General features: G+C 60.2%; 48 protein-coding genes and 1 pseudogene. 17 read left to right on the plus strand and 32 right to left on the minus strand.

Translation table 11 applies throughout. The features are described 5' to 3' along the window. Window positions 1–215: 215 nt before the first annotated feature. Entirely contained in the window at window positions 216–1,829 is a 1,614-nt protein-coding gene (locus ABH944_RS40415; protein ID WP_404614174.1) for an NAD(P)/FAD-dependent oxidoreductase, read from the plus strand. A gap of 122 nt (window positions 1,830–1,951) precedes the next feature. Here the strand turns inward: ABH944_RS40415 and ABH944_RS40420 are convergent, their stop codons facing one another. Genes ABH944_RS40420 through ABH944_RS40430 form a run of 3 tightly spaced genes read right to left on the minus strand, consistent with a single transcriptional unit; the run spans window position 1,952 to window position 5,666 of the window. Beyond that, window positions 1,952–3,493, minus strand: a complete 1,542-nt coding sequence (locus tag ABH944_RS40420; protein ID WP_404614176.1) for a UxaA family hydrolase — start codon at window positions 3,491–3,493, stop codon at window positions 1,952–1,954. A 12-nt stretch (window positions 3,494–3,505) separates the two neighbouring features. Next, window positions 3,506–4,624: a mannitol dehydrogenase family protein gene (locus ABH944_RS40425; protein ID WP_404614178.1), complete on the minus strand. Its 1,119-nt coding sequence runs from the start codon at window positions 4,622–4,624 to the stop codon at window positions 3,506–3,508. Between the two features lie 19 nt (window positions 4,625–4,643). Then, window positions 4,644–5,666 (minus strand): zinc-binding alcohol dehydrogenase family protein, encoded by a 1,023-nt coding sequence (locus ABH944_RS40430; RefSeq protein ID WP_404614180.1) that lies wholly within the window; start codon window positions 5,664–5,666, stop codon window positions 4,644–4,646. A gap of 184 nt (window positions 5,667–5,850) precedes the next feature. Between ABH944_RS40430 and ABH944_RS40435 the strand changes: the two genes are divergently transcribed. Continuing rightward, window positions 5,851–6,543 (plus strand): FadR/GntR family transcriptional regulator, encoded by a 693-nt coding sequence (locus tag ABH944_RS40435; RefSeq protein WP_404614252.1) that lies wholly within the window; start codon window positions 5,851–5,853, stop codon window positions 6,541–6,543. Window positions 6,544–6,618: 75 nt separating this feature from the next. Here ABH944_RS40435 and ABH944_RS40440 read toward each other — a convergent pair whose 3' ends face one another. Then, window positions 6,619–6,939, minus strand: a complete 321-nt coding sequence (locus ABH944_RS40440; protein ID WP_031362147.1) for a hypothetical protein — start codon at window positions 6,937–6,939, stop codon at window positions 6,619–6,621. Window positions 6,940–7,387: 448 nt separating this feature from the next. Between ABH944_RS40440 and ABH944_RS40445 the strand changes: the two genes are divergently transcribed. Beyond that, window positions 7,388–8,284, plus strand: coding sequence for a class I SAM-dependent methyltransferase (locus tag ABH944_RS40445; RefSeq protein WP_404614182.1), 897 nt, complete (start codon window positions 7,388–7,390; stop codon window positions 8,282–8,284). Window positions 8,285–8,299: 15 nt separating this feature from the next. On the opposite strand, the gene ABH944_RS40450 is transcribed toward ABH944_RS40445, so the two are convergent. Then, window positions 8,300–8,854 carry a DUF1415 domain-containing protein gene (locus ABH944_RS40450; RefSeq protein ID WP_404614184.1) on the minus strand — a complete coding sequence of 185 codons (555 nt, stop codon included), beginning with the start codon at window positions 8,852–8,854 and terminating at the stop codon, window positions 8,300–8,302. Beyond that, the gene (locus ABH944_RS40455) at window positions 8,851–9,501 is read right to left on the minus strand and encodes a TetR/AcrR family transcriptional regulator (RefSeq protein WP_404614186.1); all 651 of its coding nucleotides are present in this window, start codon (window positions 9,499–9,501) and stop codon (window positions 8,851–8,853) included. The genes ABH944_RS40450 and ABH944_RS40455 overlap by 4 nt, the downstream gene beginning before the upstream one ends. Window positions 9,502–9,631: 130 nt before the next feature. Here ABH944_RS40455 and ABH944_RS40460 point away from each other — a divergent pair, with 130 nt between their 5' ends. Continuing rightward, entirely contained in the window at window positions 9,632–10,915 is a 1,284-nt protein-coding gene (locus ABH944_RS40460; RefSeq protein ID WP_404614188.1) for an MFS transporter, read from the plus strand. A gap of 142 nt (window positions 10,916–11,057) precedes the next feature. Beyond that, complete coding sequence (locus ABH944_RS40465) at window positions 11,058–11,654, plus strand: nitroreductase family protein (protein WP_404614190.1); 597 nt, start codon at window positions 11,058–11,060, stop codon at window positions 11,652–11,654. Window positions 11,655–11,727: 73 nt separating this feature from the next. Here ABH944_RS40465 and ABH944_RS40470 read toward each other — a convergent pair whose 3' ends face one another. Continuing rightward, window positions 11,728–13,206 carry an MFS transporter gene (locus tag ABH944_RS40470; protein ID WP_404614191.1) on the minus strand — a complete coding sequence of 493 codons (1,479 nt, stop codon included), beginning with the start codon at window positions 13,204–13,206 and terminating at the stop codon, window positions 11,728–11,730. A 198-nt stretch (window positions 13,207–13,404) separates the two neighbouring features. On the opposite strand from ABH944_RS40470, the gene ABH944_RS40475 reads away from it, so the two are divergent. Beyond that, window positions 13,405–14,655 (plus strand): Hsp70 family protein, encoded by a 1,251-nt coding sequence (locus tag ABH944_RS40475; RefSeq protein WP_404614193.1) that lies wholly within the window; start codon window positions 13,405–13,407, stop codon window positions 14,653–14,655. Between the two features lie 135 nt (window positions 14,656–14,790). On the opposite strand, the gene ABH944_RS40480 is transcribed toward ABH944_RS40475, so the two are convergent. Beyond that, window positions 14,791–14,994: a cold-shock protein gene (locus ABH944_RS40480; protein ID WP_035936159.1), complete on the minus strand. Its 204-nt coding sequence runs from the start codon at window positions 14,992–14,994 to the stop codon at window positions 14,791–14,793. A gap of 422 nt (window positions 14,995–15,416) precedes the next feature. Between ABH944_RS40480 and ABH944_RS40485 the strand changes: the two genes are divergently transcribed. Continuing rightward, window positions 15,417–17,009 (plus strand): APC family permease, encoded by a 1,593-nt coding sequence (locus ABH944_RS40485; RefSeq protein WP_404614196.1) that lies wholly within the window; start codon window positions 15,417–15,419, stop codon window positions 17,007–17,009. A gap of 105 nt (window positions 17,010–17,114) precedes the next feature. Here the strand turns inward: ABH944_RS40485 and ABH944_RS40490 are convergent, their stop codons facing one another. From ABH944_RS40490 to ABH944_RS40520, 7 genes are all read right to left on the minus strand, one after another. Continuing rightward, complete coding sequence (locus ABH944_RS40490) at window positions 17,115–17,900, minus strand: DODA-type extradiol aromatic ring-opening family dioxygenase (protein ID WP_404614198.1); 786 nt, start codon at window positions 17,898–17,900, stop codon at window positions 17,115–17,117. Between the two features lie 97 nt (window positions 17,901–17,997). Further along, on the minus strand, window positions 17,998–18,579 hold the full coding sequence (locus ABH944_RS40495; RefSeq protein ID WP_404614200.1) for a UbiX family flavin prenyltransferase: 582 nt from the start codon (window positions 18,577–18,579) through the stop codon (window positions 17,998–18,000). A gap of 35 nt (window positions 18,580–18,614) precedes the next feature. Continuing rightward, complete coding sequence (gene grxD / locus ABH944_RS40500) at window positions 18,615–18,926, minus strand: Grx4 family monothiol glutaredoxin (RefSeq protein WP_047898391.1); 312 nt, start codon at window positions 18,924–18,926, stop codon at window positions 18,615–18,617. A 176-nt stretch (window positions 18,927–19,102) separates the two neighbouring features. Beyond that, entirely contained in the window at window positions 19,103–19,930 is an 828-nt protein-coding gene (gene prmC / locus ABH944_RS40505; protein WP_404614202.1) for a peptide chain release factor N(5)-glutamine methyltransferase, read from the minus strand. Next, window positions 19,927–21,009 carry a peptide chain release factor 1 gene (gene prfA / locus ABH944_RS40510; RefSeq protein ID WP_062090309.1) on the minus strand — a complete coding sequence of 361 codons (1,083 nt, stop codon included), beginning with the start codon at window positions 21,007–21,009 and terminating at the stop codon, window positions 19,927–19,929. The genes prmC and prfA overlap by 4 nt, the downstream gene beginning before the upstream one ends. Before the next feature lie 99 nt (window positions 21,010–21,108). After that, window positions 21,109–22,422 (minus strand): glutamyl-tRNA reductase, encoded by a 1,314-nt coding sequence (gene hemA, locus ABH944_RS40515; protein WP_404614204.1) that lies wholly within the window; start codon window positions 22,420–22,422, stop codon window positions 21,109–21,111. Window positions 22,423–22,472: 50 nt separating this feature from the next. Next, window positions 22,473–23,222: a response regulator transcription factor gene (locus ABH944_RS40520; RefSeq protein ID WP_404614206.1), complete on the minus strand. Its 750-nt coding sequence runs from the start codon at window positions 23,220–23,222 to the stop codon at window positions 22,473–22,475. A gap of 201 nt (window positions 23,223–23,423) precedes the next feature. Here ABH944_RS40520 and ABH944_RS40525 point away from each other — a divergent pair, with 201 nt between their 5' ends. The 3 genes from ABH944_RS40525 to ABH944_RS40535 all read left to right on the plus strand — a co-directional run bounded on the left by ABH944_RS40525 (window position 23,424) and on the right by ABH944_RS40535 (window position 26,225). Next, window positions 23,424–23,687 carry a hypothetical protein gene (locus tag ABH944_RS40525; protein WP_404614208.1) on the plus strand — a complete coding sequence of 88 codons (264 nt, stop codon included), beginning with the start codon at window positions 23,424–23,426 and terminating at the stop codon, window positions 23,685–23,687. Between the two features lie 77 nt (window positions 23,688–23,764). Continuing rightward, complete coding sequence (locus tag ABH944_RS40530) at window positions 23,765–25,585, plus strand: aminopeptidase P family protein (protein WP_404614210.1); 1,821 nt, start codon at window positions 23,765–23,767, stop codon at window positions 25,583–25,585. 16 nt (window positions 25,586–25,601) lie between these two features. Further along, window positions 25,602–26,225, plus strand: a complete 624-nt coding sequence (locus ABH944_RS40535) for an HAD family hydrolase (RefSeq protein ID WP_404614212.1) — start codon at window positions 25,602–25,604, stop codon at window positions 26,223–26,225. Here ABH944_RS40535 and ABH944_RS40540 read toward each other — a convergent pair whose 3' ends face one another. The 4 genes and pseudogenes from ABH944_RS40540 to ychF form a co-directional block, all read right to left on the minus strand. Beyond that, a complete protein-coding gene (locus ABH944_RS40540; protein WP_404614255.1) occupies window positions 26,226–27,344 on the minus strand; it encodes a DUF748 domain-containing protein in 1,119 nt (372 codons plus the stop codon). Window positions 27,345–27,417: 73 nt separating this feature from the next. Continuing rightward, window positions 27,418–29,085: an energy-dependent translational throttle protein EttA gene (ettA, locus tag ABH944_RS40545; protein ID WP_097265507.1), complete on the minus strand. Its 1,668-nt coding sequence runs from the start codon at window positions 29,083–29,085 to the stop codon at window positions 27,418–27,420. A gap of 220 nt (window positions 29,086–29,305) precedes the next feature. Continuing rightward, a pseudogene (locus tag ABH944_RS40550) lies at window positions 29,306–29,521 on the minus strand (DUF3761 domain-containing protein); the annotation flags it as partial. A 232-nt stretch (window positions 29,522–29,753) separates the two neighbouring features. After that, a complete protein-coding gene (ychF, locus tag ABH944_RS40555) occupies window positions 29,754–30,848 on the minus strand; it encodes a redox-regulated ATPase YchF (protein WP_404614215.1) in 1,095 nt (364 codons plus the stop codon). A gap of 195 nt (window positions 30,849–31,043) precedes the next feature. Here ychF and ABH944_RS40560 point away from each other — a divergent pair, with 195 nt between their 5' ends. From ABH944_RS40560 to ABH944_RS40575, 4 genes are all read left to right on the plus strand, one after another. Continuing rightward, window positions 31,044–32,285: a UbiH/UbiF family hydroxylase gene (locus ABH944_RS40560; protein WP_404614217.1), complete on the plus strand. Its 1,242-nt coding sequence runs from the start codon at window positions 31,044–31,046 to the stop codon at window positions 32,283–32,285. Between the two features lie 45 nt (window positions 32,286–32,330). Next, window positions 32,331–33,062 carry a DsbC family protein gene (locus tag ABH944_RS40565; RefSeq protein ID WP_404614219.1) on the plus strand — a complete coding sequence of 244 codons (732 nt, stop codon included), beginning with the start codon at window positions 32,331–32,333 and terminating at the stop codon, window positions 33,060–33,062. Between the two features lie 159 nt (window positions 33,063–33,221). Next, a complete protein-coding gene (locus ABH944_RS40570) occupies window positions 33,222–35,021 on the plus strand; it encodes a M61 family metallopeptidase (RefSeq protein WP_404614221.1) in 1,800 nt (599 codons plus the stop codon). Window positions 35,022–35,174: 153 nt separating this feature from the next. Further along, window positions 35,175–35,771 (plus strand): FMN-dependent NADH-azoreductase, encoded by a 597-nt coding sequence (locus ABH944_RS40575; RefSeq protein WP_062090273.1) that lies wholly within the window; start codon window positions 35,175–35,177, stop codon window positions 35,769–35,771. Window positions 35,772–35,834: 63 nt separating this feature from the next. On the opposite strand, the gene ABH944_RS40580 is transcribed toward ABH944_RS40575, so the two are convergent. The 8 genes from ABH944_RS40580 to rpe form a co-directional block, all read right to left on the minus strand. Further along, a complete protein-coding gene (locus tag ABH944_RS40580) occupies window positions 35,835–36,608 on the minus strand; it encodes a uracil-DNA glycosylase (protein ID WP_404614223.1) in 774 nt (257 codons plus the stop codon). Next, window positions 36,605–37,261: a CYTH domain-containing protein gene (locus ABH944_RS40585; protein ID WP_404614225.1), complete on the minus strand. Its 657-nt coding sequence runs from the start codon at window positions 37,259–37,261 to the stop codon at window positions 36,605–36,607. Before ABH944_RS40585 ends, ABH944_RS40580 begins: the two co-directional genes overlap by 4 nt. A gap of 21 nt (window positions 37,262–37,282) precedes the next feature. Continuing rightward, window positions 37,283–38,068, minus strand: coding sequence for an indole-3-glycerol phosphate synthase TrpC (gene trpC / locus ABH944_RS40590; RefSeq protein ID WP_404614227.1), 786 nt, complete (start codon window positions 38,066–38,068; stop codon window positions 37,283–37,285). Between the two features lie 12 nt (window positions 38,069–38,080). Continuing rightward, entirely contained in the window at window positions 38,081–39,112 is a 1,032-nt protein-coding gene (trpD, locus tag ABH944_RS40595; RefSeq protein ID WP_404614229.1) for an anthranilate phosphoribosyltransferase, read from the minus strand. 14 nt (window positions 39,113–39,126) lie between these two features. After that, the gene (locus ABH944_RS40600) at window positions 39,127–39,711 is read right to left on the minus strand and encodes an aminodeoxychorismate/anthranilate synthase component II (protein WP_404614231.1); all 585 of its coding nucleotides are present in this window, start codon (window positions 39,709–39,711) and stop codon (window positions 39,127–39,129) included. Between the two features lie 14 nt (window positions 39,712–39,725). Further along, on the minus strand, window positions 39,726–41,222 hold the full coding sequence (trpE, locus tag ABH944_RS40605; RefSeq protein ID WP_404614233.1) for an anthranilate synthase component I: 1,497 nt from the start codon (window positions 41,220–41,222) through the stop codon (window positions 39,726–39,728). 403 nt (window positions 41,223–41,625) lie between these two features. Further along, entirely contained in the window at window positions 41,626–42,375 is a 750-nt protein-coding gene (locus tag ABH944_RS40610; RefSeq protein ID WP_404614235.1) for a phosphoglycolate phosphatase, read from the minus strand. Next, on the minus strand, window positions 42,372–43,067 hold the full coding sequence (rpe, locus tag ABH944_RS40615; protein WP_404614237.1) for a ribulose-phosphate 3-epimerase: 696 nt from the start codon (window positions 43,065–43,067) through the stop codon (window positions 42,372–42,374). The genes ABH944_RS40610 and rpe overlap by 4 nt, the downstream gene beginning before the upstream one ends. 285 nt (window positions 43,068–43,352) lie before the next feature. On the opposite strand from rpe, the gene apaG reads away from it, so the two are divergent. After that, on the plus strand, window positions 43,353–43,727 hold the full coding sequence (apaG, locus tag ABH944_RS40620; protein WP_089161389.1) for a Co2+/Mg2+ efflux protein ApaG: 375 nt from the start codon (window positions 43,353–43,355) through the stop codon (window positions 43,725–43,727). 42 nt (window positions 43,728–43,769) lie between these two features. On the opposite strand, the gene ABH944_RS40625 is transcribed toward apaG, so the two are convergent. Next, window positions 43,770–43,892, minus strand: coding sequence for a hypothetical protein (locus ABH944_RS40625; RefSeq protein ID WP_047898369.1), 123 nt, complete (start codon window positions 43,890–43,892; stop codon window positions 43,770–43,772). On the opposite strand from ABH944_RS40625, the gene mltA reads away from it, so the two are divergent. Further along, window positions 43,891–45,054: a murein transglycosylase A gene (mltA, locus tag ABH944_RS40630; RefSeq protein ID WP_404614240.1), complete on the plus strand. Its 1,164-nt coding sequence runs from the start codon at window positions 43,891–43,893 to the stop codon at window positions 45,052–45,054. The two genes, ABH944_RS40625 and mltA, sit on opposite strands and share 2 nt — an antisense overlap. 185 nt (window positions 45,055–45,239) lie before the next feature. On the opposite strand, the gene paaK is transcribed toward mltA, so the two are convergent. The 4 genes from paaK to paaN all read right to left on the minus strand — a co-directional run bounded on the left by paaK (window position 45,240) and on the right by paaN (window position 49,711). Continuing rightward, window positions 45,240–46,544, minus strand: coding sequence for a phenylacetate--CoA ligase PaaK (paaK, locus tag ABH944_RS40635; RefSeq protein WP_404614242.1), 1,305 nt, complete (start codon window positions 46,542–46,544; stop codon window positions 45,240–45,242). Window positions 46,545–46,618: 74 nt separating this feature from the next. Beyond that, window positions 46,619–47,050 (minus strand): hydroxyphenylacetyl-CoA thioesterase PaaI, encoded by a 432-nt coding sequence (paaI, locus tag ABH944_RS40640; protein WP_404614244.1) that lies wholly within the window; start codon window positions 47,048–47,050, stop codon window positions 46,619–46,621. 33 nt (window positions 47,051–47,083) lie between these two features. Next, window positions 47,084–47,881 carry a 2-(1,2-epoxy-1,2-dihydrophenyl)acetyl-CoA isomerase PaaG gene (gene paaG, locus ABH944_RS40645; protein ID WP_404614246.1) on the minus strand — a complete coding sequence of 266 codons (798 nt, stop codon included), beginning with the start codon at window positions 47,879–47,881 and terminating at the stop codon, window positions 47,084–47,086. Between the two features lie 120 nt (window positions 47,882–48,001). Beyond that, complete coding sequence (gene paaN, locus ABH944_RS40650) at window positions 48,002–49,711, minus strand: phenylacetic acid degradation protein PaaN (protein WP_404614248.1); 1,710 nt, start codon at window positions 49,709–49,711, stop codon at window positions 48,002–48,004. Window positions 49,712–49,841: 130 nt separating this feature from the next. On the opposite strand from paaN, the gene ABH944_RS40655 reads away from it, so the two are divergent. After that, complete coding sequence (locus ABH944_RS40655; RefSeq protein ID WP_404614250.1) at window positions 49,842–50,618, plus strand: enoyl-CoA hydratase; 777 nt, start codon at window positions 49,842–49,844, stop codon at window positions 50,616–50,618. Window positions 50,619–50,703: the final 85 nt, after the last annotated feature.

A 50,703-nucleotide genomic window follows, 5' to 3' on the forward strand; every position in this document is an offset into this window, starting at 1 on the left:
TGTGAAAGTAGGTAATCGTCAGGCTCCCCATTCGCTGCAGCGACTGCGCAGCTAGACAAAAACCCCACCCCACAAAGGTGGGGTTTTTGCGTTTCAGGTCCACAATCGAACCAACTCGCGCTGAACATCCCACCATCACCGGCTTACGCTTTCTTCAGCACGCTAAAATAGCGCTTTAGCCGGATGTCCTTACGGCTTTTGCAAAACAGGTCCCCATGCTACGTCTAAGCGAAATCAAGCTGCCGCTTGAGCATTCGGAAAGCGAACTCGAGTCGGCAATTCGCTCACGTCTCGCGCTTATTCATGTCCCTGCCGATGGCCTGATCCGCTATACGGTATTCCGGCGTGCGCACGATGCGCGCAAGCGCTCCGACATCAAGCTCACTTACATTGTCGATGTCGATGTGAAGGACGAAGTCACCGCGCTTCGTTATCTGAACGATCAGCTGCATTGCAGTGTGACGCCGGACATGGCGTACAAGTTCGTCGCGAAGGCGCCGACGCAGATGACATCGCCGAGACCCGTCGTGATCGGCATGGGACCGTGTGGCTTGTTCGCCGGCTTGATCCTGGCGCAGATGGGCTTTCGTCCAATCATCCTGGAACGTGGCAAGGCTGTGCGCGAGCGGACCAAGGACACCTGGGGCTTGTGGCGGAAAAACGTGCTGAACCCGGAGTCGAATGTGCAGTTTGGCGAGGGCGGTGCCGGGACGTTTTCGGACGGCAAGCTATACAGCCAGATCAAGGACCCGAAACACTACGGCCGAAAGGTGCTCGAAGAGTTCGTGCTTGCCGGTGCTCCGGAGGACATTCTGTATCTGAGCCGGCCGCATATCGGTACCTTTCGACTGGTGGGGATGGTCGAGAAAATGCGCGCGACGATTCATCGACTCGGTGGTGAAGTACGCTTCGAATCGCGCGTTGAAGATATCGAGATCGAAGGAGGCAAGGTTCGCAGCCTCACGCTTTCCAATGGGGAAACGCTACCTTGCGAGCATGTCGTGTTGTCGGTGGGGCATAGCGCCCGGGATACGTTCGAGATGCTGCACGATCGCGGCGTCTACATTGAAGCAAAACCCTTTTCGCTCGGATTCCGGATCGAACACCCGCAAGGACTGATTGATCGGAGCCGGTTTGGCAAATTCGCGGGACATAAACTGCTGGGCGCGGCCGATTACAAAGTTGTCCATCACTGCAGCAACGGTCGAGCCGTCTACAGCTTTTGCATGTGCCCGGGCGGAACAGTTGTGGCGGCAACGTCTGAACCGGGACGGGTGGTCACGAATGGGATGAGTCAATATTCGCGCAACGAGCGTAATGCGAACGCCGGGATCGTGGTGGGAATTACGCCGGAGGATTTCCCCGGTGGCCCGCTCGCGGGTATCGCGTTTCAAAGACGTTGGGAAGAGCGGGCGTTCGAGCTGGGCGGTGGCGACTACTCCGCACCAGCGCAGTTGGTCGGTGACTTTATTGCGAGACGGGCATCGACATCGCTAGGGACAGTCGAACCGTCGTACAAACCTGGCGTTCGTATGACCGACCTGACCAGCGCATTGCCGGAGTATGTGGTCGAGGCGATTCGCGAGGCGTTGCCGCAGATCGACAAAAAGATCCCCGGGTTCGCCATGCACGACGCGGTGCTGACGGGCGTCGAGACGCGCACGTCGTCGCCAATACGTGTTCGTCGAAAAGACGATTATCAAAGTGTCAATGTCGATGGACTTTATCCTGCGGGTGAAGGCGCCGGATATGCCGGTGGCATTTATTCGGCAGCGATCGATGGGATAGAAGTGGCCGAGGCGCTGGCGTTGAACATGATGGCGGGTTGAGAGTCGCGTCGACTATGGTTGATACGTTGATTCAGCAGCGATAGTCAGATGAGGCATAAATAACCGAGGCGCTGCCGCTAAACACGACGGCCGCTTAGCGCCTCGCGTTAATCAAATACCGCTCAGGTAATTACACCCACCTGCCACGGTACGAACTCGTTCTGCCCATAACCGTGTGCCTCGCTCTTCGATGCCACCCCCGACGCGCAATCCAGCATCATCTGGAAAATGGCTTCTCCCAACTGATCGATGGACGCCGTTCCGTCGACAACCCCGCCGCAGTTGATATCGATATCTTCTTCTTGCCGCTCCCACAGCGCCGTGTTCGTAGCGAGCTTTAGCGAGGGCGAGGGCGCACAGCCGTAAGCCGACCCACGTCCGGTCGTGAAGCAGATCAGATTCGCACCCGAAGCAACCTGGCCCGTTGCCGAGACGGGGTCGTAGCCTGGCGAATCCATGAACACAAAACCCTTCGCATTAATCGGTTGAGCGTATTCATAGACCTCCACGAGCTTCGTCGTGCCGCCTTTCGCTACCGCGCCTAGCGACTTTTCGAGAATTGTCGTCAAGCCGCCGACCTTGTTTCCCGCCGATGGATTGTTGTCCATCGCCGCACCGTTTCGCGCGCAATAATCCTCCCACCACTTGATGCGCGTCAGGAGTTTTTCGCCGACCTCCCGGCTCACTGCACGTCGCGTAAGCAGATGTTCCGCACCGTAGACCTCGGGCGTCTCCGACAGAATCGCTGTGCCGCCATGCTGTACGAGACGGTCGACGGCCGCGCCCAGCGCCGGATTCGCCGAGATTCCCGAATAACCGTCCGAGCCTCCGCACTGCAATCCAACCACCAGGTGTGACGCCGGTACGGGTTCGCGTTTGACGCGGTTGGCATCGGCGAGCAGCTCTTTCACCATCGCAACACCGCGCTCGATGGTCTTGCGGGTGCCGCCGCTGTCCTGGATCGTGAAGCTGCGCAGTTTCGCGCCGTTGTCGTTTAAGCCAGCCGATCCGAGGATGCCCGAGATCTGATTCGTCTCGCAGCCCAGGCCGATGAACAACACCGAATGGAAGTTTGGATGCACGGCGTAACCGGCGAGCGTGCGACGCAGGATTGCGATGCCGTCACCAAGTGAGTCGATGCCACAACCCAGCCCATGCGTCAACGCAATCACGCCATCCACGTTTGGATAATCGGCGAGCGCTTCAGGACGCACATCGCGGCGAAAGTGATCAGCGATAGCCCGCGCCACTGTGGCAGAGCAATTCACACTCGTCAGGACACCGATGTAATTTCGTGTGGCCACACGTCCATCCTCGCGACGAATACCCATGAATGTAGCGGGTTTATCGACGAAATGGGTTTCGCGCATGTCGACACCGAATTCATGCTCGCGCTCGAAATCGGCCATGCCCAGGTTGTGGACATGCACGTGCTGGCCGCGCGAGATGGCATCCAGCGCCACGCCGATGATCTGGTTATAGCGCCTCACGGGCTCACCTTTGGCGATGTCGCGTGTAGCGATCTTGTGGCCCGGCGGGATCAGTCCGCTCACCACGAGTGGTTCGGCTTCAGAGGTAATGCGTGCGCCCGACATGAGCTGGCGCGTCGCGATCACGACATCGTCGTTGGGATGAAGGCGGATAACGGTGTGATCAGTAGGCATGGTAAGTATTCCTCAAGACAGCGCGGCCATGAGCCGTCGCTGTTCAATATTCAAGCCGAGTTGATGCGCAAGCTCGACAGCCTGTTTGAAGCGGCGTTGTTTTTTCTCTGCGTGATTTCGCGCGATGTCGGAGAGCCGGTGATCCAGGAACGGATTCTCGAAGCGGTCGCGGACATCGACGAGATAGGCGCGTGCGACGTCGTGTTCGCCGAGGGCATCGAAGACGGGGAGCACTTCGTCGCGCCATGTCGATTCCAAGGTCGTGCGCCACGTTTCGTTGCTCATGGCGTCGCGCACATTGATGTCGGCAGCGGCACGATCCGCGAGCCAGAGTTCGGCGAGCATCGTATGGCCGAGGTTGAGCAGCAGAAGCTTGAGGCGCTCGTAGCGGGCCAGATCGTCGGTGAGGACGATGTCCTCGTGCTCGCACGGCAGGACCATGCCGGGTTGGCGCTCGATTGCCCACAACGCGTAGGGCTCGGCAATGGCGCCAACAGGATGAATCGGCTCGGAGACAATGCGGTCGACCAGCGAGTTCACCCAAATGCAATCGTGCTGCAGATAGTGGATGAAAGCGTCATCTGCTTGCCATTGCTTTGCAATATCCATAACGAGATCGCGCAATGTATCGCCGTTGCGCGATATCAGTTCGCAAGGGAGCAAGGTCACCGGTTCTGCACCTGCGATAAACCGGTCGTGCAGCAAGACCGTGAGCTTGGCTGGAAAACCTCGCGGGACGGAGTTCTCCTGAAGGTTTCGCGCAATGTCCTCGTCAAAGGAAGCGTAGCCGGTGTCGCCGGTATTCGAGACGATCACCTTGACGTCATGCCGCGCCCGTGCGCGCAGCGCGGGCCAGTCATCGGCGGCGTTCAGGGCTTCAGTGATCGCGTCGCATTGAACGGTGACATCAATGGTCGAATTGCCCTGCCGACCGCGAATTCGCACGGGGTACACGCTCGAGGCCCGCAACGCATCGATCCGCGCCCGGCTTGCCGCATTCGAGGTGCTCTGCACGACGGTAATCCGTCCGAGCGCGTTTGACGGCCCACGTCGCGCAGCCTCCGCAACGAACAAATCGACGTGCGCTTGAAGAAAGCGGCTCGTGCCGAACTGGAGAATCGGATTGCTCATCGTCGTCTATATCGGCGTGTCAGCACTCGACCAGTGCTTTGATCACCCCTGCCGACGGATCGAGCAGCTTGGAGAATTCGCTCGGTAAATCGCTCAGCTTGAGCGTATGCGTGTTGAGCGCCGCCGTGGGAATGAGGCCTGCACGCATGGCGGAAAGCACGGTTTCGAAGTCGTCCGGCGTCGCGTTACGGCTAGCAAGCAGGGTAGTTTCGCGTTTGTGAAACTCGGGGTCGGCAAACGAGATCCGGTCGCTAACTATCGATATCAACACGTATTTCCCGCCATGTGCGACGAATTCCAGGCCGCGTTCCATCGCTTTCACGTTGCCCGTGGCGTCGAAGACAATATCGAAAAACTCGTTGCCGGTGAGCTCCGCAAGCTGTTTTGCGTCTGCCGCGGCGCCGGTCGTATCCAGACGCACAATGTGGTCTGCATTCAGCAGGGTTTGGCAGAATCGCAACCGATCCTCGCGGCCATCGAGTACGGTCACTTCCGCGCCGCGAAGCTTGGCGAAGATCAACGCCGCCATGCCGATCGGCCCGGCGCCAACCACCAGGGCGCGCTGCTTCGGCTGCACGTCGGCTCGCGCGACAGCGTGCGCTCCAATGGCCAGGAATTCGATCATCGCGGCCTGATCGAGCGTCACGCCATCGGCTTTGAACACAAATGCCTGCGGTACGGCGAGTTGCTCGACCAGGCCGCCGTCGGTATGGACACCCAGGACGCGAATGTTCATACAGCAATTAGGCTTTTTAGCCCGGCACGCAATACATTTCCCGCACGCAAGATAGGGCATCACGTAGACCTGGTCACCCTTCGCGACGCGTGCGCCGGCCGGCGCGGATTCCACGATTCCCGACAACTCATGCCCCATCACCCGCGGATACGATAGATACGGCTGATTCCCTGTGTAGATATGCAGGTCCGTACCGCACACGCCGACACGCTTGATGCGGATCAAGACGTCGTCGATACCGGGCTCGGGTGATGGCCGATCAATCAGAACGAGCGAGCCGGGTTGTTCGCAGATAACAGTTTTCATGGGGATAGGATGATTTTTTTGGCCTTACCAGAATGCATGTTAATTTCATAAAACGGAACTGGTCAAGCCAATTGGCTCCGGGTAGGGGTTTGGCCTGACCATTAGCAGCATCCTTGTTTAGAATTCAGCCTCCGCCAATGCGGCCAGTCTGTCCAGGAAAGGAGCTTTCGTGGCTGTCAAACCCATGGAGACGCGTCGTCTCTACCTCCAGATCGCCGATAAACTGCGCGCGCTGATCGACGAGCAAGGCTTTGCGCCGAATGGCCGCTTGCCGTCCGAGCGCGAACTGGCGCTGATGCTGGGGGTGTCGCGGCCGTCGGTGAGAGAGGCGCTGGTCGCGCTGGAACTGGAAGGTCGGGTTGAAATCCGGATGGGGTCGGGCGTTTATATTTGTGCGCCGTCCGCCTCCGGTTCGGGTCCGAATCTGCCGCCGGGAACGGAATTCGGCGAAAGTCTGCTCGAAATCATGACTGCGCGAATGGTGATCGAGGGCGCGATCGCGGCGAATGTGGCTGCGTTTTGCAAACCGAAGGCGCTCAAGGCGTTGCGCGAGATCTACGAAAGCATGGCGCGGGAAGTGGCAAACGGACAGATTCCGCTGGCAGCGGACCGTGCGTTTCATTTGGCTGTAGCGCAGATGTCCGGAAACGACGTGCTGGTGCGCACGGTGGCGGGACTTTTCGACGAACGGCATAGTCCGTTGTCGTCGAAATTGCGTGTGCATTTTGAGGGGGAGGAAACCTGGGCGGCCGCGTTAAGCGAGCACAAGGACATACTGGACGCGCTCGAAGCGCGCGATGCCATTCAGGCCCAGGCTTCGATGCAGCGCCATTTGAAGGCGTCGTACGAGCGGCTGATGACCCGCCGCAAGCACTGACAAGATTGCATCAGGCCAGTCCGTGATCAATGGGACTGGCCGCCGAACAACGTACAACCAGTATGCAAGCAGCATTCAACCAGGATAAGCCTCGTCCACTTTCAGCCCGGCGAGCTTGAAGATTACGCGCAGCGTCTGGGGCGCAATCTCGCGCCGCGAGGCGAGGGTCGTCAGCACGAAATCCATCACTTTCGCGTACTTGAGCATGGTCAGGCACGTTTCCATGTCGGTGGTGCCGTCGCGCATGACTTCTGCGAGCCGCAACATTTCGCCGGAAATTTCTCGGGCCATTTCGAGTTCAAGTTGCTGTTTTTCGCTCCACTCGGGCATTGACGTGAGCTTTGCAAGCATTTCCTGAAACTGCTGTTCGGCTTTACTGTCTCGGATTGGGTCCATCGCCGTCCTCATTTTGTGTTCGCGTGTTCCCCGCGGGAACGCGCCGTGTACGTTAGGTGTTACGTAACAGGCTGTACGTCGACATTCACCGGTGCGTTTCACCGGCCGTTGCCTCAAGCGTTGCCGAGGTCATCGATTCGTCGCGCCTGCCTTGCTACCAGGGCGTTTTGCTATAAAAGTCGCGGCCTTGTGCCGCCGTAATATCCGTCCATCCCGTTGGTTGTCCCGTTCTAAATGCACGAAATGTTCCATCTGAAACCGAGGTTCCTCAGTGCTCTGGCGAGGCGATTCGAAACCTCTGTCAGTTCCCGATGCTGCGTCATGCGGGAGCGTCTATGCGCTTTTGGGTAAACTTGCCCATTTACATCGATACAACCAGCGGTTAGCGCACACTTCGCGCCGAAATTCCGCGTGACCCCGCCTACAGAATCACTACGGTATCCAGACGATGGCCAAGAAGTCCCGGGCGCCGAACGCGCCCATTGCATCAACGGATTCGTCCGATAAAACGCCGGAAACATCGGCCAAGCACGACATTCGTCCCGGTCAGTCCCTCGAACTTTTGAAGGAGCTGCACATCTTGACGCGCGACGGCAAGATGAATCAAGACAGCCGTCGAAAGTTGAAACAGGTCTACCACCTGTTTCAGTTCATTGAACCCCTGCTTGCGGAAATTCATGCAAAAGAGGGTTCGGTGACGCTGGTCGATCATGGAGCGGGAAAGTCTTACCTTGGGTTCATTCTCTACGATCTCTACTTCAAGGCTCTGCGCGATCGGTCACATATCTTTGGTATTGAGACACGTTCGGAGCTGGTTGAAAAGTCGGAGGAATTGGCCGCACGCCTGGGATTCGAGGGTATGTCGTTCCTGAATCTATCGGTGGCCGAATCGATTACGTCAGACCGTTTGCCTGCGACCGTGGACGTCGTCACCGCACTGCATGCATGCAATACCGCGACCGACGACGCGATTCATTTCGCTTTGCAGAAGAAAGCGAAAACCATCGTGGTGGTGCCGTGTTGTCAGGCTGAGGTGGCAGCAGTTTTACGTAAGAACAAAGGTCATTCGCTCTCGAAGAATGTGCTGACGGAGATGTGGCGGCACCCGTTGCACACGCGCGAGTTCGGTAGCCAGATCACGAACGTGCTGCGCTGCATGCAACTGGAATCGCATGGGTATCAGGTCAGCGTGACGGAACTCGTGGGCTGGGAGCATTCGATGAAAAATGAGTTGATCATCGCGCAATTCAAGGATCTGCCGCGCGGAAAACCGGCCCAGCGTTTGTCCGATGTGCTTGAAACGCTCGGTCTGGAGGAGATGCGCGAGCGGTTCTTTACAGCCTGATCTTACGGCTCGATTTCAAGGTTTGACCCCGGCGTCGCGTTTCATATATTCGAGCCAGCCGGCGTGGCCGAGACGGCGCAGCGTGGCCATGTTGCGTTCGTAGATATCGGCGGCATCGGGGAACGCTTCGACCGCACGTTCAATGCTGGCCTCACGCAGCAAATGGAAGACCGGATAGGGTGCGCGGTTCGTGAAATTTTCGATGTCGTCAGGTTCGGCGTCATCGAATTGATAATTCGGATGAAAGCTCGCGATCTGTAGTTCACCTTCCAGCCGAAGCTGTTTCAGGAGCGTATCGGCGAAATGGAGGGCGTCGTTGTAGTCGCTGAAACGGCCAAGCGCGTGCGGGACGATCAACAACGTGGTATCGGTTTGTTCCGGGTCCGTCTCCGCCAGATGCTTCAGTTCGGTTTCAATATCGGCGAGCACATCTTCTAACGTGCGCGCCGGGCTCACGGTGTAACGGATCTGGTCCTTCACATACACGGCTTTCGCAAACGGACACAGGTTCAGGCCGATAACGGCGCGGGTGAGCCAATGCCGCGTTGAATCGATAATCTCTTCGTTCACGGTTCGATCCTGTCTTTACCGCAGGCCGCCTTCACGAGCAGCGCGGCCGTGGCGGGCGCTGTACGCATCGGTCCGCAGCCCGGGCCGAAAGTCTGGCTCGCGGTGTACACGCCCTCTACCAGCAACGCCAGGGAATCGGCCAGAAATTGAGGATCGGCCGCACCCGCCGCAGTCGATAACTCCAGCAACCGGGCAATCAGATACTGCTTGTTGTGTGCCACCGAGACCCGCGCCGGATGCTCGCGATCTGCGAATTCGCACGCCACGTTGACAAACGGACAACCGCGATAATCCGGATTCGATGCCCGCTCCACAAGGTCAGTAATGCTTTGCACGAGCGCCTTGGCCGGTTGTCCCGGATGCTTCGCGATGCTGTCTTCAATCCGTTCCCGGAAGCGCGTGTCCATGCGCGTGAGGTACGCCACCACCAGATCGTCTTTCGACGAAAACTGCCGGTACACGCTCATTTTGTTCACGCCGGCGCGTTCGACCACTGCGTCAACGCTGATCGCCCGGATGCCATCGCGATAAAAAAGATTCTCTGCGGCGTCGAGCAGTTGTTCCTGCGCGGTAGCGCCGTCCATGTGCCGGCGGACCGGTTTTTTATCGGCGGCAGAGCCTTCATTCGATACGCGTACCACGATCATGTCCTTTAATTTCGAAGGGATTCTTGACATGTTACCGAGCAGTCACTAAGCTCGCAACCTAAATGTGACTGGACGGTAACGTTGGTCGAAACGTTGGTCGAAAGATAACCAGAAGAAACCGGAGCGAAGGATGAATTGGGCAGCCAGACGGCTTTCGGGCCGCATGCATTACGCGTGGATATCGGTGGGAGTCGTGTTTCTTGTGTTGCTCGCGGCCGCCGGCACGCGTGCGACGCCAAGCGTCATGATGTTGCCGCTCGAACAGCAGTTCGGCTGGAGCCGCGCGACCGTCTCGCTCGCGATCTCCATCAACCTGGCGCTGTACGGTCTGACCGGGCCATTCGCCGCCGCCGCGATGCAGCGTTTCGGCGTGCGCCCGACGGTGCTGGCGGCGCTGGGGACGCTGGCGACGGGCGTGGGGTTGTCGACGCTGATGACTGCTCCATGGCAGATGATCCTGATATGGGGTGTGCTGGTGGGCGGGGCTACCGGCGTGGCCGCCATCACGCTGGCCGCGACCATAGTGAATCGTTGGTTCACGTCGCATCGCGGACTGGCGATGGGGATTCTCACGGCCAGTTCGGCCACCGGTCAGCTTGTGTTCCTGCCGATGCTCGCGGCGATCACCGAGCGCTTCGGCTGGCGTCCCATGGTGCTGGTCGTCGCTGCTGCCGCAGCGGTGGTGTTGCCCCTGGTGGCGTGGCTGCTGCCCGAGCGTCCCTCCGATGTCGTGCTCCGCCCGTTCGGCGAAGTCCCTGATTCGCCGCCCGCTGTTCCCGTCGCGCAGAAAAACCCGATCACGCTCGCCTTCGGCACGCTGGGCATGGCGAGCAAGACGCGCGATTTCTGGTTACTGGCGGGCAGCTTTTTCATTTGCGGGGCGAGCACGAACGGGTATATCGGCACGCATCTGATCGCGATGTGCGCCGATCACGGCATGACCGAAGTGCAAGGCGCGGGGCTTCTGGCCGCCATGGGCATTTTCGATCTCGTCGGCACCACGCTGTCCGGCTGGCTGTCCGACCGGTTCAACGCTCGCGTGCTGCTGTTCTGGTATTACGGCTTGCGCGGGTTGTCGCTGATGTTCCTGCCGCACGCGTTTGGTATCGACTTCTACGGCTTGCCGGTCTTCGCCGTTTTCTACGGGCTGGATTGGGTGGCCACCGTACCGCCAACCGTCCGGCTCGCAACTGACGTCTACGGCAAGGAGTCGGCGCCGATCGTATTCGGCTGGGTCGTGGCGGCACATCAGTTCGGCGCGGCGTTTGCGGCGCTTGGCGGAGGCATGCTGCGCGCGAGTCTCGGCACCTACACCGTCGCGACGATGATTTCCGGCAGCCTGTGTATTGTCGCGGCCGTGATGGTCTTGCGGATCAACAAGGCATCGCGCTCGATGCAGGCGGTGGCGACCTGAGAGCGGCTCTGCTGGACGGCGTGCCCGTGGAGCAGCGAATTTTTAATGCCGCAGCGCGGGTTTGCCAGCTTGGTTATTCTTATGGTCTCGTAGCGTGCGTGTTAGCGCATGCTGTCCGGACCAACCAACCAGGGACTGCCGCATGACCGAAAAAATCGCACCTACTGAAGTCGCAATCGATGCGCTGCTGGCCGGCCGCTGGAGCCCGCGGGCAATATCGAACCAGGCGGTGAGCCGCGAGCAATTGCATAGCGTGCTGGAGGCTGCACGCTGGGCGCCGTCTTCGTACAACATGCAGCCGTGGCGTTTCCTGACCTTTGACCGCAACCACGACGAAGCCGCTTTCCAGAAGGCTTTCGCCACACTGGTGCCGTTCAACCAGGGGTGGAACGCCAATGTGCCCGTACTGATTTGCGTGCTGGCGAAGACCTTGACGCCCAAGGGCGACGTGAACCGCACAGCTCAGTACGATGCGGGCGCGGCGGGTATGTCGCTGGTGCTCCAAGCACACGCGCTCGGCCTGGTGGCCCACCAAATGGCGGGTTTCGATGTCAACGCGTTCCGCGAGGCGTTTTCGCCCCCGGAGGACGTAGAAGTGATCGCGATGATTTCGCTGGGACATCACGGGGACCCGGCCTCGCTCGACGCAGCCCTGCTGGAGCGCGAAAACGCACCCCGCGAGCGGGCGGCGATTGGTGAAGTCGCATTCGATGGCGCTTGGGGTAAGGCGTTCAAATAAGCGGTCTTGAACGGCAGTAAATGCTGGAAAGCGCGGTGGTCGAACAGACGCCGCGCGATCGCACCAGAAACGCTCACTCCTCCGCTGACGACAACGGCCGCGCCACGTCCTCCAGCGACTTGCGTTCCGCCGATACCCCCCAGACTCCTGCCACAACCGCAGCCAGCACCATCAGTGCAGAACCGATCAGATAGCCCGCAAACACGGCGCCGCGCTGATGCGTGTCAATGAGCTTGCCGAACAGCGCCGGCCCCACAATGCCGCCCAGTGCCGTCCCGAAGGCATAAAAAATCGCTATGGCCAGTGCCCGGATCTCGAGAGGAAACGTTTCGCTGACGGTGAGATACGCCGAACTCGCCGCCGACGATGCAAAAAAGAAGATCACCATCCAGGAAATAGTCTGTGTCGTGCTCGTGAGCCAACCCTGCTCGAACAGGTATCCGCTGATAGTCAGCAAAACCCCGGACATACCGTACGTGAAGGCGATCATCTTGCGCCGGCCGACGATATCGAAGAGTTTGCCTAGCATGATCGGCCCGAGGAAATTGCCGGCCGCGAACGGCAACACATACCAGCCGATGTGATCCCCCGGCACACCGTAAAAATCCGTCAGCACGAGCGCGTAGGTGAAAAATATCGCGTTATAGAAAAACGCTTGGGCGGTCATCAGCGTCAATCCGACTAGCGAACGCCGCCGATGCACATGAAAGAGCGAGCGGAACACTTCACTGAGCTTCGTGTGATCCCGGGCGTGCAGACGCAGTGGTTTGACGGGATCGGTGAGCAGTGTCACGCCATGTTCGCGAAACTTCCCCTCAATGCCATCCACAATTTCCTTCGCCTCGTCCACGCGGTCATGCGTGATCAGCCAGCGCGGGCTTTCCGGAACCCACGTGCGCATGAAAAGGATCAGCAATCCCAGGATCGCGCCGATCAGAAAACACGCGCGCCAGCCGTAATCGGGGGGCAGCAAGCCCGGATCGAGCAGCACGATCGACCCTGCCGCGCCCAGCGCTGCGCCCACCCAGAACGTGCCGTTGATCGCCAGGTCCGTCCAGCCGCGCACGCGGGCGGGGGTGAACTCCTGGATCGTGGAATTGATCGCGGTGTATTCGCCGCCAATCCCCGCGCCGGTGAGAAAGCGAAACAACACAAAACTGGCGAGATTCCATGAAACGGCCGTCGCTGCTGTCGCCGCCACGTACAGGAACAGCGTGATGAAAAATAGCTTTCGACGCCCGAGCCGGTCCGTCAGCCAGCCGAAACCCAGTGCCCCGATCACCGCGCCCGCAATGTAGGCGCTGCCGGCGAGCCCGACATCGGCGTTCGAGAACTTCAGCACGTGACTGGTTTTCAACGCGCTGGCAACTGCGCCAGCGAGCGTGACTTCAAGCCCGTCGAGCAGCCACGTGATCCCGAGCGCCAGCACGATCAGCGTATGAAAGCGGCCCCACGGCAGCCGGTCGAGCCGTCCAGGCAGATCGGTTTCGATAATTCTTGCCGGTGCTTCCTTGTCTTCGCCAACTGCGGGAACAGTCCTGGTGTTGTTCATACATTCGGCCGGTAAGGTGGGAATGACCGGCTGCACGCGCCTCCGGCAGAGAGCATTAATTACCGGGTTTTCGAGCAAAATCCGTTCCCCCGGCAATGTTTTTGATCGACGGTTGATGTACTGCGCGTTACGTGCTAAAAACGCGCTCCACTTTTTGTTTGCGGCGCTGGCGGAGTTCTCGCTGCCGTCGCTCACCTCATGACCTATTGCGCGATCGATTTCGGCACGTCGAATTCAGCGGTCGCATTGCCCGACGGGGCATCGATCCGGCTCGCGCCGGTCGAAGGCAGCGCCACCACGCTGCCGACCGCTGTCTTTTTCAACACGGACGAGGACGAGCAAGCCTACGGGCGGGCCGCGCTCGAGTCTTACATCGACGGCTTCGACGGCCGCCTGATGCGCTCCATGAAGAGCATTCTCGGCTCGCCGCTGGCTGAGACGAGCACGGACCTGGGCGACGGCTCCGCGATCCGCTACGTCGACGTCATCACGCTGTTCCTGCAGCATCTGAAGCAGAAGGCGCAGGCCGTTTCCAGCACGCCGATCACGCGAGCGGTACTGGGCCGCCCGGTATTTTTTGTCGACGACGATCCGCGTGCGGATCAGCTCGCCCAGAACCAGCTTCAAGCCGCTGCGCAAGCCGTTGGCCTGACGGATATCCATTTCCAGTACGAGCCGATTGCCGCTGCTTTCGACTATGAAGCGCGCCTGACGAGTGAAGGGCTGGTGCTGGTGGCCGATATTGGGGGCGGTACGTCGGACTTTTCGCTGGTGCGGGTCGGGCCGGCGCGCGCAAAATTGTTGTCGCGAAAAGACGACGTGCTCGCGCATTACGGCGTCCATGTGGCCGGAACGGACTTCGATCGCCGCGTGGAGCTCGCGACGATCCTGCGTGAGCTGGGTTACCAGTCGATGGCGCCTGAAGGCCGCGAAGTGCCGAACCGCGTCTATTTTGACCTCGCGACCTGGCATCTGATCAATACCGTCTACGGGCCAAAACGTGTCAATGAACTGCAATTGATGCGGCACCTCTACAGCGACTCGAAGCACCACGAGCGCCTCATGCGCGTGGTCGAGCGCCGCCTCGGGCACGCGCTGGCGTCGCACGCGGAGGCCGCGAAGATCGAAGTGGCGGCGGGCGGTGAGACCACCATCGGGATGGAGGAGGTGGAAGAGGCGCTGCGTATCGGCTTCACCGAGCAGCAACTCATCGATGCAGGGCTGGAAGAGACACGGCGGATCGTGGCGGCTGCACGGGAAACGGTGCACCGCGCCGGTGTAGCGCCCCAGGACGTGGGCGCGGTCTACTTCACGGGCGGATCGACCGGACTCGGTTTCCTTTCACAATCGCTCTCTGACGCGTTCCCCGAGGCTGAAGCGGTGTTCGGCGACCGGCTGGCCAGCGTGGCGACCGGGCTCGGCATTTATGCGCGCCGGCTATTTGGTTGACCGGTATTACTTGCTATTACCGTCCGGGCAGTTATTTAAAGTAATTTCTCATTAACTACTGATAAACCCGTGATGTAAAAGAAAAAACCCCGCGAGTGCGGGGTTTCTTGTCTGCTATTCAAGCGGCAATAAAACTCAGGCCGGCTTGATGTTTGCAGCTTGCTTGCCCTTCGGGCCGGTCTTCACTTCGAAGGTAACCTTCTGGTTTTCCTGAAGCGTCTTGAAGCCTTCCACGCGAATTTCAGAGAAATGTGCGAACAGGTCTTCGCCGCCGCCGTCCGGCGTGATGAATCCAAAGCCCTTTGCGTCATTGAACCACTTGACGGTACCGGTTTCCATGTTACTTGTTCCTAAAGATGTTGAATAAGGCCGAAGCCCGAATGTGCATGAAAATCAAGGAAGGGGCAATGGGACCAACCGGAGTACCGTGATGGGCGAACTACGAAAGACCAATTCACTCGCCACTTGAAATCCTGCAAGAAGGTTTATACGGCGAATCAAACCCAAGGTCAAATAATATCCGACCGTAAACAGGGGTTTTTTGAGCCGGTTTCGCGACATCGCAACGTCACATTACAAATCTTTCGGTAGATATTTTCCTATGCGCCGGATCCGTTCAAACCTCAGTCGTAACAGATAGAGCGTTAAGCGGGCACACCCGTTAAACTACGCGCCACGTTGGGGCAGGGCACGAATTTAGCTGAAGGTTCGCATTAACCCCGCATAAGGTATTTGAAAGTTTTTTGACTGAAGGAGACGTAGTGAAAAGTTCTATTCAACGGAACATTGGGCCGGTTGCGCTGCTGCTGACCGGTCTGGGTTCCATCATCGGCTCGGGCTGGTTATTCGGTGCCTGGAAAGCAGCCAAGATTGCAGGGCCTGCGGCTATCGTTGCATGGGTTATTGGCGCAGTGGTCATTCTTGCCATTGCACTGACTTACGCAGAACTGGGAGCAATGTTTCCGGAGTCTGGCGGAATGGTCCGGTATGCGCGTTATTCGCATGGGGCACTCGTTGGATTCGTCAGCGCATGGGCAAACTGGATTGCAATCGTTTCAGTGATTCCCATTGAGGCGGAAGCATCGATTCAATACATGAGTACCTGGCCATATCAATGGGCACATGCACTTTTCGTCGATGGGTCGCTTACACCGACCGGACTTGGTTTATCGGCATTATTGGTGATCGTATATTTCCTGCTGAATTACTGGGGCGTTAAATTATTCGCCCGCGCCAATTCCGCCATTACCGTATTCAAGTTCATTATCCCCGGTGCGACTATTCTCGGTCTTATGCTGACCGGTTTTCACAGCGAGAACTTTGGCACGAGTTCGAGTTTCGCACCTTATGGCTGGTCCGCAGTCCTGACTGCGGTTGCTACCAGCGGTATCGTATTCAGCTTTAATGGTTTCCAGAGTCCGGTGAATCTGGCTGGCGAAGCGCGTAATCCGTCGAAGAGTATTCCATTCGCGGTGATCGGCTCGATCCTGATGGCACTTGTAATCTACGTGTTGCTGCAAGTGGCGTATATCGGTGCGGTCAGTCCTGGCGATGTGCTGAAAGGCTGGAGCCACTTCAACTTCGCATCGCCATTCGCGGAACTTGCACTGGCGCTTAACCTGAACTGGCTCGCGTTCCTCCTTTATGTCGATGCGTTTGTCAGCCCGAGTGGTACCGGCACGACCTACATGGCGACGACCTCGCGCATGATCTATGCAATGGAGCGCAACAACACGCTGCCGAAGATCCTGGGCCACGTGCATCCGCTCTACGGCGTGCCGCGCCCGGCGATGTTCTTCAACCTTGGCGTCGCGTTCGTCTTCATGTTCTTCTTCCGCGGCTGGAGCTCGCTGGCGGCGGTGATTTCGGTCGCCACCGTGATCTCGTACCTGACTGGCCCCGTGAGCCTGATGGCGTTGCGCCGCGCGGCCACGGACCTGCATCGCCCGTTGATGATCAAAGGCATGTCGATCATCGCGCCGTTCGCGTTCGTGTGCGCCTCCGAGGTGTTGTACTGGGCAAAGTGGCCGCTGACCGGCGAAATCATCCTGCTGATGGTGGTCGCGTTGCCGGTGTATTTCTACTATCAGTCCAAGACCGGTTTTCACGAGTGGAGCGATGACCTGAGGGCGGCGTGGTGGCTGATCGCGTATTTGCCAGCGATGGCCGTTGTTTCGCTCATCGGCAGTACGGAATTCGGCGGACGCGGATTATTGCCCTACGGCTGGGATATGGCGTTCGTGGCCATCATGGCACTGGGATTCTATTATTGGGGCGTGCAAACCGGGTATCGGTCCCAATATCTCGAAGAACGCGAAAGCCACGACGATATCCTCGCCGAGGTCGGTGCGTGATAGCTGGCTCATAAAACCCCGTTATCTCAATTAAAAAAACCCGCTTGAGCAATCAAGCGGGTTTTTTATTTCGATTCGTGGCAAATCGCCACATTTTGTGGGGATTTAGGCGTCGCTGAAAACGTAATTTGTCATGGCCAACGTTTTCTGAAATGTGCCCAGCGACTGAATGCCGAGTTCAAAATCATCGTCGGCCGCTCCCAGCGCACCGAAAATAGGCAGCAAATGTTCATCGGTCGGATGCATCAGCACCGCGTGGGGCGCCTGTTTCCGGTAGTCGAGCAACGCTTCAATGTCCCGTTTCTCCAGCCGGTCCTCGAACCAATCGGTGAATTCGGCCACGCGCGGATCGGCATCTTCCGGCCGCGCGCTGAAATCCGCCGTCCGCAGGTTGTGCGTGATCTGTCCCGATCCCACGATCATTACGCCGTCGTCCCTTAGCGCTCGCAGCGCGCGGCCCACGCGGTAGTGGTGAGCCGGATCGAGACGCGGTTGTATCGATAGCTGCGCGACCGGAATTCCCGCGTCCGGGTACATCAGCAGCAGCGGCACCCACGCGCCGTGGTCAAGACCGTGCTCAGTAATGGCCGCTGGAACGCCCGCTTGCGTCAGCAGCGTCGCGGCTTGCTTGCCAAGACTCGGCGCACCCGGCGCGCGATACTGGATCTCGTAAAGGGCACGCGGAAATCCGTAGAAATCATGGATGGTCTCCGGCTGCTCGGCAATGCTTGCTACTGGCTGCGCCGTGCCCCAGTGCGCGGAAAGCATGAGTATCGAACGCGGACGCTCGAAGCGCGTTGCGAACGAGGCGAACTCGACGGAAGGCATCGACGGGTCAATAGGCAGCGTCGGCGCACCGTGGGATATGAAAATGGTCGGAAGGCGGGTCATGGCAGCAAATCTCGAAAAGAGGCGTTACCACGACTATAAGGACTCGCAATGCGTTGATAAACAGCTAGCGAGGCAATGAATTGTGTCACCGGTGTTGTTAATGATCCGCGTCTCTCAATCCCGGCCAGGCTGCCGCGATCGGGCTTCCGAGTGCAAACATGTCGATCACGCGCTCGACCGTCTGATCGACCATTTCATCGATAGAAGCCGGACGATGGTAGAACGCCGGCAGCGGCGGGAAAATGACGCCGCCCATTTCGGTGACCGAGGTCATATTGCGAAGATGCGCGAGGTTGAACGGCGTTTCGCGCACCATCAACACCAAGCGGCGTCGTTCTTTCAGTACGACATCGGCAGCGCGGGTGATCAGGTTGTCCGATAGCCCGAGCGCGATGCTCGCCAGCGTTTTCATCGAACAAGGTGCGACGATCATGCCGTCGGTAGCGAACGATCCCGATGCGATGCTCGCCCCGACGTCGCGGACGTTGTGCACCACGTCCGCGAGCGCGTGAATGGTGGTTTTATCGAGATCCAGTTCGTGCTGGATATTCAGCCAGCCCGCACTGGAAATGAGCAAATGCGTTTCTACGCCGCCGAGGCGACGCAATGTTTCCAGCAACCGGACGCCGTAGATCGAACCCGTTGCACCCGTGATGGCGACGATCAGCCGTCGCGGCACGGGCGCTGCAGGCGAAGAACGTGCGACGGACAATCTCAGGCAGCTGCGAACAATTGTTGCAGCTCACCGGATTCGTACATTTCCATCATGATGTCCGAGCCGCCGATGAACTCGCCGTTCACGTAAAGCTGCGGAATGGTTGGCCAGTTGGAAAATTCCTTGATGCCCTGGCGGACGCCTTCGTCTTCGAGGACATTGACCGTCTTGATATCGGTCACGCCGCAAGCCTTCAGGACCTGGATGGCGCGGCCGGAGAAACCGCACATGGGGAACTGCGCGGTGCCCTTCATGAACAGCACGACGGGTGCTCCTTCGACGATTTGCTTGATGCGTTCTTGCGTATCCATGGTCTTTCCTGCGAGGCGTTGTAATGCGGGTTGATTTTGGGTAGAGCGGTGAGGGATGCGCTGCTTCAAGCGAAATTTCACGCGCTAACAAGCTGAAATGATAGCGGATTTCAATCTGGGTGGCTGAAAGCGGTTGGGACGTCTTGTGACCCGTTTGCAGTCGCTTGACGCGTGCATCAGGCCGTGAAAAACCCTCCGCTTACACGCTCGATACCGGCCAGGTCGCGCTCCGATCGTACGTCTGAAAAGCCGCGCGCCGTCAGCTGCGCGCGTACGTCTGCGGCCTGATCGTAGCCATGTTCGAGCCAGAGCGAGCCGCCGGTCGCCAGGAAAAACGGCGCGGTCTGGATGATGGCGCGGATCGCGGCGAGCCCGTCGGCTTCATCGGTGAGTGCTGTGCGCGGTTCGAAGCGCAGATCGCCTTCGGACAAATGCGGATCGTTTTGCGCGATGTACGGCGGATTGCTCACGATCACTTCGAAGCGCAGCGCGGGTTCGAGTGCATCCGTCCAGTTGCTTTTCAGCAGGGTGATCTTGCGCTCAGGGCTGAGCAACCGAGATGCGTTGCGGGCGGCTACGGCCAGCGCTTCAGCCGATCGGTCGACTGCCCAGACCCGGGCATCGTCGCGAGCAAAAGCAATTCCCACCGCGATCGCGCCGCTGCCCGTGCCGAGATCGAGTACACGCGGCGCTTCGATTCCCGACATCTGTTCAAGCGCAATTTCTACCAGCAGCTCCGTTTCCGGCCGCGGAATCAGCACATCCGGCGTGACCTCGAACTCAAGCCCGAAAAATTCCCGCGTGCCCACGAGCTGAGCGATCGGTTCGCCCGCCGCGCGCCGGCGTGCCAGCGCTTCGAAGCGCCCGACGCTTTGCTCGGCCAGTTCCTCGTCATCGCGTGTGATCAGTTCGGTCCGCCGCCAGCCGAGCACGTGCTCGAGCAGGATCCGCGTTTCGAGCGCGGGCAGCGCGGACGCGTGCAATAACGCGGCAACCGTCGTCATTCCGAATCGCCCAGTGCCGCCAGCAACTCGGCCTGATGTTCGCTGACGAGCGCGGCGACGAGTTCGTCAATATCGCCATCCATGATTGCATCGAGCTTATAGAGCGTCAGGTTGATCCGGTGATCGGTCATCCGCCCCTGCGGAAAGTTATACGTGCGAATCCGTTCCGAGCGATCACCCGAGCCGATCAGGCTCTTGCGCGTGGCCGCTTCCTTCGCGTGCTGCTCCTGATTCTGCTTGTCCATGATCCGCGCGGCGAGCACCTTCAGCGCGCGATCCTTGTTCTTGTGCTGCGAGCGGTCGTCCTGGCATTCCACGACAATTCCCGTCGGCAAATGCGTCACGCGCACGGCCGAATCAGTTTTGTTGATGTGCTGGCCGCCCGCACCGGAAGCGCGAAACGTATCGATACGCAAGTCAGCCGGATTGATCACCACTTCGCCGATTTCATCGGCTTCGGGCATCACCGCCACCGTGCAAGCCGACGTGTGGATACGCCCTTGCGTTTCGGTCGCCGGCACCCGCTGCACCCGATGCCCGCCCGATTCGAACTTCAGCTTCGAGTACACGTTCAGGCCCGCGATCCGCACGATCACTTCTTTATAACCGCCGAGATCGGAGACGCTTTCCGACATCATTTCGACCGTCCAGCGATTGCGCTCGGCGTATCGAAGATACATGCGCAGCAAGTCGCCCGCGAACAGCGCGGATTCGTCGCCGCCCGTGCCTGCACGGATTTCGATGAAGATATTGCGGTCATCGTTAGGATCTTTCGGCAGCAACATGGCTTGCAGGTCCCGCTCGATGGCCGCCATCCGCTCGCGCGCCTCGCCAATTTCCTCTTCGGCGAAATCGCGCATGGACGGGTCGGAGAGCAGCTCCATGGCGGTGGTTTCGTCGTTCGACGCTTGCCGCCACAACGCGTATTGCTCCACGACCGGCCCGATCTCGGCGTTTTCCCGCGTGATCTTCCGATACTGATCCATATCGGCGGTCACATCTTCGCGGCTCATCAGGTCATTGAGTTCGGCCAGCCGGGTAGTGAGCTGGTCGAGCTTGTTTTGCATGCTCGTTTTCATGGAAGGCTGGAGCGAAGCTCCGGAGAAGACAGCGATCAGGAACGCAACCGCAAAGATGCTCACATGCGGCGCAACTGCAGAAGAGACGAGAGAGGGGCGCTAAGTGTCCGACGGATCGGACGGCTCGTTCGACCCGGACGGGTGGCCGTGCTTGTAAAGCCCGCCCATCAGGTCGATGAGCTGGTCGCGATTCTCGTGGCTGGCACGGCTGAGCGCGTGCGTGGGGCCGTGGATCAGCTTGTTGGTCAGCGACTGCGACAGCGCTTCTAGCACCGCCGCCGGGTCGTCGCCACGCGCGAGCATCTTGCGGGCGCGTTCGACTTCGGCGCGGCGCAGGGCGTCGGCCTGCGTATGCATGTGGCGAATCACCGGCACGATGCTGCGTGCATCGAGCCATTGCATGAAATTCTGCACACGGGTGTCGATGATCGATTCCGCCTGCGCCACCGCCGCTTGCCGGGACGCGCTGCCTTCACGAACAATCGCGCCGAGGTCGTCGACGGTATAGAGGAATACGTCTTGCAGCTTGCCCACTTCGGGTTCGATGTCGCGTGGCACGGCGAGATCGACCATGAAAATTGGCCGGTGGCGGCGCGCCTTGACGGCCCGTTCCACTGCGCCAAGCCCGATGATCGGCAACGTGGATGCCGTGCACGACACGATGATGTCGAACTCGTGCATGCGCGCGGGCAATTCGGAGAGGGGAATGGAACGGCCGTTGAAGCGTTCAGCGAGCTTTTCGCCGCGTTCGGCGGTGCGGTTCGCGACCACAAGTTCGCGCGGCTTTTGCGCGGCAAAGTGCGTCGCGCACAACTCGATCATTTCACCTGCGCCAATGAACAGCACGCGCTGGCCCGAAATGTTTTCGAAGATGCGCTGGGCGAGACGCACGGCCGCCGCAGCCATGGAAACCGATTGCGCCCCAATTTCAGTGGTTGTGCGCACTTCCTTTGCAACGGCGAAGGTGCGCTGGAACAACTGGTTCAGATAGGTGCCGAGCGCGCCGGCTTCCGACGCCGTGCGCACCGCGTCCTTCATCTGGCCGACGATCTGCGTCTCGCCGAGCACCATGGAGTCAAGCCCCGAGGCGACGCGAAACGCATGCCGCACTGCTTCGGATTGCGGCAGCGCGTAGACGTGCGGCGCGAGTTCGGACACCGGCAGGTTGTGATACTTGGACAGCCAGTGGATGGCGGCGTCGCGTGCGGCTTTGTCGTCGGTGGCGCAATACAGCTCGGTGCGGTTGCACGTGGACAGGATCGCAGCCTCCGGCGCCGCTTTCCCCAGCGGCCCCAACCACAGGTCTTTCAGCGCGCCGAGCGCCGGTTTGATCTGTTCGAGCGGAAACGCCACGCGTTCGCGCAACGCGACAGGCGCAGTGTGGTGGTTGATTCCGATCGCGAGGAGCTGCATGTTATGGGCCTGATCCGATGGCCTTGGATACCTTGGAATTTAGCCCGATATTATAGCCTTTCACGAATTTCTTCAGTCCCAGCCTGGAAACCTATGCCAGATAAGCCACCTGGAACACAGTCCGCTTCAATCCGGTCCACCTGGTAACCGTAGCCGTAGAGCGGCGTCAACCGGTAACCGTTGTCCGGGCGGAGATTCAACTTCGTGCGCAGACGGGACGCGTGGGTATCCAGCGTCCGCGACGCCATGTCGCTCCCACGCGGCCACATCACTTCCATGATGTGCGCCCGCGACACGGCACGCGACTGGTTCGTGAAGAGTAGCCGGGCGAAGCGGAATTCCTTCGGCGTGAGCAGGACGTGCTGATCCGCGAAACTCACGCTCAATTCCGAAACATTGAACCGATATTCGCCGAAGTGCTCGGCAACGGGCGTGCGAACCGCGCTTCGGCGCGCCAGCACTTCCACGCGGGCGGCCAGTTCGGTGCAGCGGACAGGCTTGGCGACGCAATCGTCGGCGCCAGCTTTCAGGCAGGCGACCATGTCCGACTCGTTCTGGCTTGCCGCGATCAACACAATGGGAAGCTGTGGCGCCAGTTGCCGCACGCGTTCGATGATTTCCGCGCCGATCATGTCGCGCGTTTCATTGGCGGCGATCAGCAGGTCGAATGTGTCGTGCCTCATTCGATCCAGCAACACGGGCGCCGTGGGGAAGAAGTGGCAGAAATGGCCGTCCAGGACTAGCGTCCGGCGGATGAGTGCGGCGTGATGGACGTCCGCGTCAATAATGGCGATTCGCATGATTTCCGACGTCGCCGCGCGCGCTGAGGGCCGGCCGGGCGGCGCGGCACTTGCTTGCCATCGCCATTCCAGGCCCCTAAACTCAGTCGCTACGCTGCAAACGCCATCCAGACCTTCTAGGTTTACAGAACCGAAAATGCTAGTTCACCGATCCGATTCAACCCATAGGTTTAGTCTTAATTCCACTGGAATGCGCTGCTAATGGGGTGGCCTGGGATCGTATTTCTCGGTTTGGTGGTCGGGCTGGCTGCCGGATGGCTGCATCCGCTGCGGCGGTCGGTCTCAAGACCGTTCGGCCGGATATGGGCGGCCGGACTTGCGGGCGTGGTGGCGGCGATGGTCGCGAAAATGCTCGGCAATATCACCGGCGCATTCCACGATGGCGATTCTCTCGAATGGCTCGTGTGCGTGCTGTTCGCGCTGGTCGCCGTGACCGTTACCGTAGGTCTGGCGGCGCGTCGCTGATATCCCGTTGACCGTTGGTGATCTTATGGTTCGACGTAACAGAAGGTTCGACGTAACAAAATTCTGCAGGTGACTCCATGAACGATCGACTGAATTCCCCCGATGGCCAGACTTTCGCCCGGCGTATCGAATTGCTGCGTGGCGCCATGGCGCGTGAGGTGCTCGCTGCCGTGCTGGTGCCGTCGTCGGATCCGCACATCTCCGAGTACTTGCCGGAACACTGGCAGGGGCGGCAGTGGCTCTCAGGGTTCACTGGCTCGGTCGGAACGCTGGTCGTGACGGCCGATTTCGCCGGCGTGTGGGTTGACAGCCGTTATTGGACGCAGGCCGAGGCGCAACTGGCCGGCACGGGAATCGCGTTGATGAAGATGATGGCCGGACAGCAATCCGCGCCGCACGTGGACTGGCTCGCCGCGAACGTGGCGGCCGGCGAGACGGTGGCGGTCGATGGCGCCGTGCTCGGCGTAGCGGCGGCGCGGACGCTGAAAGATGCGCTGACGGAGCGCGGGATCGTGTTGCGCACGGATCTGGACCTGCTCGATGCCGTCTGGCCCGAGCGGCCGGGTTTGCCGTCGGAGAGTGTGTACGAACACGTCGCGCCCCAAGCGAGCGTCGCACGTCCGGAGAAACTGGCGGAAGTGCGGCGCGTCATGCGCGAGAAGGGTGCGCAGTGGCATTTCATCTCGACGCTCGACGATCTTGCGTGGCTGTTCAATCTGCGCGGCGCCGATGTCACCTATAACCCCGTGTTCGTTGCGCACGCGTTGATCGGACTGGATGACGCCGCATTGTTTGTCGGTGACGGCAAGATTTCCGCTGACCTGAAGGCTTCGTTGCTGAAGGAGAACGTGCGGGTTGAGCCGTATTCCGCCGTCGCGAATGCTCTTGCTACGTTGCCGGCCGGTTCCACGCTGCTTATCGATCCGCGCCGGATCACGTTCGGCTCGCTTGCGAAAGTGCCGGCTGAAGTGAAGATCGTGGAAGCGGTGAACCCGTCGACATTCGCCAAGTCACGCAAGACCGCTGCCGACGCCGCACACATCCGCGCGACCATGGAACAGGACGGCGCGGCGCTGGCGGAATTCTTCGCATGGTTCGAAGATGCGCTCGGGCGCGAGACGATCACGGAACTCACCATCGACGAAAAACTGACGGCCGCGCGTGCACGTCGACCGGGTTTTGTGACGTTGAGCTTTGCGACTATCGCCGGCTTCAATGCGAACGGCGCGATGCCGCATTACCGCGCGACCGAAGCCTCGCATTCGGTGATCGAAGGCAATGGCTTGCTGTTGATCGATTCGGGCGGCCAATACCTGAGCGGTACGACCGACATCACGCGCGTGGTGCCTATTGGCACGATTACGGCTGAGCACAAACGCGATTTCACGATTGTGCTGAAGGGGACCATTGCGTTGTCGCGGGCGCATTTCCCGCGCGGCATTCGTTCACCCATGCTCGATGCCATCGCTCGCGCGCCCATCTGGGAAGCAGGTGCGGATTACGGCCACGGCACGGGGCATGGCGTCGGTTATTTCCTGAATGTGCATGAAGGCCCGCAGGTCATCTCGCACTACGCGCCGGCCGAGCCGTACACGGCGATGGAAGACGGCATGATCACCTCGATTGAACCGGGGCTTTATCGGCCGGGGAAATGGGGTATCCGCATTGAAAACCTCGTGATGAACGAGCCCGCCGGCAAGACCGAATTCGGCGATTTCCTCAAGTTCGAAACGCTGACGCTGTGTCCTGTCGACACACGCTGCATCGACCTGACCCTGCTGCGCGACGATGAACGCGCGTGGCTCAACGACTATCACGCGACGGTCCTCGAACGCGTTTCGCCGCATGTCTCGGGTGCGGCGAAGGCGTGGCTCGAAAAACGCACGCAGGCAATCTGAACGGAGCGAAAAACGCATGGCGATCAAGGCAGTGGTGTTCGATTTCGGCGGCGTGCTGATCGACTGGAATCCCGAGTATGTGTACAGCCGGCTGATTCCCGATGCCACCGAACGGCGCTGGTTCATGGACAACGTGGTCGTGTCGGACTGGGTGCTGCAGCAGGACGCGGGGCAAACCATCGCCGACGGCAATGCTGAACTGATTGCCAGGTTCCCCGAGCACGAGGCCCTGATCCGCGCGTTTTACGAGCGCTGGCAGGAAATGGTGGCGGGCGTGCTGGAAGAAGGCGTGGCGCTGGTCGACAAGCTCGAAGCTGCGGACGTGCCGCTGTTCGGGCTCACCAACTGGTCCGCCGAAACCTTTCCCTGGGCGTGGGAGCGATTCCCGGTGCTGCAGCGGTTTCGCGAAGTGGTGGTGTCGGGCCGTGTGCTGGTCGCCAAACCCGATCCGGCGATTTTCGCGCTGATGTGGACTGAAATCGAAAAACATCTTCCGGGCATTCAGCCGCAGGAAGTCGTTTTTATCGATGACAACGCGAAGAATATTCGTGCCGCCACCGCGCTTGGCTGGAACGCGGTGCATCACACGAATGCCGAGCAGACCGAAGCGCGCTTAAGAGCGCTCGGTTTGCCCGTGTAATCATTTTCCGAACAGGTTCTTGAGCGTGTCGCCGATGCTCTTGAGCACGCCACCGGTGTTTTTAGCCACGCCTTCGGGGTTCACGCCGACCGCCTTCGCGAAGCCCGCCGCAAGCTTTTTCATCAGGCTCTCGTTGAGCGAGAACTTGGGGTCGCGCAGATCGCCGTCGAGTTCGAAATCCAGCTTGATCTGATCGTGATTCTTCAGCGCGGCGATCGCGATCTTGGTCGGAATGGTGAGGAAAGTGTCGAGCGGATTGCCGTCGTCCGATAGTTGCAGCCGGTTCAGCGTGACCGAACCCGGCGCGTGGATCTGGTAGTTGTGCACGGTCGCGTCGAGCGTGAGATCGAGCGTGCCGCCCGTGACAGTGGTCTTCGCGCCCGCTTTCTTCAGCAGATACGGATCGAGCGTCGCGATATCGACATTGCGCAACGTCGTGTGCGTCTGCGAATCCCTGCTCGCTATTTTCATCCAGCCGTTGAACGTGACCGTGCCCGTGTGGGACGGTCCTTTGATCGACCCGCTCATGTCGAGCTTGGTTGGCTCGGCGAGCGCGGGAAGATGTAGGTTATCGACGTTGGCTCGCGCGTCGGAAATCAGGACCTTGTACGGCGGTGTTTGCACGGATTCATCGAAGAACTCCATCGCGCCGCGCTCAAACGTGACGTGATCGATCAGCCGGTCTTCCTGCGCGTGTGCCGCGGCTTCGCTTGAACCCGCCTGGGCCTCGCGCGTCGACTGGCGCAGATTCGGTAGCAACTCGATTCTGCCATCGGGGAGACGGGCGACGGAGAGATAAAAGCCGTCCACCGTCACATGTTGCAGATGCACGCGGTGGCTCAGGAGGGCGCGCATATCGACGTTCACCGTCACGCGTTCGGCGCGCAGCGTGTCGTCCGTGGGCCAGCCCTGCGGGCCCCGCAGGCGCACGTGGCTCAGCGTAATACGCGCATACCCGACATCGATGTCCTCCACCGAGCCGAGCGGCCCCAGCGTTTCGAGCACACGCGCCTTCATTTCATGCGCGACGAACAACCCGCCGCCGACGACTGCCAACAGCAACACCGCGATGACTGCGCCCGCCCACAGCGCCACGCGTCGCGCCTTCGTACCCGCCATCCCGATGTCCCCCATCCAGGCCGCCCCTGCGGGCGGCGATCCGGTGCGTTGTTGTTGGCCCCGCTGGCCGTGCTTACCGGACGATCGGCTTATAGCGCAGGCGTTTTGGCTTGGCCGCTTCCTCGCCCAGACGATTGCGCTTGTCGGCTTCGTACTCTTGATAGTTGCCGTCAAAGAAGGTCACTTGTGAATCACCTTCGAACGCAATGATGTGCGTCGCGATCCGGTCAAGGAACCAGCGATCGTGCGAAATCACCATCACCGATCCCGCGAATTCCAGCAACGCGTCTTCGAGCGCGCGCAGCGTTTCGACGTCCAGGTCGTTCGACGGCTCGTCCAGCAGCAGCACGTTGCCGCCTTCAATCAGCGTCTTGGCCAGATGCAGGCGGCCGCGTTCACCGCCCGAGAGCGCGCCGACAGTCTTTTGCTGATCGCCGCCCTTGAAGTTGAACCGGCCGATATACGCCCGTGACGGCGTTTCGTACTTGCCGACCGTCAGCACGTCCGCGCCGCCCGAAATCTCTTCGAACACAGTCTTGTTGGCATTGAGCGCGTCGCGGCTTTGATCCACGTACGCCAGCTTGACGGTTGGCCCCGTGACGATTTCGCCCGAATCTGGCTGCTCCTTACCCGTCAGCATGCGGAACAACGTGGATTTCCCCGCGCCATTTGGCCCGATGATTCCGACAATCGCGCCGGCCGGGATCTTCATGTTCAGGTTATCGATCAGGAGGCGGTCGCCGTATGCCTTGCTCACGTTCTTGAACTCGATCACTTCATTGCCCAACCGGTCGCCGACAGGGATGAAGATTTCCTGCGTTTCATTGCGTTTCTGGTATTCCTGACTGTTGAGTTCCTCGAAGCGAGCGATACGCGCCTTCGATTTCGCCTGGCGTCCCTTCGGATTCTGGCGCACCCATTCCAGTTCTTTTTTCAGCGCTTTTTGGCGCGCGGATTCCGTCGATTCTTCCTGTTTCAGCCTGTCCTGCTTCTGGTCGAGCCAGCTGCTGTAGTTGCCCTTCCACGGAATGCCGTGGCCGCGGTCGAGTTCGAGAATCCATTCGGCGGCGTTATCGAGGAAATAGCGATCGTGGGTGACCGCCACGACTGTGCCCGGGTAGCGCGTCAGGAATTGTTCGAGCCAGTCCACGGATTCGGCGTCCAGGTGGTTGGTCGGTTCGTCGAGCAGCAGCATGTCGGGTTTTTGCAGCAGCAGCTTGCAAAGCGCCACACGACGCTTTTCGCCGCCCGACAAGTGTTCGATTTTCGCGTCCCACGCGGGCAGGCGCAGTGCGTCGGCGGCGACTTCGAGTTGTTGCTCGGGCGTGCCGCCGTCGCTGGTCGCGAGGATGGCTTCGTATTTGGCTTGCTCGGCGGCGAGGGCGTCGAAGTCGGCGTCGGGTTCGGCGTAGGCCGCATAGATGGCGTCGAGCTTTTTCTGCGCGCTGAAGACTTCGCCGAGGCCGTCTTCAACGGCTTCGCGTACGGTTTGCTGCGGATCGAGTTGCGGTTCCTGCGGCAAGTAGCCGATGTTCAGGTTCGGCATCGGTGTGGCTTCGCCTTCGATTTCCTTGTCGACGCCCGCCATGATGCGGATCAGGGTCGACTTGCCGGAACCGTTCAGGCCGAGCAGGCCGATCTTGGCGCCGGGGAAAAACGACAGCGAGATGTCTTTCAGGATCTGGCGCTTGGGCGGCACGATCTTGCCGACGCGGTTCATGGTGAAGACGTATTGGGCCATTTGCGGATTCGGTTGTCTTGAGGTTTGCGGTTTTCGGTTTTACGGCGGGCTTCGGCCGGACGGATTTCGGTTCTTAAGTCTCCGCCGGAAAACCCCTGGATTCGGTACGCGGCAATGCGTTTCCCGCAGCGCGCGGGAAGTGACGACATTGTACTTCGATGAATATGGCTGTCCGGCGGGCGTTTATCTGCTTTGACATCGACGCCGCGTGTTCTCGGCGCCAGGCCGCGACGCCGCCGTGGCGCGAACACGTGCCGCTGCGATGGCGGCTGAAGCTCCACGTGCCGTCGCGGCATCGGGCGGTGGCGCCGTCCGGGGCTTTGCCCGAACGCGAATGCGCGGGGAAGTGGACGGTTTCGCCGTCATGATTACGATAGGTCTGGTGCTTATCGAGGTCGGATTTGTTCGGGGCGGAGCAGGCGTAGGCGAACGAGGCGGTGCAGTGAAGGTCGCGAGCAAGCCAGAATTCAACGCCGCTGTTGGTCTGCTGAGCGTGCCCCTCGAAATGCTCCGTCAATGAGTAAATCAGTTCGGTCTTCATGGTCACCGCCCAAGGTGGGTTGCGCGCGGTTGGGGAGCAGGGCGGCCGGCGCGATGCAATAAAAAAGCGGAATCCTTTTATCAGGGACTCCGCTTTTAATAACAACCTCAAACGACGATTTATTACATCAGACGTTAAACAGGAAATTCATCACGTCGCCGTCGTGCACGACATATTCCTTCCCTTCGGCCCGCATCTTCCCGGCTTCCTTCGCGCCTTGCTCGCCCTTGAACGCGACGAAGTCATCGAAGGCGATCGTCTGCGCGCGAATGAACCCGCGCTCGAAGTCCGTGTGAATGGCACCGGCGGCCTGAGGCGCGGTGTCGCCGATATGAATCGTCCACGCCCGCACTTCCTTCACTCCCGCCGTGAAATACGTCTGCAGGCCAAGCAGCTTGTAACCCGCTCGAATCACGCGATCCAGGCCCGGCTCTTCCATGCCGATATCGGCGAGAAACTCCTGCTTGTCGGCGTCGTCGAGATCCGCGATTTCCGCTTCGATCGCTGCGCACACTGCCACCACCGGCGCACCCTCGGCCTCCGCGTGCTTGCGCACCGCGTCCAGATGCGGATTGTTTTCGAAGCCATCGTCCTTCACGTTCGCCACGTACATGGTCGGCTTGGCCGTAATCAGGCAGAGCGGCTTGATCAGCAGCAGCTCGTCTTCGCTCAGGTCCAGCGCGCGCACAGGCTTCGCCTGATCGAGTTGCGCCTGGATCTTTTCCAGCAAGGGGACGAGCTTTGCCGCTTCCTTGTCATTGCCCGAGCGCGCCGACTTGGCGTAACGGTGATGAGCCTTCTCCACCGTCGCCAAATCCGCCAGCGCCAGTTCTGTATTGATGACTTCGATGTCCGCGAGCGGGTCGATCTTGTTCGCGACGTGAATCACGTTTTCGTCTTCGAAGCAGCGCACGACGTGCGTGATGGCATCGGTTTCGCGAATGTTCGCGAGGAACTTGTTGCCCAGGCCTTCGCCTTTGCTCGCGCCGGCCACGAGGCCCGCGATATCGACGAATTCAACAATGGCCGGGACCACGCGCTCGGGATTGACGATTCCCGAGAGTGCGGCCAACCGCGGATCCGGCACTTCAACCACGCCGACATTCGGCTCGATCGTGCAGAACGGATAGTTTTCGGCGGCGATGCCGGCCTTGGTCAGTGCATTGAACAGTGTGGACTTGCCGACGTTAGGCAAGCCGACGATGCCGCATTGGAGGCTCATGGAATCCTTCGAACTGGTGAAACGGCGTGCGCCGCGTGGTTCAACGCCGGGTGCGCGTGTCGCGGGTTCCAACCCCCCCGGGACAAGCCCCGGGACCCACGCGCATAGCGGGCGGCCACGTCGTGCGGGCCGGAAAAACCGCTATTGTAGCGCCACGGGCGGGTTGGCTGGGCGGGTGGGAAGGGCAGCCACAGGGTGTCGCACCCGCTGAAACGCGGCATTGCACATCGAATCCCGGCCTACCCCGGCGGCTATAATGGCCATATGACTTTCCAATCACGAAATTTTCATACGGTCGTGGTCGGCGGCGGGCTCGTTGGCAAGACGGCGGCGCTTGCGCTGACGCAATCCGGCCTGCGCACGGCGCTGCTGGCAACGCCCGCTGCGCCCGCGCCCGCCGCCGGCAGCTTCGATTCCCGCATCTACGCGCTGTCGTCGAGCTCGCAGGCGCTGCTGGAACGGCTGCGCGTGTGGCAGGCGCTGGAGCGCGACAAGCTCGGGCCGGTACTGGACATGCGCGTTTTCGGCGACGCCTTCGCCGAGCTGCATTTCTCCGCATTCCAGGCTGCCGTGCCGCAATTGGCGTGGATCGTGGAATCGTCGCTGATCGAACGATCGCTCGACGCGGCGCTGCGTTTCCAGCCGAACCTGACGTGGATCGATTCGCGCGCTCAGGGCCTGACCATCCACGACGACGCTGCCCATCTGACCCTCGCAAACGGCGACACGCTCGAAGCGGACCTGGTGGTCGGCGCGGATGGCGCGCATTCCTGGGTGCGGGCGCAAACGGGGGCGAAAATGCTGCGCCGGGATTATCGGCAAACGGGTGTAGTGGCGAACTTTAAGTGCGAAAAGCCGCATGGCGAGACGGCTTACCAGTGGTTCCGCGATGGCGAGATCATTGCGTTATTGCCGTTGCCCGGCGATCACGTCTCGCTCGTGTGGTCCGCCAAAACCGAACACGCCGATACCCTCCTCAAGCTGGATCCCGCCCAGCTCGCGGCGGAAGTCGAGAAGGCTACGCAGAACATGCTCGGCGCGCTCGAGTGCGTGACGCCGGCGCAGGGCTTTCCGCTCGCGCTGCAAACCGTGGACCGGCTGATCGGTCCACGCGTGGCGCTGGTGGGCGACGCTGCGCATCTGATTCACCCGTTGGCGGGCCAGGGCATGAACCTGGGTTTGCGCGATGTCGCCGCGCTGGCCGAAACCCTCGCCGCCAAGGAAGCATTCCGTTCGGCCGGCGACCCTGTTTTGCTGCGCCGATACGAACGCACGCGTCGCGAGGACATCCAGAAATTGACGCTCGCCTGCGACGGCTTGCAGAAACTCTTCGCCATGCCCGGCACGCTCGCTCGCGGGCTGCGCAACACAGGCATGGCGCTCGTGGGTGCACAACCGCTTGTCAAGCGCTGGCTCGTGTCCGCGGCGCTTGGTTAAGACTGGCTAAGAACATCCACTTACTTCAGATTGACGGAAACTCGAATGAAAATCACTCTTCGCCGCGCCCTGGTCGCCGCTGCCACGTTGGCCGCGGTGTTTGGTATCGGTATTGCGGCACAAGCCGATCAAACCACCGACAAGATCAAGGCCACGCTGCAATCGCGCATTGGCGACGCCGATATCAAAAGCGTGGAAAAGTCGCCGGTTCCGGGACTCTACGAAGTCAATCTCGGGGCGCAGATCGTCTACACGGACGCGACCGGCAACTATCTGCTGATGGGCGATCTCGTCGATACCCGCACGCGCACGAATCTCACTGAAGCGCGTCTTGCAGAAACGAACAAGATCGATTTCGCGAAGCTGCCGTTCGAGAACGCGGTCAAGGTGGTGAAGGGCACGGGCGCGCGCAAGATCGCAGTGTTCTCCGATCCGAACTGCCCGTACTGCAAGCAGTTGGAAACCACGCTCAAGTCCGTCGATAACGTCACCGTCTACACCTTCCTGTATCCGGTCTTGTCGCCGGATTCGTCGGTCAAGTCCAAGTCGATCTGGTGTTCGAAGGATCGGTCCGGCGCGTGGGAAGGCTGGATGCTCGACCACACGCCACCCACAGCTGCTGCCAGTTGCGATACCACGGCCATCGACAAGAACCTGAAGCTTGGCCAGTCGATGAACGTGACCGGTACGCCGACTGTTTTCCTCGCAGACGGACGCCGTTTGCCCGGCGCGGTGCCGGCAGATCGGCTGGAGAAGGAATTGTCCGCGGTTCACTGAAATTCGCGGTCGATTAGTCGACCAACGACGAAAGAGGCGCGCGACGCGCCTCTTTCGCTTTCATGAAGTTGCGCGACCCGTTTCGCCACAGACCGCGCAGGCACTAAACGCCGGACCACACCATCACGCCCGGCGACAAGAACAAAAGGACCTCGACGCATGAACGCCATCCGTTACACCATCGTTCCGAAAAATCCCGCAGCGCATTTGTTCGAAGTGACGTTGACCGTCGCGCAACCCGATCCGTCTGGCCAGCGTTTCGTGTTGCCGGTGTGGATTCCGGGCAGTTACATGATTCGCGAATTCGCCCGCAATATCGTCACGCTGCAGGCGTTCAACGCCGCCGGTCGAAAGCTCGCCATCGATAAAACCGACAAACACGCGTGGCAAACCGCGCCGCACGATGGCCCGATCACGCTGCGTTACGAGGTCTATGGCTGGGACCTGTCGGTGCGCGCGGCACATCTGGACGACAGCATCGGATTTTTCAACGGCACGAGCGTGTTTCTCGCGGTGGAAGGGCAGGCGGAGGCGCCGTGTATCGTCGATATTCAAAAGCCTTCGGGCGCGCAATACGCGAACTGGCGCGTGGCCACGGCAATGCCCGAGGCGCGCGGCACGAAGCGCTATGGCTTCGGCACATATGAAGCACCCAACTACGATGCGCTGATTGATCACCCCGTGACGCTGGGTGAGTTCGCGCTCGGTTCCTTCGACGCCCACGGCGCGAAGCACGACATCGCGATCTCAGGCCGCGTGACCGGACTCGATATGCACCGCCTGGAAGCCGACCTCAAGCGTGTTTGCGAATCGCAAATTGCGTTGTTCGAGCCGCGTACGAAGAAGGCGCCCGTCGATCGCTATGTGTTCATGACGGTCGCCGTCGCCGATGGTTACGGCGGCCTGGAGCATCGTGCATCGACCGCGCTGATCTGCAATCGCGCCGATCTGCCTGTTGCCGGGCGGCCGGATGTGACGGACGGATATCGAACGTATCTTGGCCTTTGCAGCCACGAATATTTCCATACGTGGAATGTGAAGCGCATCAAGCCGGCTGCGTTCGCGCCGTACGATCTGTCGCAGGAAAATTACACGTCGCTGCTGTGGTTGTTCGAAGGCTTTACCTCTTACTACGATGACCTGATGCTCGTGCGCAGCGGCCTGATCAGCGCGAGCGAGTATTTTTCGCTTCTGGGCAAGACGCTCGGCGGCGTGTTGCGCGGGTCGGGGCGGCTCAAGCAGACCGTGGCTGAAAGCTCGTTCGACGCGTGGGTCAAATATTATCGGCAGGACGAAAACGCGGCGAACGCTATCGTCAGCTATTACCAGAAGGGTTCGCTTGTCGCGCTCGCTTTCGACCTGTCGATCCGCGCGCAAACCGAAGGCAAGAAGTCGCTCGACGACGTCATGCGGCTGCTGTGGCAACGCTACGGGCGGGATTTTTATCACGGCAAGGCGCTGGGTATCGAAGAAAGCGAAGTGGAAGCCTTGTTTGCCGAAGCCACCGGCGCCGACTTGAAAAAGCTCTTCCGCGAGGGTGTCCACGGCACGCGCGATCTGCCGCTCGATACGTTGTTCGAGCCCTTCGGCATCAAGTTCGCGCCCGATGTCGCGACCAACGGCACGGCAGCGAAACCGTCGTTCGGTGCGCGGATTCGCAATGGCGCGGATTGCGTGCTCGCGGCTGTCCACGAGAACAGCGCGGCGCAGAAAGCGGGGTTATCGGCGGGAGATGTGCTGGTCGCAATCGATGGGGTGCGCGTAACGGGATCGAATCTCGACGCGCTGCTTGCGCGCTATTTGCCAGGCGCGAAGGTGGAAGTGCACGCATTCCGGCGCGACGAACTACGCGTCGCGCAGGTCAAGCTCGATCCGCCGGAAGTATCGCGTTATGTGCTTTCTACCGCCGATGGCAGCGGCCCGTCGAAGCAATGGCGCGAACGCTGGCTGAAAGGTTGAAGGTCTAAACGCAGTGATAAAGGCGGATTGTTCTATTGCTGCAACAATCCGTCACGAGTGCGCAGCTTGTTCCCGGCGTCGTAAAAAAGAAGAATGCGTGCTGTCAGAGCGCGATCCGTGCTCGAACTCAACAGACCAGACAGAGGAATCATCATGACGACCATTCTTCAAATCAATTCCGCAGCCCGCTCGCAAGGCGCCCAATCCACGTTGCTGGCCGACGAAGTGTCGGTGAAGCTGCAGCAAGCGCATCCGGGCGCGAAGCTGGTGGTGCGCAATCTTCTCTCCGACAATCTCCCCCACCTCAACGACGCCACGCTCGGCGCGTTCTTCACGCCCGCTGACCAGCGCACGGCTGAGCAGAGCGCAATTAATGCCAGGAGCGAAGCGCTCATCGCCGAACTGCAAGCAGCTGATGTGGTCGTGATCGCAGCGCCGATGTACAACTTTGGCATTTCGTCGCAGCTGAAGGCGTACTTCGACTGGATCGCCCGCGCAGGCATCACGTTCAAGTACGGCGCGAACGGCCCGGAAGGCCTGGTGACCGGCAAGAAGGTGATTGTTGTGTCGGCACGCGGCGGCAAGTACAGCGGTACGCCGAACGATTCGCAAACGCCGTATCTGAAGGCGTTCCTCGGATTCCTGGGCATGACAGACGTCAGCTTCATCTTCGCTGAAGGCCTGAACATGGGTCCGGACGCTGCCGGCGCCGCCTTGGCTACCGCACGCGACTCGATCGCCGCGCTGTAAGCTTTTGGAATAGCAGCACAGTTGTAAAAAACCCGCCGTGTCGTGAGACATCGGCGGGTTTTTTTATGCTGGCGCGTCGGGCAAACGCCAGTCGATGGCGGGTCGCCCGTGTTGCTCCAGATACGTATTCGCCGCCACAAAATGCCCGCAGCCCAGAAAGCCGCGATGCGCTGACAGCGGAGAAGGGTGGGGCGCCTCCAGCACGCAGTGCGCTTTCCCGGATGCCACCGCGGACGCGATCAACCCCCGTTTCGCCTGCGCATGCGCTCCCCAAAGCATGAACACAAGATGCTCGTGCCGAAGGGCAAGTTCGTGAATCAATGTGTCGGTGCAATGCTCCCAGCCACGTTTCGCGTGACTGCCGGCTTTGTCGCGTTCCACCGTCAGTGATGTGTTCAGCAACAGCACGCCTTGCTGCGCCCATGCGTCGAGGCAACCATGAGCGGGCGCTGTAAAGCCGAGGCTGGCGTTGATTTCCTTGAAAATATTTTTCAGCGATGGCGGCGGCCGAACCGGCGCCGGCACCGAAAACGCCAGGCCGTGAGCTTGCGGTGCACCGCGATCTTCGCCGTGATACGGATCTTGTCCGAGGATCACGACCTTCACATCGCCGGGACGAGTCAGGCGCAATGCGCGGAAGACATCGGCGGGATACACGGTCTTGCCGGCGGCGCGCTCGGCGTCGACGAACGCGCACAACGCGGCGTAATGCGGACTCTCGATGAAGGTCTTCAGATGTTTGCGCCAGTCCGCCGGCAACGCGTCGAACTGACTTTCCAGCGAGGCGAACGGTTGGGCTTTCGATGCCTCAGTTTCAAACAGCGACGCCTGACTCATTTCACGCCGCCGTTGGACCCAGCCGCTTTGGGCTCGCACAGATCGTAGCCTCGGCGTGCCTTGCTGGCGTCTTCGGGCTGGAGATACAGGAACGCGCCGCGCATTTGCGCCGCAAGGGTGTCCAATGCTTTCTCGTTGCCGGATTTCAGTTCGAGTTCGAGTTCGCTGATCGGCGTGGTGCGGCGCTCGCCGTCCACGTCAGCCGTCACTTCGCCGAGATCCAGCGCCGCTTCAATCTTCGCACCGTCAATCTCGACGTCCCAGATCACGCGCGAAAAATCCGTGCGGAACAGGGCGATCAATTCGGGCGCGGCGTCGCTGAGCGCGGTGGCGGCGTTTTCCTCGTCGCAGATTTCAAGCAGGGCGGGGATTTCCAGCGCCTCCCCGGTAACCGGCAGTTCCCACTCGTGCCGGTTGTGCAAACCCTGCTGGGATTCGCCGGCCGTCTTGTACGTTTGCAACCACTGATCCGGCGTACCACGCAGGCGCACCGCACTCTTAGCCTTGGCGAGTGCGCGATCCGGGGTGTCGAAGTAGACGTTGGTGAGCTGGATCCTGCGACCTTCCTGACCGGTGCGTTGCGTCAGGTCCTGCGCTATTTCGCCGTGTTCGGACGTAGGCAGCGCCAGTTTGATCTCGCGTTCAATACTCAAAATAAACTCCGTGCAACAGCGTCAGAAGAACATTCGCGCCAGTTCGGTACCGGGGTCGTCGGCGCGCATGAACGCTTCGCCGACCAGGAACGTCTGCACGTCCATGGCGCGTAGCCGGTCGACATCGACGCGGCTCAGAATGCCCGATTCGGTCACCACTATACGGTCCTCGGGAACCATGTCCAGCATCCCGATCGTTGTTTCAATCGACGTCTCGAACGTGCGCAGGTTGCGATTATTGACCCCGATCAGCGGCGTCTTCAGCGTGAGCGACTGCTCGAGTTCGTCGCGATCGTGAACTTCCACGAGCACCGCCAGGCCGAGCGAATGCGCATACGCTTCCAGATCGCGCATTTGCGAGGGCTGGAGTGCGGCGGCGATCAACAGAATGCAGTCGGCGCCCATCGCGCGGGCTTCCAGGATCTGATAAGCATCGACGATAAAGTCCTTGCGCAGAACCGGCAGGCTGCACGCCGCACGCGCTTCTTCGAGATACGCGACACTGCCCTTGAAGAACTGCGCATCGGTCAGCACCGACAAACACGCGGCGCCGCCTTGTTCATACGATTTCGCGATATCGGCGGGGACGAAGTTCTCGCGCAATATGCCCTTCGACGGACTCGCTTTCTTCACTTCCGCGATGATCGCCGGCTTCCCCTCGGCGTGCTTCGCGCGCAATGCGCCGACGAAGTCGCGCGAGTCGCGCGTACTCGCCTGCAAACGCAATTCCTCCAGCGACACGCTTTCCTGCGCGACGCGAATTTCGCTACGTTTGACTTCGATGATGCGCTCGAGAATGTCACTCATGTCCTGCCCTCGTTATTTGGCGAATTGCTGGGTGAAGCGCACAAGTTCATCGACTTTTTCACGGGCCTGGCCGCTCGCGATCACCTCTTTCGCCAGCGCCATGCCGGCTGCGATCGATTCCGCCACGTTGGCTGCGTACAGCGCCGTGCCCGCATTCAGCGTCACGATTTCGCGCGCGACGCACGGCTTGTTGTTCAGCGCGCCGAGCAGCATGGTCTTCGATTCCTGCGCGTCCGCCACCTTCAGCGTCCGGTTTGACACCATCTGCAGGCCGAAGTCTTCCGGGTGAATCTCATACTCGAGCACTTCACCGTTGCGCAGCTCGCCCACCACCGTTGCCGCGCCCAGCGATACCTCGTCCATGCCGTCCTTGCCGTACACCACCAGCACATGCTTGGCTCCCAGGCGCTGCATCACGCGCACCTGGATACCGACGAGATCTTCATGGAACACGCCCATCAACTGATTCGGTGCGCCGGCCGGGTTGGTCAGCGGACCGAGGATGTTGAAAATGGTGCGCACGCCGAGCTCACGGCGCACCGGTGCGATGTTTTTCATCGCCGGATGATGGTTTGGCGCGAACATGAAACCCATGCCCGTTTCGGCAATGGATGACGCCACTTGTTCCGGCTGAAGATCGATATTCACGCCCAGCGCCTCGAGCACGTCAGCGCTGCCCGATTTACTCGATACCCCGCGACCACCGTGCTTCGCAACCTTCGCGCCGGCGGCCGCCGTGACAAACATGGTGGCTGTCGAGATGTTGAAGGTATGCGAGCCGTCGCCTCCGGTGCCGACGATATCAACGAGATTCTCGCTATCCGGCACGCTCACGTGATTCGCGAACTCGCGCATCACGGTCGCCGCCGCCGCGATCTCCCCAATGGTTTCCTTCTTCACGCGCAAACCCGTGATGATCGCGGCGGACATCACCGGTGACATTTCGCCGCGCATGATCATGCGCATCAGGTGCAGCATTTCGTCGTGGAAAATCTCGCGATGCTCAATGGTCCGTTGCAACGCTTCCTGGGCCGTAATAGTCATGATCGGATCTCGGTTCACGCGCGAATGCCTTGCGCCGGGCTCTTGACGAAATTTTCGAGCAGCGCGTGGCCGTGCTCGGACAGAATCGATTCCGGGTGAAATTGCACGCCCTCGACCGCGAGTTTCTTGTGACGCACGCCCATGATTTCACCATCGGGCGTCCACGCCGATATTTCCAGGCAATCCGGCAGCGACTCGCGTTCGATCGCGAGCGAGTGATAACGCGTCACGCTGAAGTGTTTCGGCAGATCGGAAAACACCCCGCGGCAGTCGGTTTCGATCGTGCTTACCTTGCCGTGCATGATGGTTTGTGCGCGCACTACGCGTCCGCCAAACGCCTCGCCAATGGCCTGATGGCCGAGGCAAACACCCAGGATGGGGATCTTTCCGGAAAATTCGCGCAGCACGTCGAGCGTGATGCCCGCATGTTGCGGATTGCTTGGTCCCGGCGAGAGGCAGATCCGCTCGGGATTGAGCTTCGCGATTTCATCGAGGGTAATTTCGTCGTTGCGGTAAGTCCGCACATCCTCGCCCAGTTCGCCGAAATACTGGACCAGGTTATAGGTGAACGAATCGTAGTTGTCGATCATCAGCAGCATGGTCTGTCTCCGGATCAGAAGTCGCTATCGAGGCCGTCTTGCACCTGCTCGGCGGCGCGCAGCACTGCCCGCGCCTTGTTCTCCGTCTCCTGCCATTCCGACTCGGGCACCGAATCCGCGACCACGCCCGCTGCGGCCTGCACATACAAATTGCCCTTGTGGATCAGCCCGGTGCGAATCGCGATGGCGAGATCCATCTCGCCCGTGAACGACAGATAACCGCAAGCGCCGCCGTACAGGCCGCGTTTCACCGGCTCCAGCTCATCGATGATTTCCATCGCCCGCACTTTCGGCGCGCCCGACAGCGTGCCGGCGGGGAAGGTGGCGCGCAGCACGTCGAAATTCGTCGTGCCGGGTTTCAGCTTGCCCTCGACCGAACTCACGATGTGCTGAACGTGCGAATACTTTTCGATCGCCAGCTTGTCCGTGACCACCACCGATCCCGTCTGCGCAATCCGGCCGACGTCGTTACGCGCCAGATCGATCAGCATCACGTGTTCGGCCACTTCCTTCGGGTCGTTCAGCAGTTCGGTCGCGAGTTCGGCATCGCGCTCGGGCGTGTTGCCGCGCGGCCGCGTGCCGGCCAGCGGGCGAATGGTGACAATGCGTTCCTCGCCGCGTTTTTCCTGGCGCACCAGAATTTCGGGCGAGGCTCCCACCACGTGAAATTCGCCGCCGAAGTTGTAGTAATACATATACGGCGATGGATTCAGCGAACGCAACGCGCGATACAGCGAGAGCGGGTTATCGCGGAACGGCTTCACCAGCCGCTGGCCTACCTGAACCTGCATCAATTCGCCCGCAGCGATGTACTCCTTTGCCTTGCGCACCGCGTTCAGGTAATCGTCCTTCGCAAACTCGCGATACGTCTCCGTACGCACGCTCGCCGACGTCACTGGCGGCTGCACGGTCGTGCGCAAACGGGCACGCAATTCGCGCAGGCGCTGTTTGGCTTTTGTATAGGCTTCGGGCGTGGTCGGATCGGCGTAGACAATCAGATAGAGCTTGCCGGCGAGGTTATCGATAACCGCCATTTCCTCGGTCAGCAGCAACTGGATATCGGGCAGGCCGAGATCGTCGCGTGGAGCCGAATGGGCCAGCTTTTTTTCGATATAACGCACGGCGTCATATCCGAAATACCCGGCCAGACCGCCGCAAAAACGCGGCAGTCCCGGGCGCTGCGCAATCTTGAAGCGCTTCTGGAATGCTTCAATAAACGTCAGTGGATCAGCTTCACTTGTTTCAATGACGTTGCCGTCCTTCACCACTTCCGACACGCCGTTTTGCACGCGAATCATGGTGCGGGCTGGCAAGCCGATAAACGAGTAGCGCCCGAAGCGCTCGCCACCCACCACCGATTCCAGCAGGAACGAGTTGGCGCCATTGCGCTCGGTTTGAGCCAGCTTGAGATAAAGCGAAAGCGGCGTTTCGAGGTCGGCCAGCGCCTCGGCGATCAGCGGAATGCGGTTGAAACCTTCATTCGCCAGCGATTGGAATTCGAGTTCGGTCATGTTCTGATCCTTTACGTGTCGCTTGTTGGGTTTGGCGACATCGAGCACACACGGGGCGTTGCGGACAATTTACCGCACGGCGCGATCCACTATCGGCTTCGTTTGTGCATCGCCTGATGCTCGAATCGCTGTCCCGAACATTTGGACTGTAGCCGCGTTGCTGACGCGGTACGGCCACAAAACAAAGTTTGGGCGCAGCGGATGATGCGGATCAGGCCAGGCATCAAGGTAAAACAAGTCGGTGGGATCGGCGCGCGGAATGCGCAGCGAAGCAAAAAACGGTTGCCGAAGACGAGCTTCAGCGACCCTCGGGCGAGGTTAGCGCGACCAGCGACGCCAGGGCCAGGCTCCCCGGTCGATGCTGCTCAGACTCCGTTTTTTGTTCAGAAACATGAGGATTGAACTAGTCAGTCGATGTTGTCGCGCCGGGTGCAGCGGGCGCGGCCATGGTTGCTGCTATTGCCTGTGCGGCAGCTAGCAGGGAAGAAACTATACCATCGGATTTCACGAGGTGCACGGGTTTGCCGTGGTTGTAACCGTAAGGCACTGTAAGCGTTGCCATGCCCGCTGCACGGCCCGCCAGCGCGTCATTCTCCGAATCCCCTATAGCCACGGTTTCGCGCGGCAGCACGTCAAGCCGCTCGCAGGCAATCAGCATGGGCGCCGGATCCGGCTTTTTTTGCGGGACGGAATCGCCGCCGAGTACCACCTTGAAGTATTCGGCCAAGCCGAACTTCGCCAGCAATTCGACAGCGAACCTGTGCGGCTTGTTCGTCACGCACGCCAGCGGCAAACCTAGATCCCGTAACGCTTTCAGGCCTTCCGTGACTTCGGGATAGAGGGTGGAGCGCTGTCCGTTGATGCGTGCGTATTCCGTCTGATAGATCGCAAGTGCGTCTTCGAACTTCGTGCTTGCTTCCAGCGCTGAAAACCGCACGGCCAGTACGCTGCGGATCAGGTTCTCCGAACCCTTTCCTATATAGCCAATGACTTCGTCCCGGTCTGCGGCTCTTGTGCCGATACGCGCCAGCATGCCGTTGAGCGCCGCGACGAAATCGTCGGCGGTGTCGATCATTGTCCCATCCAGGTCGATGATCGCCGCGCGCAGCGTCTTGTTCGTGAACGCCGGAAGCTCCGCGGTGAGTTCGCTCATCGCGCTTCTCCGGTATTCGCTTTGGCCAGCTCGGCGCGCATTTGCGCGATAACGTCGTGGTAATTGTGGTGGCCGAAAATGGCTGATCCGGCCACGAACGTATCCGCGCCGGCTTCGGCGATTTCCCTGATGTTGTCGATTTTGACGCCGCCGTCCACTTCGAGATGAATCTCGCGTCCGGTCCGCTCGCGGTATTCGTCGATACGCCGGCGGGCTTCGCGCAATTTTACGAGCGCTTCGGGAATGAACGACTGGCCGCCGAAGCCCGGGTTCACGGACATGATCAGCACCAGATCGACCTTGTCCATCACGTAGTCGAGATGACTCAGCGAAGTGGCTGGATTAAAAACGAGGCCGGCCTTGCAGCCGTGGTCGCGAATCAGCGACAGCGTGCGATCGATATGATCCGAACCTTGCGGATGAAAGCTGATCACATTGGCGCCGGCTTTTGCGAAATCCGGCACGATACGATCGACCGGGCGCACCATCAGATGCACGTCGATAGGCACATCCGTATGCGGGCGCAGCGCCTCGCAGACCATGGGGCCGATTGTCAGGTTCGGGACGTAGTGGTTGTCCATCACGTCGAAGTGGATCCAGTCCGCACCGGCGGCGACCACGTTGCGGACCTCTTCGCCGAGAATGGCAAAGTCGGCGGACAAAATACTGGGGGACAGGCGAAATTGCGTCATGACGTCGGCCGGTTGCAAGCGGAAAATGCATTTTACAGTGAGACGACCTTTTTGACCGCTGACCGAATGGCCTGCGTCCCGTCCTGCGGCCCTCCGCGGGTGTTTCGCTCGATTGACAAAACCCTTGCGGGCAGTGACGGTCTGTTGCGGGCACCGGCTGCATCAAGCAGAATGCGTCACCTGACGTTCACGCAAATTCGCGCAACCCGCGCCGGACCTCTGTCCTTAAGAGGCTCAGGGGTTGGGGTTAGCACCCGCGCAGCACATTTTTGAATTGGAAAAGCGATGAGCCAGTATGAATTCAGCGTTTCCGTCCAGACGCAATATCTCCCTGAACAATCGGATCCGGACGCCCACCAGTTTGCGTTCGCCTACACTCTGACCATCCGGAACACGGGCCAGGTCGCAGCACAACTGATCTCGCGCCACTGGATCATCACTGACAGCGACGACGTGGTTCAGGAAGTAAAGGGACTTGGCGTGGTCGGCAACCAGCCGTTGCTGCCGCCGGGCGAAAAATTCGAGTACACGAGTTGGGCTGTCATTGCGACGCCCGTTGGCACCATGCGTGGTTCGTATTTTTGCGTAGCTGAAGATGGTGAGCGTTTCGAGGCGCCAATAGCCGAATTTTCGCTGCACATGCCGCGTACGCTGCATTGAACCTGCGCCAAAGCACGTGCGGTTGTGCCGCCCGCGTTTCTCTTAGCGCCTGTTTTTCTTCTTGCCCGAAGCCGTCCACACGACGATAAAGATCAGCAGAAGCAGCGCCACGAGAGACTCGAGCGCAAAAATAAGCATTGGGTATTCGTCGAATAGATCAGACATGGCGGTTCTCATCAAGAACGAACATTGTATGCGTTTCACTCGCTCGCTTGCCGGATTGGCAGGATGGGCGGCGTCGCTCACAGCGGCCGTCCTGCTCGCTTCGTGCGGCGGGGTGGGCACCAAGTCCGGATATCTTGCGCCGCCGACTGGTGCGCCGATCATCACGGGACAACGCGCGGCTAACCGCCTGACTGCGGTGAGCTGGCAGCAAGTGCCCGGCTGGCAGGACGATTCACTGCTCGGCGCGACGGCCGCAATGCGCCAGAACTGCAGCCGTCTCGCGCAACAGCCCGCGTGGCGCCGGGCGTGCGCGGCGGCGCAACGTCTCGACGATCTCGACATGAACGCTGCCCGCGAATTCTTCGAGGCGTACTTCACGCCATTCCAGCTGGCCAACACCGACGGCACGCTCGACGGTCTCGTGACCGGTTACTACGAACCGTTGTTGCGCGGTGCGCGTACTCGTCACGGGCCTTATCAGTACCCGTTGTATCGATGGCCGTATCGGTTCAAACCCGGCACCGCGTTACCAACACGCGCGCAGCTTGAAAGTTCGGGCGTTTTGAACGGCAACGAACTGGTGTGGGTCGACGATCCTATCGAAGCGTTCTTCCTGCAGATCCAGGGCTCGGGACAAATCGTGATGGAAGACGGGACGACGATGCGCGTCGGGTTTGGCGGGACGAACAACCAGCCATACAAATCGATTGGGCGTGAGTTGCTGGATCGGCGCGAACTCACTCCTGCACAGGCCACGATGCAAGGTATCAAGGCGTGGGCGAAAGCGAACCCGTCGCGTGTCGATGCGTTGCTCGACGTCAATCCGCGCTTTGTGTTCTTCCGCGAGATGCCGGGAGCGGAAACGCTGGCGGCCGGCGTGGGCACCGGACCGGTGGGCGCGCTGGGTGTTCCGCTTACCCCTGAACGCTCGATTGCGGTTGATCCTTCTTCTATCCCGCTTGGTACGCCGGTCTTCTTGCAGACCACTCGCCCGTTGAGCAATGCGCCGATGAACCGGCTGGTGTTCGCTCAGGACACCGGCAGCGCGATCAAGGGCGGCGTGCGCGCGGATTATTTCTGGGGTCTGGGCGACGACGCAGGGGATCTCGCCGGCCGGATGAAGCAGGCCGGCAGGATGTGGCTGCTGCTACCGAATTCGTAGCCGTGTGGGTTGAAGACGTTGCGAAGGTAATTGCAAGCGCCGGCTTTGACCGGTGCTTGCCCAATCGACTCGAGGCTTTCGGCGAATCGATCAACCGCGGATTAGCCGGATCAGCTGGAATCTCGAATACGGGTACCGCTCGCGTAACAAGCGTCGGCTCCGACCGGCTGAAGGCGGATGCAGAATCAGCTTGCCGCTTTCCGCCGATCGATCACCCGCCGGGCCTTTCCGACGGACCTCTCAATCCCGTTCACATCCAGCACCTTAACCACTGCGCTGACACCGATCAACGCCTTGATGTCATAAGCGAGCGCGGCTTTGGCCTGATCGAGAGCGCTCGTATCCGGGGCCGTCTCAGGACAAGGCTCGACATTCAGCGTAAGCACATCGAGCGGGCCTTCCTTCGTCAGCACAATCTGATAATGCGGCGCGAGCGCGTGTTGTTTGAGCAGCAGTTCTTCAATCTGCGTGGGAAATACATTCACGCCGCGCACGATCATCATGTCGTCTGAACGCCCCGTGATTTTTTCCATCCGGCGCATCGTTCGCGCGCTGCCCGGCAAAAGCCGAGTGAGATCTCGGGTCCGGTAGCGGACGATTGGCAGCGCCTCTTTAGTCAGCGAAGTGAACACGAGTTCGCCTAGTTCACCGTCCGGCAAGACCTCACCGGTTTCAGGATCGATGATCTCGGGATAGAAATGGTCTTCCCAGATCGTTGGACCGTCCTTCGTCTCCACACACTCCGACGCCACGCCTGGCCCCATCACTTCTGATAAGCCGTAGATATCGACAGCGTCAATACCCATTCGCTTCTCGATAGCCACGCGCATGTCGTTTGTCCACGGCTCCGCACCGAAGATGCCGATGCGCAGCGAGCAATCAGCAGGGTGAACGCCCTGGCGCTCGAGTTCGTCGGCAATCGACAGCATGTAGCTGGGCGTCACCATGATGATGTCGGGACGAAAATCCTGGATCAGTTGCACTTGCTTTTCAGTCTGGCCGCCGCCGAACGGGATCACAGTTAAACCCGCACGCTCAGCGCCGTAATGAGCACCGAGGCCGCCAGTGAATAGGCCATAGCCGTAGCTGACGTGCACTTTGTCGCCACGCCGTGCACCCGCAGCCCGGATGGAACGCGCGACGAGATTGGCCCAGGTGTCGATGTCCTTCGCCGTGTAACCAACCACGGTCGGCTTGCCCGTCGTTCCCGACGACGCGTGGATTCGCGAAATCTGCTCGTGCGGAACTGCGAACATACCGTACGGGTAGTTATCGCGGAGATCCTTCTTTGTCGTGAACGGGAAACGCGCCAGATCGGCCAGGGTTTTCACGTCATCCGGATGCACGCCCGCTTCGTCGAATTTGCGGCGATACACCGGCGAGTTTTCATACGCATGGGCAAGCGACCACTTGAGGCGTTCGAGCTGCAGCGCCATTAGCTCGTCGCGGCTGGCCGTCTCGATCGGGTCCAGCGGAAGCGCGTTGTTCATCGAATGTCTCCTTCTTGATCGTCAGTCAATGGCCCTGGTCAAGCTTGTATGGGCGCTGTGTTTTGTAAAGCGGTTCAGGATTCCATGGGAACCAGATTGCCCTTTATCTGCGATGACTTGCCGCGGAACATCGCGACTGTTTCACCTTCACGGTTCGTGACGCGAATGTCGTAGATGCCGGTTCGCCCCGTCAGTGATTGTTCGACAGCTTCTGCCGACAAGCGGTCCCCGCCCTTCACCGCACGGAGGAATTCAATGGAACACCCCGCCGCGACCGTATTGATGTTGTACGAGTTACAGGCGAACGCGAACGTGGAGTCGGCCAGCGTGAAAATGAGTCCGCCGTGGCAGATGCCGTGACCGTTCAGAAAGTCGTCGCGGACGTTCATTTGCATGCACGCGTACCCCGGACGAACTTCCGTGAGTTCGAGGCCAAGTGCACGGCTGCATGCATCCGCTTCGTACATGGCTTGCGCGGTCGCGTTGGCGAGTTCTTCTGGCGTCATTGCTGCGTTCTCCCGGAGTTTGCTGATCGAATTTCAGAGGCCGTCGAAGCGGGGCGCACGTTTTTCCTTGAAGGCGGCGACGCCCTCGGCATAGTCGTGCGAGTCACCCAGTTCGCGTTGAACATCGCGCTCAAGATCCAGTTGCTGATCGAGCGTGTTGTTCGCGGCGGCACGGATAGCGTGCTTGATCGCGGCGAGTGCCTTGGCCGGCTGCTGTGCGAGTTGCGTGGCAAGCTTGAATGCAGCGCTTTGCAATTGCTCGTCGTCGACTGCTTTCCAGACCAATCCCCATGCTTCAGCTTGTTCGGCGCCCAGCTTGTCGCCCGTCAACGCGAGGCCCAGCGCCCGTGCTTCACCTACGCGCCGCGGCAAGAGCCATGTGCCGCCGGTATCCGGAATTAGGCCAATCTTCACAAAAGCCTGGACGAAGCTCGCTGAACGCGCCGCGACGATCAGGTCGCACGCCATGGCGAGATTCGCTCCTGCACCGGCCGCGATACCGTTGACGGCGGCAATCACCGGCAACGGCGACGCCTGCAGGCGTCGCACGAGCGGATTGAAATGCTGGTCGATCAGCGCGCCCAGATTGGTCATCGCCCCGGGTGTGAAGTCAAGATCGGCGAGATCCTGACCCGCGCAAAAACCCCGGCCCGCCCCCGTGATCACCAATGCACGCGCATTGCTTGCCTCCACCCGATCGAGCGCCTTGCTCAATTCTTCATGCATCGCCCGCGTGAAGCTGTTCAGCTTGTCGGGACGATTCAGCGTCAGCGTGGCGACGTGCGTACTGGCGTCGATATCAATGACGATTGAGTTGCCGTTGTCGGACATGGTGTCTCCTTGCTGGCTACGTTGCGCAAATACGCATGCCTTCGATACTAGCTGCGCCCGTCGCCGCTTTCCATTCGGCCGAACGGCCTATGTTTCCACGCGGCGTTGCGGGCCGGGCACCTATGCCGTTTGGCTAGCTGTTGCCGGTGCGGCCTTCGGTGCAACATGCACTCTGCTTTGGACAACACGGAAGCGGTTCGCTACGTAGGCTGCGTCGGACAATGCCGAGTTCGCTGCGGGATTGGCCCCCGTCCCGTGGAAGTCTGAGTACGCCGCTGTCTGGTTGACGAACACGCCACCGGTCAGGTTGATCGAGAGCGCGACACCGCCGCGAATCGCTGCGTCATAGGCTGCGTCGACTACTGCAGTGTCTGTGCTGTACACGGAAAACGTAAGCGCACCGTGTTCAGCGGCAATCGATCCCGCCAGATCGAGTGATTGCGCCGTCGAGTCTGTCGCAATGACGAAAGAGATTGGGCCAAACCATTCCTGCGTGAATTTCGCGGCGTCGGTGCGAACGTCCATTTTCAACATGAGGGGAGAGCGCACGTGGGCATCAGGGAAGGCGGGATGAGCAAGCGATTGACTATCCGTCAGCACTTCGCCCAGTTGCCGCGCGTCGGCAATGCGTGCCATCACGCCATCATTCTGAATGGCGCCCGTCAATTCGACCGCGCGGGCCGGATCGGAGACCAGCTTTTCGACGGCGGCCGCGAGCGCCTTCGCTACGTCGTCGAAGCTCATCTGGCCTTCGCTGGTGCGGATGCCGTCGCGTGGCACGTAGATGTTTTGCGGCGCCGTGCACATCTGGCCGGAGTACAGCGCCAGCGAGAAAGCAATGTTGCCGGCAACGGCTTTTAGGTTATCGACCGAATCGATCACGATCTGATTCACGCCGGCCTTCTCCGTGTACACCTGCGCCTGATGCGCATGGCGCTCGAGCCAGTTACCGTTCTGTGTGCTGCCGGTGAAGTCGATCAGCTTGATCTCGGGGCGCAGCGCAAGATCCTGGACGAGAGGGCCGTCGTTCGCGTCGGTCGCAAGCAGTGTGACCACATTCGGGTCGAATCCCGCTTCGCGCAGGACCTCGCGAGCAATGCGAACTGTAATAGCCAGGGGCAGGATGGCGCCCGGATGCGGTTTGACGATGACAGTGTTACCCGTGGCCAGGTCGGCGAACATGCCCGGATAGCCGTTCCACGTGGGGAATGTGCAGCAACCGAGCACGAGACCCGTGCCGCGCGGCACGACGGTGAAACGCTTGTGCATCGCGAGCGGGGGATTTTTGCCTTGGGGCTTTTCCCAATACGCGTCGGCCGGAATTCGGCGAAGCTCGTCCCAAGCGTAGGCCACTGCTTCGAGCGCGCGGTCCTGTGCATGCGGACCGCCGGCCTGAAAGGCCATCATGAACGCTTGCCCGGTCGTGTGCATGACGCTGTAGCCGATTTCGAAACTTGCCTTGTTCAGCCGGGTCAGTATTTCGAGGCTTACACCTGCCCACGCCTCAGGGCCGGCGGCGCGCCACTGACTTTGCGCCGCTGCGGATGCCGCCAGCAGCGCGTCGACATCCGCTCTCGGATAACGAATTCCGAGCGTGAGCCCAAATGGCGAACGCTCATTGCCGACCGTCTCGCCGGTGGTCGGCTGGTTCAGATCGAAGGTCCGGTTCAGGTGTGCTTTGAAGGCTGCCTCGCCGTCCGAATTGGCTGTTTCACCGTACACTTTGGGACTCGGCATTTCGGGAAACGGGCTCCAGTAGCCACGTGTTGCAATGGCGGCAAGCGCTTGGTTAAGCGTCGCTTCGTGCTTCGTGAATAGCGGATGTGTCATGGCGGCAAGGGATGAGTAACGGTGATGGACGCTTGGTCAATTAATTGACCGACCGGTTGGTTTGCGAATGTTAGCATTTTCGAGACGCGTGCGCGAAGCGTTTTCGCGCGAGTTCACATAGGAGGAATGAATGGCTTACGAGAATCTATTGACCGAAGTCCGCGGACGAGTCGGCTTAATCACGCTGAACCGGCCTAAGGCGCTCAACGCGCTAAACGATGCGCTGATGGATGAGCTCGGCGTCGCGCTAAAGCAATTCGATGTCGACGAGAACATCGGCGCGATCGTGCTGACCGGCAGCGAAAAAGCGTTCGCAGCAGGGGCAGACATCGGCATGATGGCCGGCTACTCCTATATGGACACGTTCAAGGGCGAGTACATCACGCGCAACTGGGAAACGGTGCGCACGATTCGCAAACCCGTCATTGCCGCGGTGTCAGGTTTCGCGCTTGGTGGCGGCTGCGAGCTGGCCATGATGTGCGACATCATCATCGCCGCCGACACCGCCAAGTTCGGTCAACCGGAAATCAAGCTTGGTGTAATCCCGGGTGCTGGCGGCACGCAGCGCTTGCCGCGGGCAGTGTCGAAGGCAAAGGCGATGGACATGTGCCTGACTGCACGCATGATGGGCGCTGAGGAAGCGGAGCGCGCGGGCTTGGTATCGCGCGTAGTGCCTGCGGCGAGCCTGTTGGACGAAGCAATGGAAGCCGCATCGACTATCGCCAGCTTTTCGCTGCCTGCAGTAATGATGGCAAAGGAGTCTGTTAATCGAGCATATGAATCGACATTGGCTGAGGGAGTTCACTTCGAGCGGCGCATGTTTCATTCGCTATTCGCTACCGAGGATCAAAAGGAAGGAATGGCGGCGTTTGTCGAGAAGCGCAAACCGGTTTTTAAGCACCGCTGAAAATCTTTTCGCGAACCCCTTGCGCGAGGGGGAAACGGGCACTAGAATTCCGTTCCTTCGCTTCACGAAGAGGCGAAGGGAAGTG

This window comes from Caballeronia udeis, assembly GCF_044909315.1.
GTDB lineage: Bacteria > Pseudomonadota > Gammaproteobacteria > Burkholderiales > Burkholderiaceae > Caballeronia > Caballeronia udeis_A.

Bases quoted from the DNA above. Each gene is read 5' to 3' on its own strand.
- ABH944_RS40530 (WP_404614210.1), top strand. From the start codon at position 23,765: ATGAACGATCGACTGAATTCCCCCGATGGCCAGACTTTCGCCCGGCGT.
- ABH944_RS40575 (WP_062090273.1), top strand. From the start codon at position 35,175: ATGACGACCATTCTTCAAATCAATTCCGCAGCCCGCTCGCAAGGCGCC.
- hemA (WP_404614204.1), bottom strand. From the start codon at position 22,422: ATGCAGCTCCTCGCGATCGGAATCAACCACCACACTGCGCCTGTCGCG.
- ABH944_RS40580 (WP_404614223.1), bottom strand. From the start codon at position 36,608: ATGAGTCAGGCGTCGCTGTTTGAAACTGAGGCATCGAAAGCCCAACCG.
- ABH944_RS40415 (WP_404614174.1), top strand. From the start codon at position 216: ATGCTACGTCTAAGCGAAATCAAGCTGCCGCTTGAGCATTCGGAAAGC.
- trpD (WP_404614229.1), bottom strand. From the start codon at position 39,112: ATGACTATTACGGCCCAGGAAGCGTTGCAACGGACCATTGAGCATCGC.
- ABH944_RS40475 (WP_404614193.1), top strand. From the start codon at position 13,405: ATGACCTATTGCGCGATCGATTTCGGCACGTCGAATTCAGCGGTCGCA.
- ABH944_RS40610 (WP_404614235.1), bottom strand. From the start codon at position 42,375: ATGAGCGAACTCACCGCGGAGCTTCCGGCGTTCACGAACAAGACGCTG.
- paaN (WP_404614248.1), bottom strand. From the start codon at position 49,711: ATGACACATCCGCTATTCACGAAGCACGAAGCGACGCTTAACCAAGCG.
- ABH944_RS40455 (WP_404614186.1), bottom strand. From the start codon at position 9,501: ATGATCGTGGTACGCGTATCGAATGAAGGCTCTGCCGCCGATAAAAAA.
- ettA (WP_097265507.1), bottom strand. From the start codon at position 29,085: ATGGCCCAATACGTCTTCACCATGAACCGCGTCGGCAAGATCGTGCCG.
- ABH944_RS40460 (WP_404614188.1), top strand. From the start codon at position 9,632: ATGAATTGGGCAGCCAGACGGCTTTCGGGCCGCATGCATTACGCGTGG.
- prmC (WP_404614202.1), bottom strand. From the start codon at position 19,930: ATGACGACGGTTGCCGCGTTATTGCACGCGTCCGCGCTGCCCGCGCTC.
- ABH944_RS40540 (WP_404614255.1), bottom strand. From the start codon at position 27,344: ATGGCGGGTACGAAGGCGCGACGCGTGGCGCTGTGGGCGGGCGCAGTC.
- ABH944_RS40535 (WP_404614212.1), top strand. From the start codon at position 25,602: ATGGCGATCAAGGCAGTGGTGTTCGATTTCGGCGGCGTGCTGATCGAC.
- grxD (WP_047898391.1), bottom strand. From the start codon at position 18,926: ATGGATACGCAAGAACGCATCAAGCAAATCGTCGAAGGAGCACCCGTC.
- ABH944_RS40445 (WP_404614182.1), top strand. From the start codon at position 7,388: ATGGCCAAGAAGTCCCGGGCGCCGAACGCGCCCATTGCATCAACGGAT.
- trpE (WP_404614233.1), bottom strand. From the start codon at position 41,222: ATGACCGAACTCGAATTCCAATCGCTGGCGAATGAAGGTTTCAACCGC.
- ABH944_RS40565 (WP_404614219.1), top strand. From the start codon at position 32,331: ATGAAAATCACTCTTCGCCGCGCCCTGGTCGCCGCTGCCACGTTGGCC.
- paaG (WP_404614246.1), bottom strand. From the start codon at position 47,881: ATGTCCGACAACGGCAACTCAATCGTCATTGATATCGACGCCAGTACG.
- ABH944_RS40430 (WP_404614180.1), bottom strand. From the start codon at position 5,666: ATGAAAACTGTTATCTGCGAACAACCCGGCTCGCTCGTTCTGATTGAT.
- ABH944_RS40625 (WP_047898369.1), bottom strand. From the start codon at position 43,892: ATGTCTGATCTATTCGACGAATACCCAATGCTTATTTTTGCGCTCGAG.
- ychF (WP_404614215.1), bottom strand. From the start codon at position 30,848: ATGAGCCTCCAATGCGGCATCGTCGGCTTGCCTAACGTCGGCAAGTCC.
- ABH944_RS40425 (WP_404614178.1), bottom strand. From the start codon at position 4,624: ATGAGCAATCCGATTCTCCAGTTCGGCACGAGCCGCTTTCTTCAAGCG.
- ABH944_RS40420 (WP_404614176.1), bottom strand. From the start codon at position 3,493: ATGCCTACTGATCACACCGTTATCCGCCTTCATCCCAACGACGATGTC.
- ABH944_RS40525 (WP_404614208.1), top strand. From the start codon at position 23,424: ATGGGGTGGCCTGGGATCGTATTTCTCGGTTTGGTGGTCGGGCTGGCT.
- apaG (WP_089161389.1), top strand. From the start codon at position 43,353: ATGAGCCAGTATGAATTCAGCGTTTCCGTCCAGACGCAATATCTCCCT.
- paaK (WP_404614242.1), bottom strand. From the start codon at position 46,544: ATGAACAACGCGCTTCCGCTGGACCCGATCGAGACGGCCAGCCGCGAC.
- ABH944_RS40435 (WP_404614252.1), top strand. From the start codon at position 5,851: ATGGAGACGCGTCGTCTCTACCTCCAGATCGCCGATAAACTGCGCGCG.
- paaI (WP_404614244.1), bottom strand. From the start codon at position 47,050: ATGACGCCAGAAGAACTCGCCAACGCGACCGCGCAAGCCATGTACGAA.
- ABH944_RS40465 (WP_404614190.1), top strand. From the start codon at position 11,058: ATGACCGAAAAAATCGCACCTACTGAAGTCGCAATCGATGCGCTGCTG.
- ABH944_RS40470 (WP_404614191.1), bottom strand. From the start codon at position 13,206: ATGAACAACACCAGGACTGTTCCCGCAGTTGGCGAAGACAAGGAAGCA.
- prfA (WP_062090309.1), bottom strand. From the start codon at position 21,009: ATGAAAACGAGCATGCAAAACAAGCTCGACCAGCTCACTACCCGGCTG.
- rpe (WP_404614237.1), bottom strand. From the start codon at position 43,067: ATGACGCAATTTCGCCTGTCCCCCAGTATTTTGTCCGCCGACTTTGCC.
- trpC (WP_404614227.1), bottom strand. From the start codon at position 38,068: ATGAGTGACATTCTCGAGCGCATCATCGAAGTCAAACGTAGCGAAATT.
- ABH944_RS40440 (WP_031362147.1), bottom strand. From the start codon at position 6,939: ATGGACCCAATCCGAGACAGTAAAGCCGAACAGCAGTTTCAGGAAATG.
- mltA (WP_404614240.1), top strand. From the start codon at position 43,891: ATGGCGGTTCTCATCAAGAACGAACATTGTATGCGTTTCACTCGCTCG.
- ABH944_RS40570 (WP_404614221.1), top strand. From the start codon at position 33,222: ATGAACGCCATCCGTTACACCATCGTTCCGAAAAATCCCGCAGCGCAT.
- ABH944_RS40600 (WP_404614231.1), bottom strand. From the start codon at position 39,711: ATGCTGCTGATGATCGACAACTACGATTCGTTCACCTATAACCTGGTC.
- ABH944_RS40490 (WP_404614198.1), bottom strand. From the start codon at position 17,900: ATGACCCGCCTTCCGACCATTTTCATATCCCACGGTGCGCCGACGCTG.
- ABH944_RS40655 (WP_404614250.1), top strand. From the start codon at position 49,842: ATGGCTTACGAGAATCTATTGACCGAAGTCCGCGGACGAGTCGGCTTA.
- ABH944_RS40480 (WP_035936159.1), bottom strand. From the start codon at position 14,994: ATGGAAACCGGTACCGTCAAGTGGTTCAATGACGCAAAGGGCTTTGGA.
- ABH944_RS40520 (WP_404614206.1), bottom strand. From the start codon at position 23,222: ATGCGAATCGCCATTATTGACGCGGACGTCCATCACGCCGCACTCATC.